The sequence below is a fragment of the Pantoea sp. MT58 genome, from assembly GCF_014495885.1.
In the GTDB taxonomy this organism is placed as follows: domain Bacteria; phylum Pseudomonadota; class Gammaproteobacteria; order Enterobacterales; family Enterobacteriaceae; genus Pantoea; species Pantoea eucalypti.
The window spans coordinates 3,319,972-3,377,642 of sequence record NZ_CP061083.1 but is presented as its reverse complement, the minus strand read 5'-3'; the positions used below and the strand labels follow the sequence as shown (position 1 = coordinate 3,377,642).

Below are 57,671 nucleotides of genomic sequence, written 5' to 3'. Positions count from 1 at the left end.
TTCGGTTATCCGGGTGGCGCAGTCTTAGATATCTATGATGCGCTGCAAACCGTCGGAGGTATCGATCACATTCTGGTGCGCCATGAGCAGGGTGCGGTGCATATGGCTGATGGCCTGGCGCGCGCGACGGGTGAAGTCGGCGTGGTGCTGGTCACCTCCGGACCTGGTGCAACCAATGCGATTACCGGTATCGCCACCGCCTATATGGACTCGATTCCGCTGGTGATTCTGTCGGGTCAGGTTCCGTCGTCGCTGATTGGCTATGACGCCTTTCAGGAATGCGACATGGTCGGCATCTCTCGTCCGGTGGTGAAGCACAGCTTCCTGGTGAAAAACACCGAAGAGATCCCAAGCGTGCTGAAAAAGGCATTCTGGCTGGCCTCCAGCGGCCGTCCGGGACCCGTGGTGATTGACCTGCCAAAAGATATCCTGAACCCGGCGAACAAATTGCCTTATCACTGGCCGGAGTCAGTGAGCATGCGCTCTTACAATCCCACTATTCAGGGTCATAAAGGGCAGATTAAGCGCGCGCTGACAACATTGCTGGCGGCGAAGAAGCCGGTGATCTATGCGGGTGGCGGTGCCATTACCGCAGGCTGTGAAGCGGAGCTGTTACAGCTGGCAGAAAGCCTGAATATTCCGGTGACGACCTCGCTGATGGGCCTGGGCGCGTTTCCTGGCACCCATCGTCAGTGTGTCGGCATGCTGGGTATGCACGGCACCTATGAAGCTAATATGACGATGCACAACACCGACCTGATTTTTGGGATCGGTGTTCGCTTTGATGATCGCACCACCAACAATCTGGCGAAATATTGCCCCAATGCCACGGTGATGCACATCGATATCGACCCGACCTCTATTTCCAAAACGGTGTCGGCGGATATCCCGATTGTCGGCGATGCAAAACAGGTGCTGCAGCAGATGCTGGAGTTACTGACGCAAAGCGACACGCCATCACGTGCTGAAAGCCTGCACGACTGGTGGCAGGAGATTGAAGGCTGGCGCAGTCGTCACTGTCTGGAATTTGATCGCACCAGCGACAAAATTAAGCCGCAGGCCGTGATTGAAACCATCAGCCGGCTGACCAAAGGCGATGCCTATGTCACGTCAGATGTAGGTCAGCACCAGATGTTTGCTGCGCTCTATTATCCTTTCGATAAACCGCGCCGCTGGATCAACTCTGGCGGTCTGGGCACCATGGGCTTTGGCCTGCCCGCGGCGCTGGGTGTGAAAATGGCGCTGCCGGAAGAGACCGTCATCTGCGTAACGGGCGATGGCAGTATCCAGATGAATATTCAGGAGCTTTCAACAGCATTGCAGTACGATCTGCCGGTGCTGGTACTGAACCTGAATAACCGGGTGCTGGGCATGGTGAAACAGTGGCAGGATATGATCTACTCGGGTCGCCACTCCCAGTCTTATATGGAATCGCTGCCTGACTTCGTGCGTCTGGCGGAAGCCTACGGTCACGTCGGGATCGCGATTGAGCATCCGGCTGAGCTGGAAGAGAAGCTGACGCTGGCGCTGGAAACCCTGGCGAAGGGGCGTCTGGTCTTTGTGGATGTCACCGTTGACGGTAGCGAACATGTCTACCCAATGCAGATTCGCGGTGGCAGCATGGATGAGATGTGGTTGAGCAAAACGGAGAGGACATAATTATGCGTCGTATTTTATCAGTTCTGCTGGAGAACGAATCCGGCGCATTATCCCGTGTCGTCGGCCTGTTCTCACAGCGCGGCTATAACATTGAAAGCCTGACCGTGGCGCCAACCGACGATCCCACACTGTCGCGGATGACCATTCAGACGGTGGGCGATCAGAAGGTACTGGAGCAGATTGAAAAGCAACTGCACAAGCTGGTGGATGTCCTGCGCGTCACCGAGCTGGGGCAGGGCGCCTATGTTGAGCGCGAAATCATGCTGGTGAAGATTCAGGCCAGTGGTTATGGTCGCGAAGAGGTGAAGCGTAACGCCGAGATCTTCCGTGGTCAGATCATCGATGTAACGCCGACGCTGTACACGGTTCAGCTGGCAGGCACCAGCGACAAACTGGACGCCTTCCTGAGCACCGTCCGCGATGTCGCTGAAATTGTTGAAGTGGCGCGCTCCGGTATCGTCGGCGTTTCACGCGGCGATCGCATCATGCGTTAATCACGCTGCGTCATCATCAATCCTCACCTAACCCGGCGAAATGCCGGGTTTTTTTATTTTTTATGCGCCAGGCGGATTACATTCAGAAAAGCGGTTGCTCCGCGCACTTTTCTGCTGTTAGATGATAGACATGAGTTATCCATAGCTTAACTGCGGCTATTTCTGCCGTAAAAGCGGATTTGATGGTGGGGTTATTGTGAAACTGGATGAAATTGCGCGTTTGGCAGGCGTGTCGCGCACCACGGCCAGTTATGTGATCAACGGCAAAGCGCGGCAGTATCGTGTCAGCGACAAGACCGTTGAAAAAGTCATGGCAGTGGTACGTGAACATAATTATCACCCTAATGCGGTGGCTGCGGGGCTGCGCGCCGGGCGTACGCGATCCATTGGGTTAGTGATCCCTGATCTGGAAAATACCAGTTATACGCGTATTGCAAACTATCTTGAGCGACAGGCACGTCAGCGCGGCTATCAGCTTCTGATCGCCTGTTCTGAAGATCAGCCTGAAAACGAGATGCGCTGCATTGAACATCTGCTGCAGCGCCAGGTCGATGCAATTATCGTTTCCACCTCATTACCGCCAGAGCATCCCTTTTATCAGCGCTGGATCAACGATTCTCTGCCAATAATTGCGCTGGACCGTGCGCTGGATCGTGAACATTTTACCAGTGTCGTCGGGGCCGATCAGGACGATGCCCAGACACTGGCTGCTGAACTGCGTCAGCTCGACGTTAAAAATGTGCTGTTCCTCGGTGCGTTACCCGAACTGTCAGTGAGCTTCCTGCGCGAAATGGGTTTCCGCGATGCCTGGAAAGACGATCCCCGTCCGATTGATTATATCTACTGCAACAGCTTCGAACGCACTGCTGCTGCTGCACTGTTTGAGAAATACCTTGAAGATCATCCGATGCCAGAGGCGCTTTTCACCACCTCTTTTGGGCTGCTGCAGGGTGTGATGGATGTGACGCTGAAACGAAACGGCCGCCTGCCGACGGAGCTGGCGATTGCCACCTTTGGCGACCACGAATTACTGGACTTTCTTGAGTGTCCGGTCCTGGCCGTTGGTCAGCGTCATCGTGACGTGGCAGAGCGCGTGCTGGAATTAGTTTTAGCCTCACTGGACGAACCCCGAAAACCAAAACCAGGCTTAACCCGTATCCGGCGTAATTTATACCGTCGCGGACAATTAAGCCGAAGAGTTAAATGAGTAACGGGCAGTATTATACTGCCCCTTTTATTTCGCGATTTACTGATTAAATAAACAGTTCGACGTAAAAAAGGGTAAATTCTGCTCATCAAATCTAACAAAGCAGAAAGCCCGATACCTATTATTTGCTTACAACTTCAACAAACCTTCTTTCCCGTCTGCCCTGAAGCCGCTGGGCTTCCATTCAGAAATCCCCTAAAATGCCGCCGCTGTCTCAGAAATCAGGATAAATATTTAACCCTTTACATTGTTTCATTTTTAGTCTTTTTTCCCCAAGCCATTTTTTTTATTCAGTTATTCATTGGCTTAATTTTTAGTTTCTCCTTTTATTCGATTATATCGTCGCCAGACTTTAATTTTGCGCCTTGTAAAGAGTGATGTTCAACTGCCGCTCCGGCTTGACAAGGATTTCATGGGATCCTTAAACTCGTTTCGTGGTAAAAAGTGGGATAAAGTGGCGTAAATGGGTGATGAGGAGAAGAGACTGGCATGTTCCGCGGAGCAACGTTAGTCAATCTCGACAGCAAAGGGCGGCTCGCCGTACCCACGCGATATCGCGAATTGCTGATTGGGGAGTCTCAGGGGCAGATGGTCTGTACCATCGACCTCCACCAGCCATGCCTGTTGCTTTACACCCTGCCCGAATGGGAAATCATTGAAAAAAAGCTGGCACGCCTTTCCAGTATGAATCCACTTGAGCGCCGCGTGCAGCGTTTGCTGCTGGGACATGCCAGTGAATGTCAGATGGACAATGCAGGCCGCCTGCTGCTGGCGAATACGCTTCGGCAGCACGCAAAATTAACCAAAGAAGTGATGCTGGTTGGACAGTTCAATAAGTTTGAGCTGTGGGATGAACAGACCTGGTATCAACAAGTCAGGGACGATATTGACGCAGAACAGTCGGCTCAGGAACCTTTATCTGAGCGGTTGCAGGACTTGTCGCTATAGCTATGCAGGAAAATTTCAAACATACCACCGTGCTGTTGGATGAGGCGGTTAACGGCCTCAATATCAGGGAAGACGGTATTTACATCGACGGCACATTTGGTCGTGGTGGCCACTCACGCCTGATTCTTTCGCAACTGGGAGAGAAGGGAAAACTGATCGCCATCGATCGTGATCCGCAAGCTATCGCCGCTGCTGCTGAGATTACCGACCCGCGTTTTTCAATTATTCATGGCCCTTTTTCTGCGCTGGCAGAGTATGTTTCTGAACGGGATCTGGTCGGAAAAATTGACGGGATTTTGCTGGACCTGGGGGTTTCATCGCCGCAACTGGATGACGCTGAACGCGGCTTCTCCTTTATGCGTGACGGACCGCTGGACATGCGAATGGACCCGTCGCGTGGTCACTCAGCCGCAGAATGGTTGCTGCACGCGGAAGAGGCAGATATCGCTTTCGTCCTGAAGACTTACGGTGAAGAGCGATTCGCTAAACGTATTGCCCGGGCCATTGTCGAGCGCAATCGCGAGCAGCCGATGACCCGCACCCGTGAACTGGCTGAAGTCATCTCCATCGCTATGCCAGTGAAAGATAAGTTTAAACATCCGGCTACACGCAGCTTCCAGGCCATTCGCATCTGGATTAACAGTGAACTGGAAGAGATCGATATCGCACTGAAAGGCGCGGTTCAGGTACTCGCACCGCAGGGCCGTCTCTCTGTGATCAGCTTCCATTCACTGGAAGATCGGCTGGTTAAGCGCTTTATGCGCGATCAGAGTCGTGGACCACAGGTGCCGGCCGGAATACCGATGACTGAACATCAGCTGCGAGCCCTGGGTGGCCGTGAACTGAAGTTGCTCGGCAAAATGTCGCCGGGTGACGCTGAAGTCTCTGAGAACCCACGCGCGCGCAGCTCGGTTTTACGTATCGCGGAGAAAACCGACGCATGATCGGTAACGAGCGTCACAGTCTGCCTGCCGTTATCGGCGGGGATCTGCTGCGAAAGGGCAAGATTCCGGTGCTGTTGCTGATCGCTGTCGTGGTTTCTGCCGTGCTGGTGGTCACCACCACGCATAAAACACGACTGTTAACGGCACAGCGTGAACAGCTGGTGCTGGAGCGTGACGCGCTGGATATCGAGTGGCGCAACCTGATTCTGGAAGAGAATGCGCTGGGCGATCACAGCCGTGTTGAACGCATCGCCACCGAGAAGCTGCAGCTGCAGCACGTTGATCCTTCACAAGAAAATATCGTGGTGCAGAAATAAGGACTTAAGTTAGCGAATGAGCGGCACAGGCAGAACGCTGAAATTGAAGAAACCGGAAGATAAAGCCAGCTTTGTAAGCTGGCGTTTTGCGTTGCTGTGCGGCTGTATTTTACTGGCGCTGGGTGGATTGCTGTCACGTGTTGCCTGGCTGCAGGTGATCAATCCTGGCAAGCTGGTCAAAGAGGGCGATCTGCGCTCGCTGCGCGTTCAGGCGGTGCCAACCTCGCGCGGGATGATCAGCGATCGTGCCGGACGACCGCTGGCAGTGAGTGTCCCGGTTAATGCCATCTGGGCGGATCCAAAAGAGCTGCACGCCGGTGGTGGCGTCACGCTGGACAGCCGCTGGAAGGCACTCTCTGATGCGCTCTCTATCCCCCTTGACCAGTTGGCCGCGCGCGTAAATGCCAATCCTAAAGGCCGCTTTGTCTATCTGGCGCGTCAGGTCAATCCGGCCATCGGCGACTACGTCAAAAAACTCAAACTTCCCGGTATTCATCTGCGCGAAGAGTCGCGCCGTTACTATCCTGCCGGGCAGGTTACCTCTCATCTGATTGGCTTTACCAACATCGACGGGCAGGGCATTGAAGGCATTGAGAAGAGTTTTGATAAATGGCTGACCGGTGCGCCGGGCGAGCGGACGGTGCGTAAAGATCGCTACGGTCGCGTCATCGAAGATATCTCCTCTGTGGACAGCCGGGCCGCGCATAACCTGACTCTCAGCATCGATGAGCGCTTACAGGCGCTGGTCTACCGTGAACTGAATAACGCCGTGGCCTTTAACAAAGCGGAATCGGGCACGGCAGTCCTGGTGGATGTGAATACCGGCGAAGTACTGGCGATGGCCAACAGCCCGGCTTACAACCCGAATAATCTTGGCAACACGCCGAAAGATCTGATGCGTAACCGCGCCATCACCGACATTTTCGAACCTGGCTCGACCGTGAAGCCGATGGTGGTCATGGCGGCGCTGCAACGCGGCGTGGTCAGAGAGAACAGTGTCCTGAATACCGTGCCATATCGCGTCAATGGTCATGAGATCAAGGATGTGGCGCGCTACAACGAATTGACCCTGACAGGGGTTTTACAGAAATCGAGTAACGTCGGTGTTTCACGTCTGGCGTTAGCGATGCCTTCCTCAGCGCTTGTAGAAACTTATGCGCGCTTTGGACTGGGCAAACCGACCAATTTGGGGCTGGTCGGGGAAAGCAGTGGCTTATACCCTAAAAAACAACGGTGGTCTGACATAGAGAGGGCCACCTTCTCTTTCGGCTACGGGCTAATGGTAACGCCGTTACAGTTAGCGCGAGTCTACGCAACAATTGGCAGCTATGGCATTAATCGCCCGCTGTCGATTACCAAAGTGGATCCGCCCGTCGCGGGACAACGCGTTTTCGATGAGTCACTGGTGAAAACCGTGATGCATATGATGGAAAGCGTGGCGCTGCCTGGTGGCGGTGGGGTCAAAGCGGCCATCAAAGGTTATCGGATTGCGATAAAAACCGGTACAGCGAAAAAAGTCGGGCCCGATGGTCGCTACGTCAACAAATACATTGCCTATACCGCAGGCGTTGCGCCTGCCAGTCATCCCCGATTCGCGCTGGTGGTGGTGATCAACGATCCCCAGGCCGGCAAGTATTACGGTGGTGCGGTTTCTGCCCCGGTGTTTGGTGCCATCATGGGCGGCGTACTGCGCACCATGAACATCGAGCCGGACGCGTTACCGACCAATGACAAGAATGAGCTGGTGACTAACAGAAGTGAGGAAACAAGTGACAGATCGTAACCTGCGCGACTTACTCGGCCCCTGGGTGCCAGGCGCGCCGGCGCGCCCACTGCGCGACATGACACTGGATAGCCGCATTGCGGCTTCTGGCGATCTGTTTGTCGCTGTTGCAGGCCATCAGGTCGATGGACGCCGTTTCATCCCGCAGGCGATTGCTCAGGGCGTCGCCGCCGTGGTGGCCGAAGCTGAAGGCGAAGCCGCCGACGGCGAAATCCGTGAAATGCACGGCGTACCGGTTATCTATCTGGCCCAATTGCCTCAGCGTCTTTCAGCCTTAGCAGGCCGTTTTTATCAGCAGCCGGGTGAGAAACAGACGCTGATTGGCGTTACGGGTACAAATGGTAAAACCACCACGACCCAGTTGCTGGCGCAGTGGGCAACGCTGCTGGGTGAAACCAGCGCGGTCATGGGCACCGTCGGGAATGGGCTGGTGGGTCACTTGTCCGCGGCAGAAAATACCACCGGCTCAGCAGTTGATGTTCAGCATCTGCTGAACGATCTGGCGGAAAAAGGGGCGAGCCTGACCGCAATGGAAGTCTCGTCACACGGACTGGTTCAGCATCGCGTCGCGGCGCTGCCGTTTGCCGCAGCGGTCTTTACCAATCTCAGCCGCGATCACCTCGATTATCACGGTGATATGCAGAGCTACGAGTCAGCCAAATGGCTGCTGTTTTCTGAGCATCAGGTCGGGCAGGCGATTCTTAACGCCGATGATGAAGTCGGTCGTCGCTGGCTGGCGCGCTTACCGGATGCGGTGGCAGTCACCATGGAGAATAACCTCCAGCCTGGCTGCCATGGCCGCTGGCTGAAAGCCGATGCGGTGGAGTACCACGATAACGGCGCACACATCCGTTTCAGCTCCAGCTGGGGCAACGGAGAAATCAACAGTCCATTAATGGGCGCGTTCAACGTCAGCAATCTGATGCTGGCGCTGGCGACGCTGCTGTCACTGGATTATCCGCTGGCGACGCTGATCAACGTTGCACCGCAGTTGCAGCCGGTCAACGGGCGTATGGAAGTGTTCAGCGCCGCAGGAAAACCGACGGTCGTGGTGGATTATGCCCATACGCCGGATGCGCTGGAAAAAGCGCTGGAAGCAGCCCGCCTGCACTGCAAAGGCAAACTGTGGTGTCTGTTTGGCTGCGGTGGCGATCGTGACAAAGGCAAACGACCATTAATGGGCGCGATTGCTGAGCAATATGCGGATGTGGTGGTGATTACCGACGACAATCCGCGCAGCGAAGATCCGCAGGCGATTGTTAACGATATTCTGACCGGTTTGCTGGATCCGGGCCGCGCCCGGCTGGTGTCTGGCCGCGCGCAGGCCGTCACTAACACCATCATGCAGGCTCAGCCTGACGATATCGTACTGGTGGCCGGTAAAGGCCACGAAGATTATCAGATCATCGGCAATCGCCGTCTCGACTACTCCGATCGTGCCACGGTTGCGGCACTGCTGGGAGGCGCAGCATGATTCCGGTTTCATTAAAAACGCTTGCGGAGATCACCGGCGGAACGCTGCACGGCAGTGATTTAACCCTGAATGACGTAACGACGGATACCCGCAAAGTGACAGCAGGCAGTCTGTTTGTCGCGCTGGTGGGCGAACGTTTTGATGCCCATGACTTCGCTGAAGAGGCCATTGACAGTGGCGCACAGGCGTTACTGGTCAGTAAGCATTTACCTGTCTCTGTGCCTCAGGTCGTCGTGGAAGATACCCGACTTGCTTTTGGCCGACTGAGTGCCTGGGTTCGTCAGCAGTCCACTGCCCGCGTCGTGGCGCTGACCGGCTCGTCCGGCAAAACGTCGGTTAAAGAGATGACGGCAGCGATTCTGCGTGAGTGCGGTGAGACGCTCTACACCGCAGGCAATCTCAACAACGATTATGGCGTGCCGATGACGCTGCTGCGTCTGACCGCAGAGCATCAGTATGCGGTAATTGAGCTTGGCGCTAATCATCAGGGCGAAATCGCCTACACCACCGACCTGGTTAAACCGGAAAGCGCGCTGGTGAATAACCTGGCAGCGGCCCATCTGGAAGGCTTTGGTTCGCTGGCGGGTGTCGCTAAAGCCAAGGGCGAGATTTTTCAGGGCTTACCGGCGAATGGCATTGCGATTCTCAATGAGGAAAGCAACGACTGGCCAAACTGGCAGACCACGCTGCAGGACAAAACCGTGTGGCGCTTCTCGCCGCAGGCGGCAGCGTGTGATTTCTCTGCCCGTGATATCCGCATTGCGCAGGACGGCACCCATTTTGTGATGAAGACACCGCGTGGTGAGGCTGAGATTGTGCTGCCGTTGCCGGGTCGGCATAACATCGCCAACGCACTGGCTGCGGCGGCTCTGGCCCTGTCAGTGGATGCCCCGCTTAGCGCCGTTCAGCAGGGGCTGAAAAACCTGCAGTCGGTGCCAGGTCGCCTGTTCCCGGTGCGCCTCTCTGCGCATCAGCTGCTGCTGGATGACAGTTATAACGCGAATGTCGGATCGATGACCGCCGCCGTCCAGGTCCTGTCAGAGATGCCGGGCTACCGGGTGCTGGTCGCCGGCGATATGGCGGAACTGGGTGATGAGACCGAAAAATGCCACCGCGAAATCGGGGATGCGGCACGTGATGCAGGTATTGATCGCGTATTGAGCTGCGGAAAATTCAGCCATTTTATTAGTGAAAACAGCAAAGCTGGCGAACATTTCAGCGATAAGACAGCGCTGACTGAACGTTTGCGTCAATTGTTGTCCGAACACTCAGAAATTACCGTCCTGATAAAAGGCTCGCGTAGTGCCGCCATGGAGCAGGTAGTACAGAGCTTAAAGGAGAAAGGAACATGTTAGTTTGGCTGGCCGAGCATCTGGTCGCTTTTTATTCGGGCTTCAACGTCTTTTCCTATCTGACGTTTCGCGCCATTGTCAGCCTGCTGACAGCACTCTTTATCTCTCTCTGGATGGGGCCGCGCCTGATTGCGTGGCTGCAGAAATTACAGATTGGTCAGGTTGTCCGTAACGATGGCCCGGAATCGCATTTCAGTAAGCGCGGAACGCCAACAATGGGCGGGATTATGATTCTGACCTCCATCACCATTTCGGTGCTGATGTGGGCATATCCGTCGAATCCCTATGTCTGGTGCGTGCTGTTCGTGCTCATCGGCTTTGGCATCATCGGCTTTGTCGATGACTACCGCAAAGTGGTGCGCAAAGATACTAAGGGACTGATTGCCCGCTGGAAATATTTCTGGATGTCGGTTATTTCTCTGGGCGTCGCGTTCGGGCTTTATGCAGCAGGTAAAGACACCCCGGCGACCCAGCTTGTGGTGCCCTTTTTCAAAGACATCATGCCGCAGTTAGGCCTGTTTTATGTGCTGCTGGCCTACTTTGTGATTGTCGGAACGGGTAACGCGGTCAATCTGACCGATGGTCTCGATGGTCTGGCGATCATGCCCACCGTCTTTGTCGCCGCAGGCTTTGCGCTGGTTGCCTGGGCCACCGGTAACGTGAAGTTTGCTGAATATCTTCATATTCCTTATCTGCGTCACGCCGGTGAGCTGGTGATTGTCTGTACCGCCATCGTCGGGGCAGGGCTGGGCTTCCTGTGGTTCAACACCTATCCGGCTCAGGTCTTTATGGGTGATGTCGGCTCACTGGCGCTGGGCGGCGCGCTGGGAACCATCGCCGTGTTGCTGCGTCAGGAATTTTTACTGGTGATTATGGGTGGCGTGTTTGTGGTTGAAACGCTGTCGGTAATCCTGCAGGTGGGATCGTTTAAGTTGCGCGGCCAGCGTATTTTCCGCATGGCGCCGATCCATCACCACTATGAACTCAAGGGCTGGCCGGAACCGCGCGTCATTGTGCGCTTCTGGATTATTTCGCTAATGCTGGTGCTGATTGGCCTGGCCACGCTGAAGGTGCGTTAATCATGGCTGACTATCGGGGTAGAAAAGTTGTCATTATCGGGCTGGGCCTTACCGGGCTCTCCTGTGTTGATTTCTTTTTAGCGCAGGGCGTAACGCCCCGCGTGATGGACACCCGTGTCTCGCCGCCGGGGCTGGATAAATTGCCCGGGCAGGTTGAACGTCACCTGGGCGGCATCAACGGTGACTGGCTGCTGGCGGCCGATCTGATTGTTGCCAGCCCTGGCGTCGCGCTGGCGCATCCGATTCTTAGCGAAGCCGTCGAAGCCGGAATCGAAATCGTCGGTGATATTGAGCTGTTCTGCCGCGAGGCGCAGGCACCTATCGTGGCGATCACCGGTTCCAACGGTAAAAGCACCGTTACAACGCTGGTGGGTGAAATGGCGAAAGCCGCGGGCTGGCAGGTGGGCGTTGGCGGGAATATCGGTCTGCCCGCACTGAGTCTGCTGCAATCACCAGCACAACTTTATGTACTGGAACTTTCCAGCTTCCAGCTTGAGACCACATACAGTCTGAAAGCGGCTGCGGCAACCGTGCTCAACGTCAGTGAAGATCATATGGATCGCTATCCGCTGGGTATGCAGCAGTATCGCGCCGCCAAGCTGCGGGTTTATGAGAATGCACAGATCTGCATCGTTAACGCCGATGACGCACTGACAATGCCGGTCCGCGGCGCAGATACCCGCTGTGTCAGCTTTGGTGTCGATTTTGGTGACTATCACCTGAATAAGCAGCAAGGCAGCATCTGGCTGCGGGTGAAGGGCGAGAAAGTCCTGAACACCGCTGAAATGAAGATGGTGGGACAGCACAACTATACCAACGCGCTGGCGGCACTGGCGCTGGCCGATGCGGTCGGTCTGCCACGCGCTTCAAGCCTGGCGGCCTTAACGCACTTTAACGGTCTGGCGCATCGTTTCCAGCTGGTCCATGAACATCAGGGCGTGCGCTGGATCAATGACTCCAAAGCGACCAATGTCGGCAGCACCGAAGCGGCGCTCAATGGCCTGCAGGTTCAGGGAACGCTGTGGCTGCTGATGGGCGGTGATGGTAAGTCAGCCGATTTTACGCCGCTGATCCCCTGGCTGCAGGGCGACAACGTGCGTCTTTACTGCTTTGGCCGCGACGGTGATGCGCTGGCCGCGCTGCGTCCTGATATCGCCGTGCGCACAGAAACCATGCGGCAGGCGATGGAGCAGATCGCGCCGCAGGTTAACGCAGGCGATATGGTTCTGCTGTCGCCGGCCTGCGCCAGCCTTGACCAGTTCCGTAACTTTGAGCAGCGCGGTGAGCAGTTCGCGCAACTGGCGAAGGAGTTGAGCTGATGCGTATTCCTGGTGCCGGACTGGCGGGATATTTCTCAGGACGCCTGAAAGATTGGGTCATGGGCGCACGTGAAAGTGATGACTCTTCACTGGTGCTCTATGACCGCACACTGCTATGGCTCACGCTGGGCCTGGCGGTGATTGGTTTTGTGATGGTGACGTCGGCATCAATGCCGGTGGGTCAGCGTCTGAATGACGATCTCTTTTACTTCGCCAAGCGTGATGCTTTCTACATCGTGCTGGCATTAGGTATGGCACTGGTCACGTTGCGGGTGCCGATGGATTTCTGGCAGCGCTACAGCAACGTGATGCTGATGGTCACGGTGGCGATGCTGCTGATTGTTCTGGTAGTTGGTAGCTCGGTAAACGGTGCATCGCGCTGGATTGCACTGGGTCCACTGCGTATCCAGCCGGCTGAGTTGTCGAAGCTCTCTCTGTTCTGTTATCTCGCCAGTTATCTGGTGCGCAAAGTGGAAGAGGTGCGTAACAACTTCTGGGGCTTCTGTAAGCCGATGGGCGTGATGGTCGTGCTGGCCGTGTTACTGCTGGCACAGCCGGACCTCGGTACGGTGGTTGTGTTGTTTGTGACTACGCTGGCGATGCTGTTCCTGGCAGGTGCCAAGCTGTGGCAGTTCATGGCAATTATCGGCTCCGGCATTTTTGCGGTAATTCTGCTGATCATTGCAGAACCCTACCGTATGCGCCGTGTGACGTCGTTCTGGAATCCGTGGGAAGATCCCTTTGGTAGCGGCTACCAGCTGACTCAGTCGCTGATGGCATTTGGTCGCGGTGAATTCTGGGGGCAGGGGCTCGGTAACTCTGTGCAAAAGCTGGAATATCTGCCGGAAGCCCATACCGACTTTATTTTCGCCATCATCGGGGAAGAACTCGGCTACGTCGGTGTGGTATTGGCACTTTTAATGGTATTCTTCGTCGCTTTTCGTGCGATGTCGATTGGCCGTCGTGCTCTGGAACTGGATCAGCGTTTTTCCGGCTTTTTAGCCTGTTCGATTGGTGTCTGGTTCAGCTTCCAGGCGCTGGTTAACGTCGGGGCTGCCGCGGGTATGTTACCGACCAAAGGTCTGACCTTACCGCTGATCAGTTACGGTGGGTCGAGTCTGATCATTATGTCGACCGCCATCGTTTTTTTATTACGCATAGATTATGAAACGCGCCTGGCGAAAGCGCAGGCGTTTACCCGAGGTGGTCGATGAGCGGTAAGCGATTGATGGTGATGGCAGGCGGAACCGGCGGACATGTCTTTCCCGGTCTGGCTGTCGCCCATCACCTGATGGAACAGGGCTGGCAGGTTCGCTGGTTAGGCACCGCCGACCGTATGGAAGCCGATCTGGTGCCGAAGCACGGCATCGAAATCGACTTTATCCGCATCAGCGGACTACGCGGTAAGGGCATGAAAGCGTTGCTGCTGGCACCGCTGCGCATCTTCAATGCATGGCGTCAGGCGCGTCGCATCATGAAAGCGTGGAAGCCGGATGTCGTGCTGGGCATGGGCGGCTACGTTTCCGGTCCGGGCGGCTTAGCGGCCTGGAGCTGCGGTATTCCGGTTGTGCTGCATGAGCAGAACGGTATTGCCGGTCTGACCAATAAATGGCTGGCGAAGATCGCCACCAAAGTTTTGCAGGCGTTTCCGGGCGCGTTTCCTGCCGCCGACGTGGTAGGAAATCCGGTTCGCACTGACGTTCTGGCACTGCCTTTACCTGCGCAACGTCTGGCAGACCGTCATGGCCCGATTCGGGTGCTGGTGATTGGTGGAAGTCAGGGCGCACGGATACTGAACCAGACGCTACCGCAGATTGCGGCGCTGGTGGGTGATGAGATCACCCTGTGGCATCAGACCGGTAAAGGGGCGTTGCCTGAAACAGAGAAAGCGTATCAGCAGGTCGGTCAGACGCAGCATAAAGTGACCGAATTTATTGATGATATGGCTGCTGCCTATGCTTGGGCTGATGTGGTGGTATGCCGCTCCGGTGCGTTAACCGTGAGCGAAGTTGCTGCCGCTGGTTTACCGGCCATTTTTGTGCCGTTTCAGCACAAAGATCGCCAGCAGTACTGGAACGCGCTGCCGCTGGAAAAAGCGGGCGCCGCCAGAATTTTTGAGCAGCCGCAATTTACTGCGGAGGCTGTAGCGGATCTGCTACGCCACTGGGATCGTGCAACACTGCTGACGATGGCTGAACAGGCCCGTCAGGTGGCTATCCCCGATGCGACTGAACGAGTCGCTCAGGAAGTGGCTCGCGCCGCAAAGTAATCATTCCGGTCAGCGCGTCTGACCTGTACCCGGACTGGGTACAAACTGAAATAGCAGGTAACAGAGAGCGATGAATACACAACAATTGGCAAAACTGCGTTCTATCGTGCCCGAGATGCGTCGCGTCCGGCACATCCACTTTGTCGGCATCGGCGGTGCTGGCATGGGCGGTATTGCCGAAGTGTTAGCAAATGAAGGCTACCATATCAGCGGTTCAGATCTGGCCCCTAACCCGGTGACGCAGAATCTGATTGCGCTGGGTGCCACTATTTATTTTAACCATCGCCCTGAAAACGTGACCGATGCCAGCGTGGTCGTGGTCTCCAGCGCCGTTTCGCAGGATAACCCTGAACTGGTAGCGGCACGTGAACAGCGCATTCCGGTGATCCGTCGCGCGGAGATGCTGGCTGAACTGATGCGTTTCCGTCACGGCATTGCCGTTGCAGGGACCCATGGCAAAACGACGACGACGGCGATGGTGTCGAGCATTTATGCGGAAGCGGGTCTCGATCCGACCTTCGTTAACGGCGGACTGGTTAAAGCAGCTGGAACCCATGCCCGTCTGGGTAACAGCCGGTATCTGATTGCTGAAGCGGATGAGAGCGATGCGTCGTTTCTGCATCTGCAGCCGATGGTGGCGATTGTGACCAACATTGAAGCTGACCATATGGACACCTATCAGGGCGATTTTGAGAACCTGAAGCAGACCTTTATTAACTTCCTGCACAACCTGCCGTTTTACGGTCGTGCGGTGATGTGCGTGGATGATGCAGTTATTCGTGACCTGCTTCCTCGCGTGGGCCGTCATATCACCACGTACGGTTTCAGTGACGATGCGGATCTGCGCATTGAAAACTACGAGCAGAGTGGTGCGCAGGGGCATTTCACTCTGATTCGTCAGGATAAAGCGCCGCTGCAGATTACGCTGAACGCGCCGGGCCGCCACAATGCCCTGAACGCAGCCGCCGCTGTCGCCGTCGCCAGTGAAGAAGGCATCGAAGACAATGCGATTCTGGCCGCACTGGAGAGCTTCCAGGGCACAGGTCGTCGCTTTGATCTGCTGGGTGAATTCCCGACCGAGCCGGTCAATGGACAACCGGGCACCGCGATGCTGGTGGATGATTACGGTCATCACCCAACCGAAGTTGACGCGACGATTAAAGCCGCGCGCGCAGGCTGGCCAGATAAAAAGCTGGTGATGGTGTTTCAGCCGCACCGTTATAGCCGTACCCGCGATCTGTTTGATGATTTCGCCAACGTACTGTCGCATGTCGATGTGTTGCTGATGCTGGATGTGTACTCCGCTGGTGAGACCGCGATTCCAGGCGCTGACAGTCGTTCGCTCTGCCGTGCCATTCGTAACCGGGGCAAGGTCGATCCGATTCTGGTGCCGGAACATGACGCACTGCCGGAGATGCTTGCACCGCTGCTGTCAGGCAATGACCTGATTCTGGTACAGGGTGCCGGGAACGTCGGCAAGGTTGCCCGCAAGCTGGCGGACACGAAGCTCCAGCCGGAACGCAAAGCGGAGGATCGTCATGGCGGATAAAGTTGCAGTATTAATGGGTGGCACGTCGGCAGAGCGCGAGGTTTCGCTCAACTCGGGTCAGGCCGTGATTGCCGGATTGCGGGAAATGGGTATCAATGCACATGGCATCGATACCCGCCATGTCTCCGTGCTGACGCTAAAAGAGCAGGGGTTCACCAAAGCCTTTATCGCGCTACATGGTCGCGGCGGTGAAGATGGCACGATGCAGGCGGTGCTGGAATTCCTGCAACTGCCTTACACCGGCAGCGGCGTGATGGCATCGGCGGTGACGATGGATAAGTTGCGCACCAAACTGCTGTGGCAGGGTCGTGGTTTACCATCAGGAAAATTTGTCTGGCTGACGCGTCAGCAGTTTGAGGGCGGGCTGGATGAGGAGAGCAACGCGGCGATTGCAGCGCTTGGCCTGCCACTGTTTGTGAAGCCAGCCTGTGAAGGCTCCAGCGTGGGCATCAGCCGTGTTAACGATCTGCACGCGCTGCCAGCGGCACTGGAGATGGCGTTTAAGTACGACAATGACGTACTGGTCGAGGCGTTTCTCAGCGGCGCGGAGTATACCGTCGCGATTGTGGGCGATCGTATCCTGCCCTCAATAGAAATAAAGAGCGCCAGCGAGTTCTATGACTATGAAGCTAAATACATTTCTGACGATACTCAGTACGTCTGTCCGGCCGAGTTAAGTGCTGAACGTGAAGCTGAATTGCAGCAGCTGGTGCTGGCGGCCTGGCGTGCGCTGGGCTGTCGTGGCTGGGGACGGGTTGATGTGATGACCGACGGGGAAGGGCGCTTTCAGTTACTGGAAGCCAATACCTCGCCGGGCATGACCAGCCACAGCCTGGTCCCTATGGCAGCGAAACAGGCGGGCATGAGCTTCCCGCAGCTGGTTGCTCATATTCTGGAGCTGGCCGACTGATATGTCACAGGCGGCGATGAGAGTTCGAAACCGTGAACCGCAGGAGCGTATTCGCACCGGGCGCAGTAACGGTGCCCGACTGTTCGGCATTTTTTTCCTGCTGATCGTTATCGGGATTATGGTTGCCGGCGGGCTGGTGGTGCTGAAGTGGATGAACGATGCGTCCCGGCTGCCGTTGTCAAAACTGGTGGTGACAGGACAGACGCATTACACCACGCACGACGATATTCGACAGGCGATTTTGTCGCTGGGTCCGCCCGGCACGTTTATGTCACAGAATGTGGACATTCTGCAGCAGCAGGTTGAGCGGTTGCCGTGGATTAAGCAGGTCAGTGTGCGTAAGCAGTGGCCGGACGAACTGAAGATCCACCTGGTGGAGTATACGCCGGTGGCGCGCTGGAACGATTTGCATATGGTGGATGCAGAAGGTAACGCCTTCAGCGTACCCGCCAGTCATGTCGGCAAAGAGACACTGCCGATGCTGTATGGGCCAGAAGGGAGTGAAAAAGAGGTCCTGGCAGGCTATCACAGCATGGATGATGTGCTAAAAGCCCGGAAGTTTACTCTGAAGGTGGCGTCAATGACGGCCCGTCGTTCATGGCAGCTGGTCACCAGTGATGATGTACGCATCGAACTGGGACGCAGCGACACCATGAAACGACTGAATCGCTTTATTGAGCTCTACCCGGTACTGCAACAGCAAGGTCAGAACGAGAGCAAACGTATCAGCTACGTGGATTTGCGATATGACTCGGGCGCTTCTGTTGGCTGGACACCGGTCGTGATGGAGCCACAGGACAGTAATCAGCAACAGAACCAGGCACAGGCTAAACAACAATGATCAAGGCAACGGACAGAAAACTGGTAGTTGGACTCGAAATCGGCACTGCGAAAGTTGCCGCCCTGGTTGGGGAAATTCTGCCCGATGGTATGGTCAACATTATTGGGGTGGGCAGCTGTCCTTCCCGTGGTATGGATAAAGGTGGCGTAAACGATCTTGAGTCGGTGGTGAAATGCGTTCAGCGCGCCATCGATCAGGCTGAGCTGATGGCGGATTGCCAGATCTCCTCCGTCTACCTTGCTTTATCGGGCAAACATATCAGTTGTCAGAACGAAATCGGGATGGTTCCGATTTCAGAAGAGGAAGTGACTCAGGATGATGTAGAGAATGTCGTACATACCGCTAAATCGGTGAGAGTGCGCGACGAGCATCGCATCCTGCACGTTATTCCTCAGGAATACGCGATCGACTATCAGGAAGGGATCAAGAATCCGGTTGGGCTTTCTGGCGTGCGTATGCAGGCGAAAGTGCACCTGATCACCTGCCACAACGACATGGCGAAGAACATCGTTAAAGCCGTTGAGCGTTGCGGACTGAAAGTAGATCAGCTGATTTTTGCCGGTCTCGCCTCCAGTTTTGCCGTTTTGACTGAAGACGAACGTGAGCTGGGCGTGTGTGTTGTCGATATTGGTGGCGGTACAATGGACATAGCCGTATATACCGGCGGCGCTTTACGGCACACTAAGGTTATTCCGTATGCAGGCAACGTTGTCACCAGCGATATCGCCTATGCGTTTGGCACACCGCCAACGGATGCTGAAGCGATTAAAGTGCGTCATGGTTGCGCGCTGGGCTCGATTGTCGGCAAAGATGAGAACGTTGAGGTACCGAGCGTGGGCGGACGTCCACCACGTAGCCTGCAACGTCAGACGCTGGCGGAAGTGATTGAGCCGCGTTATACCGAACTTTTGAATCTGGTTAATGACGAGATTCTGCAGTTACAGGAACAACTGCGTCAGCAGGGCGTAAAGCATCACTTAGCCGCAGGCATTGTCCTGACCGGTGGTGCAGCGCAAATTGAAGGACTGGCGGCCTGTGCGCAACGCGTATTCCATACGCAGGTGCGTATCGGACAGCCGCTGAATATTACCGGCCTGACTGACTATGCGCAGGAATCGTACTACTCCACTGCCGTGGGACTGTTGCATTACGGCAAAGAGTCGCACATGAACGGTGATGCAGAGACCGAAAAACGGGTCTCAGTAGGTAACTGGTTCAAGCGTATTAACAGTTGGTTAAAAAAAGAGTTTTAATTTTTGTGAAAGGGGATCATGCTGTTTTCTTTAGTGATCTCCAGGCGACAGGCACATAACGGAGAGAAATCATGTTTGAACCTATGGAATTAACCAACGACGCGGTGATTAAAGTCATCGGCGTCGGTGGCGGCGGCGGTAACGCCGTAGAGCACATGGTACGCGAACGTATCGAAGGTGTGGAATTCTTTGCTGTGAATACCGACGCGCAAGCGCTGCGTAAAACAGCTGTCGGCCAGACCATTCAGATCGGTAATAACATTACCAAAGGTCTGGGTGCGGGTGCGAATCCGGAAGTAGGCCGTAACTCAGCAGAAGAAGATCGCGAAGCACTGCGGGCTGCGCTGGAAGGGGCAGACATGGTCTTCATCGCAGCAGGCATGGGCGGCGGTACCGGTACCGGTGCAGCCCCTGTAGTTGCTGAAGTGGCTAAGGATCTCGGTATCCTGACGGTGGCCGTTGTTACCAAGCCGTTCAACTTCGAAGGCAAAAAGCGCATGGCGTTTGCTGAGCAGGGGATCGCTGAACTTTCTAAGCACGTCGATTCACTGATCACTATTCCCAACGACAAGCTGCTGAAAGTGCTGGGCCGTGGTATTTCCCTGCTGGATGCATTTGGCGCTGCTAACGACGTGCTGAAAGGCGCAGTCCAGGGTATTGCCGAGCTGATCACCCGTCCGGGCCTGATGAACGTCGACTTTGCTGACGTGCGTACAGTGATGTCCGAAATGGGCTATGCCATGATGGGTTCAGGCGTTGCGTGCGGTGAAGATCGTGCGGAAGAAGCGGCTGAAATGGCGATCTCCAGCCCACTGCTGGAAGATATTGATCTGTCAGGCGCCCGTGGCGTGCTGGTCAACATTACTGCGGGCTTCGACCTGCGTCTGGATGAGTTTGAGACCGTGGGTAACACTATCCGCGCCTTCGCCTCTGACAACGCAACCGTTGTAATCGGTACCTCTCTGGATCCGGAAATGAATGACGAACTGCGCGTCACTGTCGTGGCAACCGGTATCGGCATGGACAAACGTCCGGAAATCACGCTGGTCACCAACAAGCCAGCCAGCCAGCCAGTGATGGATCATCGCTATCAGCAGCACGGTATGTCACCGCTGCCGCAGGAGCAAAAACCAGCTGCCAAAGTCGTTAACGACCAGGCTGCGCAGTCGAACAAAGAGCCTGACTATCTTGATATTCCGGCCTTTTTACGTAAGCAGGCCGATTAGGATTAACCCTATAATTGGGATTATCCGCTCTTTGTGCTAAAGTGTCTGTCCGCTGGTAAAGTATACTGGCGGTCGGAAAGGTGATACTGCGAGATAATGCGATGATCAAACAAAGGACATTAAAACGTATTGTTCAGGCGACGGGTGTCGGTTTACATACCGGCAAAAAAGTCACACTGACATTACGCCCTGCGTCGGCTAATACCGGGGTCATCTATCGTCGCACCGACTTGAATCCACCGGTAGATTTTCCGGCTGATGCAAAATACGTGCGCGACACCATGCTGAGTACCTGCCTGGTGAATGATGAAGGCGTGCGTATTTCAACGGTTGAACACCTCAATGCCGCCTTGGCGGGTCTGGGTATCGACAACATTATTGTTGAAGTCGATGCGCCGGAAATCCCGATCATGGATGGCAGCGCAGCACCGTTTATCTATCTGCTGATGGATGCGGGTATCGAGCAGCTCAACAGCGCGAAGAAATTTGTGCGTGTTAAGCAGACCGTGCGTGTGGAAGAGGGTGACAAATGGGCCGAGATCAAACCGTACAACGGTTTCTCGCTTGATTTCACCATCGACTTCAAACACCCGGCTATCGACTCCAGCTCACAGCGCTATGCGATGAACTTCTCTGCTGACGCCTTTGTTCGTCAAATCAGCCGGGCGCGTACATTTGGCTTTATGCGTGAAATCGAATATCTGCAGTCTAAAGGCCTGTGCCTGGGCGGTAGCTTAGATTGTGCGATAGGTCTGGATGATTTCCGCGTACTGAATGAAGAAGGTCTGCGTTTTGAGGACGAGTTTGTTCGTCACAAAATGCTGGACGCGATTGGCGACTTGTTTATGTGTGGTCACAACATCATTGGCGCATTCTCTGCGTTTAAATCGGGTCACGCGCTGAATAACAAGTTGCTGCAAGCGGTTCTGGCTAAGCAGGAAGCCTGGGAATGGGCAACCTTCGAAGACGAAGCTGAACTGCCAGTGGCATTCAAAGCACCGAATCTGGTTCTGGCTTAACTACCTCAGAACGTGAAACGGCTGGTTATGCTGACACCCTCTCCGGTCAGCGGCGCCAGCCGTTTTTTTATGGCTTTCTGTCATACTCCTGACGACTGCGACGTCGCTCGCAACACATTGTCTGTTCTGCTGAATTGCTGAACAATCACACGCGTTTTCTCACACCGCCACTTTAATCCCAGGTGTGGATGCCCCACATTAATGTTACTATCTGTGGCGCTTTTACAGGCCGAAATCCGTTGCGGCTCGCGGCGGGTACACGAAAACAAGAGCGCAACAGAGCATGCGCGATGGAAAGGTTGTGATCGGGATTCTTCAGCGCTGGCGACAATTAGGTAGACGCTATTTCTGGCCCCATCTCCTGTTAGGGATGGTAGCGGCCAGCTTTGGCCTGCCAGCCTGTGCGCAAAGCGCCGAACCCAACGCGTCCTCTGAATCGCCAGCCAGCAGCCTCTTTCTTGGCAATGCCACACGCTTTGATCATTTAATCCGGCTCCAGGAAGCGTCACGGCGCCCGAGCTTCAGCGTGGATTACTGGCATCAGCACGCCATCCGCACCGTTATTCGTCACCTCTCTTTCACGCTTGCCCCCCAGGCGCAGGCGGAACAACAGCAGTTACCGCTGGCGGCCCAAAAGCTGGCGCTGATTGACTCACTGCATAATTTACTGACATCGCACTCTGCGCTGCATACCGCACCGCAGCAGATGGCAACACCGCCTCTCTTCATGGCCGTTACCCGTTCATGGGTAGAATGGCATGCCAGTGTGCATGGCATCCGCGCCGGACCCGCCCGATTGTTCTGCTAATAGTATTGGTTTTACTCACTCTGTTTAGATTTCGCAGTCCGGAATATTCCGGCTGAATTGAGAATATATTTATTATGTTTAGCAAAATATTAACCAAGGTTTTTGGTAGCAGTAACGATCGTACGCTGCGTCGTATGCGCAAGGTGGTAGATGTCATCAATAAGATGGAGCCTGATTTTGAGAAGCTCTCTGACGATGAACTGAAAGCTAAAACCGACCTGTTCCGCGAGCGTCTGAAAAAAGGCGAATCGCTGGAGAGTCTGATCCCGGAAGCGTTCGCGACCGTGCGTGAAGCGAGTAAACGTGTGTTCGGTATGCGTCACTTTGATGTGCAGCTGATTGGCGGCATGGTGCTGAACGACCGTTGCATCGCGGAGATGCGTACCGGTGAAGGTAAAACTCTGACTGCAACGCTGCCCGCCTACCTGAATGCGCTGTCTGGCAAAGGCGTTCACGTGGTGACCGTCAACGACTATCTGGCACAGCGTGATGCGGAAAACAACCGACCACTGTTTGAGTTCCTGGGTCTGACGATTGGTATCAACATGTCGGGCCTGCCGGCTGTGGCGAAGCGTGAAGCTTATGCAGCAGACATTACCTACGGCACCAACAACGAGTATGGCTTCGACTACCTGCGCGACAACATGGCGTTCAGTCCGGAAGAGCGCGTACAGCGTAAACTGCACTATGCGCTGGTGGATGAGGTCGACTCCATCCTGATCGATGAAGCGCGTACACCGCTGATCATCTCCGGTCCGGCAGAAGACAGTTCTGATCTCTACACCAAAGTGAACAAGATCATCCCTCATCTGGTTCGCCAGGATAAAGAAGATACTGAAACCCATCAGGGTGAAGGCGACTTCTGGGTCGATGAGAAAGCGCGTCAGGCTCATATGTCTGAACGCGGTCTGGTGAAAGTGGAAGAGCTGCTGGTCAGCCAGGGCATCATGGAAGCGGGCGAGTCACTCTACTCGCCGACTAACATCATGCTGATGCACCATGTCACTGCGGCACTGCGCGCGCATGCACTCTTTACCCGCGATGTTGATTACATCGTGAAAGATGGCGAAGTGGTAATTGTTGATGAACACACCGGCCGTACCATGCAGGGTCGTCGCTGGTCAGATGGTCTGCATCAGGCGATTGAAGCGAAAGAAGGCGTAGAGATCCAGAACGAGAACCAGACGCTGGCCTCTATTACCTTCCAGAACTACTTCCGTATTTACGAAAAGCTGGCCGGTATGACCGGTACTGCTGATACCGAAGCGTTCGAATTCAGCTCTATTTACAAGCTCGACACCATTGTCGTGCCGACTAACCGTCCGATGGTGCGTAAAGATCTGGCTGACCTGGTCTACATGACAGAGAAAGAGAAGATCGATGCGATTATCGAAGATATCCGTGAGCGTACAGCCAATGGACAGCCGGTACTGGTGGGCACCATCTCGATTGAAAAATCAGAAGTGGTCTCTAATGAACTGACCCGCGCCGGTATCAAACATAACGTCCTGAACGCCAAATTCCACGCCCGCGAAGCGGACATCGTGGCGCAGGCTGGTCAACCGGGCGCGGTCACTATCGCGACCAACATGGCCGGACGTGGTACGGACATTATGCTGGGCGGTAGCTGGCACGCTGAAGTGGCCGAACTGGAAGAGCCAACTGAAGCGCAAATCGAAGAGATTAAAGCGGCCTGGCAGATTCGTCATGACGCGGTGCTGGCGTCAGGTGGTTTGCATATTGTGGGTACTGAGCGTCACGAATCCCGTCGTATCGATAACCAGCTGCGTGGTCGTGCAGGTCGTCAGGGTGACGCCGGTTCTTCTCGTTTCTACCTGTCGATGGAAGATGCGCTGATGCGTATTTTCGCCTCCGATCGCGTATCGAATATGATGCGTAAACTGGGCATGAAGCCAGGCGAAGCGATTGAGCACCCGTGGGTGACTAAAGCGATTGCCAACGCACAGCGTAAAGTCGAAAGCCGTAACTTCGATATTCGTAAGCAGCTGCTGGAATATGATGATGTGGCTAACGACCAGCGTCGTGCGATCTACAGTCAGCGTAATGAGCTGCTGGATGTGTCTGATGTGAGCGAAACCATCAACAGCATTCGCCACGATGTTTACAAAGCCACCATCGATACCTACATTCCGCCACAGTCGCTGGAAGAAATGTGGGACGTGCCTGGCCTGGAAGAGCGTCTGCGCACTGACTTCGATCTTAACCTGCCGATTGCAGAGTGGCTGGACAAAGAGCCCGATCTGCATGAAGAAGTGCTGCGTGAACGCATCATGACCCATGCCATGGAAAGCTACGCAGAGAAAGAAGAGATCGTCGGCGCTGAAATGATGCGCAACTTCGAAAAAGGCGTGATGCTGCAGACGCTGGACTCTCTGTGGAAAGAGCATCTGGCAGCGATGGACTATCTGCGCCAGGGTATCCATCTGCGCGGTTATGCGCAGAAAGATCCAAAGCAGGAGTACAAGCGTGAATCCTTTGCCATGTTCGCCGCAATGCTTGAATCACTGAAGTATGAAGTGATCAGTACGCTGAGCAAAGTTCAGGTGCGCATGCCAGAAGAAGTTGAAGCGATGGAGCAACAGCGTCGCGAAGAAGCTGAACGTCTGGCACAGCAACAGCAGCTGAGCCATGTGGAAGAAGATCTGCTGGCAGCTGAGCCTGTGGCTGAGCAAAGTGGAGAACGCAAAGTGGGCCGCAACGATCCCTGCCCATGTGGTTCCGGTAAAAAGTATAAGCAGTGTCATGGCCGTATCGCCTGAGGTTAAATGCTGATAAAAAAGGAGCCGCTGGCTCCTTTTTTTATGGCCTTTGCCACCACGATGACTATGCCCATGCTGAGCTAAAGCGGTTAACTTCCGTTACGGCATGCTCTAAAATCAGCCTTCATTCACCATTACTACCGGATAGTCTTCATGAAGCACCTGCAGGTTGCAGTTGGCATCATTCGCAATGCCAATAAACAGATTTTCCTTGCCCAGCGCGCATCGACCTCTTACATGGCAAATAAGTGGGAGTTTCCTGGCGGTAAGATTGAAGCGGGCGAAAGCGCCGAACAGGGACTCATAAGGGAGCTCCAGGAAGAAACCGGGATCGATGTCACCGAGGCTCGCCCGATTGGTCATGCAGATCACAGCTATGACGATCTGCGCGTAACGCTGCACTTCTTTCTGGTTGAAGGGTGGAAAGGGGAGCCGTGGGGCAAAGAGGGGCAACCGCAGCGCTGGGTTGATCAGCATGCGCTGGTCGCGGAGGAGTTTCCGCCAGCGAATCATCAGCTGATTGCGCGTCTGGTCGCCGGCGAACTCTGAGTGGATGGGGCAGCGCGCCCCATCCTGTTATCAGCGCTCTTCTTCACTCCAGTTGTCACTGTCGTTCATATCGTCGCTGCTGGGAATGCGTTTCTCTTCTGCGGCCCACTCGCCTAAATCAATAAGCTGACAGCGCTTACTGCAAAAAGGGCGCCACGGGCTGAGCTCATCCCAGATGACATCTTTGCCGCACTGCGGACAGGAAACGGTCATGACTTCTTGCTGCATGTTTACCTCTAACAACAGGCCAACTGGAAGTTAAGGCGGGCCGGAACTTCACCGCGCTCACTATCAAATGGCATAAAACGAATGGCGTAGCGGCTTTTATGTCCGGACACCTGTGGATAGAGGGCATCGTCCAGCGATAACTGCAATCGCAGCAGATCGGCACCCTCGGCATTATCCTGATAAAAACCGTTCAGACTGGTCTGCATATGGAATGCGCCGGACTGGCGGATCAGATCCAGTACCATCGCCAGCGCATGATGCAGGGGCGCGAGCGTCTGCATCCAGGCTTCGACCTGCGCATCGCGTGTTTCCTGCGGCAGATGGAGCCAGATGTGCAGGCCTGGCAAATCAAAGCTGCAGCATCCGCCGGGAATGCTGAGTCGCTGGCGCACCAGGGCAATCAGACGATCTTCGCGGAGTTGCTGTCCCATACGCGGGGCATTCATCAACTGCGTTGACTGAATTTTAAGTTTATCGTGCAGAGCATTTACCAGCGTCATGTCGACACCCGGGACATCAGCCCAGGCACGTAATTTTTGCTGCTGACGCTCCAGCTCTTTCAACAGTTCAGTCCGCATATCGCCGCGCTCGAAAATGTCGAGCAACTCGCCAATCAGGCGAAAAAAGGTCAGCGCATTAACGGTTTTATCCAGTAGCGTGGTTTCATCTAACTGATTAATCAAAAATTCAACCCGCAACCAGGTTCGCATTTTTTCATTCAGTGGGTGTTCAAACAGAACGGGTGTACTCATGGTATTAATCCTGTTTCGTTGCCGCCAGCCTGAGATAGCGCTGATGGAGTTCGGCAACCTGTGGCAGGGCGTCGTCGGGCTCGCCGCTGTTATCAATAATGTCATCGGCACAGGCGAGGCGTTGCTGGCGCGTGGCCTGTGCGGCAAGAATACGTTTCGCCTGTTCGACGGAAAGATGGTCACGCTGCTGAGTCCGCGCTAACTGCGTTGCCTCATCAACATCCACCACCAGTACCCGATCAGCCTGGTGCTGTAATTGATTTTCCACCAGTAATGGCACTACCCAGAGCACATAAGGTGAGGTGGCCTGGGCGATCAGCTGTCGCGTCCGGGCGTTTATCAGCGGATGAAGCAGTGCGTTTAACCAGCTTTTCTCTTCCGGCTTCTGGAAAATAATGTCGCGAAGTTGTTTACGATCAAGCATGCCCTGCTCCGTCACTATCGACGCGCCATAGCGCCCCTTTATAGCCTGCAAAGCGGGCGTGCCGGGTTCAACAACTTCACGGGCAATCAGGTCAGCATCAATAATGTCCACGTCAGACGCGGCGAATGCCTGGGCAATCGTACTCTTTCCACTGCCGATCCCCCCTGTAAGCGCGACGATATAGGGCATGTTTCTCACCTGACTTCTTTTACGACATGGGTTCAGGGTAATGATCTGACTAAAAAAGGCAAAAATGGGTGTCAGATCACACCGATAAATCACAACTAAATTTAACGGATTGTAGCGTAAATAAAGTGAAATTCGCAGTCTTGTCGCACAGCGAGAGGCGCGTATCATAACGCTACTGGAGCTGTGCTTACTTCGCGAACGACGATTCGTTGCCACTTACCAGGACACTATTTATGCGTATTGAAGAAGATCTGAAACTGGGCTTTAAAGATGTCTTAATCCGTCCCAAACGCTCCACGCTGCAAAGTCGCTCACAGGTTGAGCTGGAACGCAGCTTTACCTTCAGACATTCGGGCCTGAGCTGGAGCGGCGTACCCATCATCGCCGCCAATATGGATACCGTCGGCACATTTTCGATGGCCGAGGCGCTCGCCAGCTTCAATATCCTTACTGCAGTCCACAAACATTACAGCGTTGATGACTGGCGCGCGTTCATTCAGCGCGTGCCTGCGACATGCCTTAAACATGTTATGGTCTCCACCGGCACTTCAGAGTCCGATCTCAGTAAACTGGTCGCCATTATGGCGCTGTCAGACGATCTGCAGTTTATCTGCATCGACGTGGCCAACGGTTACTCACAACATTTTGTCGATTTTCTGCAACGCGCGCGTGAAACTTTCCCCTCTAAAACAATCTGTGCCGGTAATGTCGTCACGGGCGAAATGGTGGAAGAGTTGATTCTTTCCGGCGCGGATATTGTCAAAGTGGGCATTGGCCCGGGTTCGGTCTGCACAACCCGGGTAAAAACCGGTGTAGGTTATCCGCAGCTTTCTGCCGTTATCGAGTGTGCTGATGCGGCGCATGGTTTAAGCGGACAGATTGTCAGTGATGGCGGTTGTTCAGTGCCGGGGGATATCGCCAAAGCCTTTGGCGGCGGTGCTGACTTCGTGATGCTGGGTGGCATGCTGGCGGCACATGATGAGTGCGAAGGGCAGGTTGTTGAAGAGAATGGCGAAAAATCCATGCTCTTTTATGGCATGAGTTCCGAATCGGCGATGAAGCGTCACGTTGGTGGTGTTGCGCAGTACCGTGCGGCAGAAGGCAAAACGGTCAAGCTGCCCTTAAGAGGTCCGGTGGCGGAGACAGCACGCGATATCCTGGGTGGGCTGCGTTCCGCCTGCACTTACGTAGGGGCCGAGCGCCTGAAAGAGCTGACCAAACGCACGACCTTTATTCGGGTTAACGAGCAGGAGAACCGGGTTTTCAACCGATAGCCATCCGGGGCGCAGCGTGCGCCCCTAATGCATCGCATCACCCAGCCCGAAGACCGGCAGATACATGGCAATCACCAGTGTGCCAACAATGCCGCCAATCACCATCATCATCATCGGTTCCAGCGAAGCCGCCAGTGTGTCAGCGCGCTCTCGCGTTTCGGCCTCATGCCATTCAGCCAGACGTGCCAGCATCAAATCCAGGGCGCCCGCCTCCTCACCGACGCGAATCAGCTGACCACATAATGGCGTGAACAACGGATGCTGCATCAGCGCCTGATGCAGAGGACTTCCCTCAGCAATATGTTGCTGCAGTCCGGCTATCGCGTCCCGCCAGAGCAATGAGGAGAGTGTTACCTTAACGGCGGATAGCCCCTGTAACAGCGTTAACCCGGCGCTCTGTGTGAGATGCAGAATGGTATAGATCTGCGTCAGTTGTGTGCCGCGCCACAATCCGGAAAGCAGCGGGATGCGCAGGAAAAATGCTTGCTCACGGCGTTGCCAGCCCTCAGATCGTCGTCGCAGCTGATGCCATCCAGTCAGCATCAGCGAAACACCCAGGGTCAGCACACCTCCCCATTCCTGAAGCGCGGCAGATAACTGCATTACCGCTGCGGTAAAGGCGGGCAGGGGCGCATCAAAGGCGTCATAAACCGCAACGAACTCCGGCAGCACGAAGAGCAGCATGCCGCAGGTGACAGCCATCGCCACCAGCAGAATAAAAAGAGGATAGCGCAGCGCTTTACCCACCTGATGCCATAACTGCTGCTGGCGGATCTGCTGCTGAGCCAGTTCGCTGCAACAGACATCCAGCTGACCGGTGAGTTCACCTACCTCCATCAGGGACGGATAGAGTGCCGGAAAGATCTGCGGCCATTCACGCAAAGCCTGTGAAAAAGGCGCACCGCTGAGTACCCGATGATGCAGAGCTAGCATCAGGGCCCGCCAGCCAGCATGCGGCTGCCCCTCCGCCAGCAAAACCAGACTCTCTGCCAGCGGCAGGCCCGCTTTGAGCAAGGTGGCCAGCTGGCGAATGAGATCGGTTTTGTGCTGCCACTTCCAGTCCCTCGGACGCCAGACTTTTTCACGCTTCCAGCTCACCGGCAAAAGATCACGCTGCGCCAGCATCAGCAGCAGATTGTCACTGTCGATAGCCAGTAGCTGACCGCTGAGTAACTGACCCTGACTGTCGACCGCCTGCCAGCTGAATAAAGAGGCATTAGCCATCGTCCAGCCCAATCACCCGTTGCATCTCCTCCAGGGAGGTATCGCCCCGACTTACCGCCTCTAAACCGGAAACCAGCAGGGTGCGCAATCCCTGCTGTTTCGCCAGATTCAGCAGATTCTCCAGCGGCATCTCGGCGGCGATCGCATTTTGCAGTCTGGCATTAATGGGCAGTAGTTCAAACAGCGCCAGCCGGCCAAAATAGCCGGAAAAGCAGTGGTCGCAGCCTGGGGCACGCCAGGTTTGCAGGGTGCCAGGCCAGAGTTCCGGAGGATAGTGTGCCACTGCCTGAGCAGGCTGACGGCAGTGAGGGCAAAGGCGTCTGACCAGACGCTGAGCAACGATCAATTTCAGTGCTGACCCAAGCAGATAACCGGGAATTCCCATCTGTCGAAGCCGGGTCAGCGTCTCGGCGGTGGAGTTAGTGTGCAGCGTGGAAAGGACCAGATGTCCGGTTTGTGCTGCTTTAACCGCAATCTCTGCCGTTTCGGCATCGCGAATTTCGCCCACCATGATGACGTCGGGATCCTGTCTCAGCAGCGCCCGCAGCACGCGGTTAAAATCGAGCCCGTTTTTAGCATGGATCTGCGTCTGATTGATGCCCGGCAGTGGGATCTCAATCGGATCCTCAACGCTGCAGAGATTTTTTTCAGGTTTATTCAGCGCGCTAAGTCCGCTGTAGAGCGTGAATGTCTTGCCGCTGCCGGTGGGGCCCGTCACCAGAATCAATCCCTGCGGCTGGGCCAGCGCAGCGCAGAACAGACGTAGCTGCGCAGTGGGTAAACCGAGCTTATCCAGTGACAGCGCCGCGCTTTCACTCTGCAATAGCCTGACTACGGCTTTCTCCCCGCCGTAGATGGGCAACGTGGCCAGACGAAACGAGGCGGGTTTACCGGCGATCTCCATGCTGAACTGACCATCCTGTGGTAACCGTCGTTCGGCGATATCCAGCCCGCCGAGAATCTTCAGTCGTGCCAGCAGCGATGCAGGTTGAGTGGCAGGTAATGAAGAGAGCGGATGCAGTACGCCATCAATGCGCAGTCGCACGCGTAAACCCTCGCGGCAGGGTTCGATATGCACATCGGAGGCGCGGCGTTCGAGCGCCTGACGCAGGATCAGCTGTGTTGCCTCAATCGCTGACTCTGCGGGCGCCTCTTCACGCGCCACCAGCGGTGTGTCGGCATGCCGAAGCTGGTCGAGCCGGGCCTGCGGCCAGCATTCGATCTCAATCTTACACTGGCTGGCAAAATGAAGCGCTTCAGACAGTCCGGGCGGCACGCTTTCTGCGACGGCCACACGCAGCTGACTGGCATCATGGTGTAACACCAAGGCGCGATAGCGCTGACATAAAGCCGCGATCGCTTCATCAGGCTTGTTCATCGCTGGCCCCTTTATCCGCAAAGCGGAACTGATCCTGACAATTGTCGCGCAGGCTATTGTTGCTACTGGTGCAACTGCGTTGCCATCTGATGCCGCCATCCGTGCTGTCCCAGACCGGCAGCATTTCAACGCTCAGGCCATTGAGACTTTCCTGGCCAGTCAATGCAATCACACCGTTGGTCACGCTCAGTGCCGAGACATAGCGCGATCCTCTGGCTGCCGGAATGCCCGCTTCTCCTGCATGACACTGGGTTGGGCCACCACGCTCCATGGCGCAGAGCTCTACCGCAGTTTTAAACGGCACCATTGTTTGCAACATGTCGGTGAGGGCAGCGCGCTGCAGATAATTTTGATAAGCGGGCAAGCCGATGGCACTTAAGATCGCCACAATACCGACCACAATCATCAATTCAACCAGCGTAAATCCACGTTGATGATTCATCACATCGTCTCCTGTTTAAGAAGGCGACAGGTTAAAAATCAGTAGCAGTAAAAGACAGTCAGAGAGGGGAAAACTGGAAAGTGTGGTGTGAACAGATTTCAGGATTGCAGCGCAGTCGAAACTGCGCCGGAAGCGGGGTCGCAAAATCGTCGGGTCGGGTTACGGTGGCGCAGGCTACTTTTGTTTGAAACGCATAGAGAGATCCAGCGCCCGCACATGCTTGGTCAGTGCGCCAACAGAGACATAGTCCACGCCGGTCAGAGCGATCTGCGGCAGGGTTGTTTCGGTAACGTTACCGGAGACTTCCAGCAGCGTCCTTCCCTGGTTGAGTTCGACGGCGGTACGCATTTCTTCCAGGCTGAAGTTATCCAGCATCACAATATCGGCTTCGGCTTCCAGCGCCTGACGCAACTCTTCCAGTGATTCCACTTCAACTTCAACCGGCACATCGGGTTGCAGCCATTGCGCTCTTTCCACTGCCTGCGCAATTGAGCCGCTGGCAATAATATGGTTCTCTTTAATCAGGTAGGCATCTGAGAGGCCCAGGCGATGATTGCTGCCACCGCCACAGAGCACGGCATATTTAAGCGCGGTCCGCAATCCGGGCAGGGTTTTACGCGTGTCCAGCAGCTGTGTCTGGCTTCCCGCCAGCAGTGCGACATAGCGGCTGACTTCGGTGGCAACGCCCGAGAGTGTTTGCACAAAATTAAGCGCGGTACGCTCTGCGGTCAGCAGCAGTCGGGCAGGACCCTCGATTTCAAACAGCAGCTGGTCTGCCTCGATCTGATCACCATCTTCGACATGCCAGCTCAGTGTCGCGTGCGAGCCGAGTTGAATGAAGACTTCTTCCACCCAGCGTTTACCACAGAAAACACCCGCTTCACGGGTAATGACCTGCGCATGAGCCTGGATATCGGCAGGTAACAACTGGGCAGTAATATCCCGGTCAGCGTCGATCTCTCCACCAAGATCCTCTTTTAACGCCAGTGCAACCGCATCCGGGATGTCACTTTCAATGCGTTTGATGAGTGCCTGACGGCGGCTGTCAGGATCATAACCACGAGATGACATAGGTGTTTTACTCCAGAACGAGAAATGACAGAGGGTGACACAATAGCCTGAACCGCCATCAGGTTCCAGCAACGAATCGTATTTTGTTTAGTATCCTTAACACGCAGCGTTGTCATGTGACCCAACCGGCACACTAAGAGGCAAGAATCCTTTATTATTCATGCTATTCTCAGCCAGCTGAAACAAGGAAAATGGGTATGAAAATCGAACAGGGCTGGCTGACCGGAGCGCGTCACGTGCCGTCAACGCATTGCAATGAACGGCCAGACAATGAAGCGCCTTCACTGCTGGTGATTCACAATATCAGCCTGCCACCCGGCGAATTTGGCGGGCCGTGGATCGACAAGCTGTTCACCGGCACACTTCCGCCGGATGCTCATCCCTATTTTGCGGATATCGCCGCGCTGAAAGTCGCGGCACACTGCCTGATTCGTCGTGACGGGGAGATCGTGCAGTATGTCCCTTTTCATAAACGTGCCTGGCATGCAGGCATTTCGCAGTTTGAAGGACGTGAAAACTGCAACGACTTCTCTATAGGGATTGAGCTGGAAGGAACAGACAGTGAGCCCTATAGCGAAGCGCAATATCGGGCCCTGCAGCAGGTAACCCTGTTGCTGCTGCAGCATTACCCGTTAACGCCTTCACGTATCACGGGGCACAGTGACATCGCGCCGGTACGAAAGACCGATCCCGGACCTGCTTTTGACTGGGACTACTACAAACAGCTGTTAACGCAGCAAAAATCCTGATTTTTGCGGAGTCAGTATGACGTTGTTTACCTTGTTGTTGGTTTTAGGCTGGGAGCGCCTGTTTAAACTGGGCGAGCACTGGCAGATCGAACACCGGCTGGAGCCGATTTTTCGGCATCGCCGACATTTCTCCATGATGCGTACTCTGCTGATGACCGTGCTGGCGATGGCGCTGACCGCGCTGGTGGTATGGAGTCTGAAAGGCCTGCTGTTTGGTGTACTACAACTCCTGTTCTGGATCGTCGCCGGCTTGCTCTGCATCGGTGCCGGTTCGGTGCGTCAGCACTACCATAGCTATCTGAAAGCAGCCAGTCATGACGACGACGCGGCGCATCAGGCGATGGCGGCTGAGTTGACGCTGATTCATGGCGTGCCGGTAGAATGCAGCGAACGCGAGTTCCTGCGTGAACTGCAGAATGCACTGATCTGGATAAACTTCCGCTTCTATCTTGCGCCGATGTTCTGGCTGGTGGTGGGAGGGCCGTGGGGTCCGGTGCTGCTGGTGGGTTATGCGTTTCTGCGAGCCTGGCAAGGCTGGCTGGCAAAACATGGTACACCGATGGCGCGTTCGCAGTCTGGCGTGGATGCGATTCTGCATCTTCTCGACTGGATCCCGGTGCGGCTGGCGGGGGTGGCTTACGCGCTGCTCGGCCACGGCGAAAAAGCGCTGCCTGCGTGGTTTGCTTCGCTGACTGATCGTCACCGTTCTCAGTATCAGGTGCTGACGACGCTGGCGCAGTTCTCCCTGTCACGCGATCCGCACACCGATAAAGTAGAAACGCCACGGGTTGCCGTGGCGTTAGCGAAACGCACTTCACTGGTGCTGGTGGTTGCCGTTGCGTTGCTGACGATTTACGGCACGCTGGTGTAATCGGCAGGTGGCACGCCAAAATCGGGCGTGCCATCTTCCCGCCAGCTGAAATATTTCAGTCGGGTGTGGCGGTTCGGATCCCACAACGGATCGCCCTCAATTTCAGTGTAGTTACGCGCGTGATAAACCAGCACGTCGCGTCCCGCCTCATCCTGGGTAAAACTGTTGTGGCCTGGCCCATACTGATGGTTGTCCCAGCTGGATACAAAGACCGGGCGTGCCGATTTTTGCCAGGCGGTGACATCAAGCGGATCGGCATCAGCGGCAATCGACAGTATCCCCAGACAGTAATTTTCATCGGTAGCGCTGGCGGAGTAGGTCACGAACAGCCGATCGCTGTGACGAATCACCGCCGGACCTTCGTTCACGCTAAACCCTGCGCACTCCCACTCATATTCTGGCCGACTCAGCATCACCGGTGTACCTTTCAGCGTCCAGGGATTCAGCAGCTCAGCCAGGTAGAGATTAGAGTTGCCGGGAATCACGGGATCTTTTTGCGCCCAGAGATACCAGTTTTTGCCCTGATGTACGAAGTGCGTGGCATCCAGAGAGAAGCTGTCGAGCTGGCTGAAAACCCGGCGGCAGGGCTGCCATTCGCCCTGCAATGGATCTGCCGCCTCACACACCAGCGCATACATCCGGTGCTGAAACAGTCCCTCTTTGATCTCCCGCGTCGGCGCTGCTGCGAAATAGATAACCCACTGGCCGTCAATGTAGTGCAATTCGGGTGCCCAGATTAACTCGCTACAGGGGCCGCTATCAGGCTTGCGCCAGACCACGACCGGCTCGGCGCTGCGCAGGCCAGCCAGCGTTGTGGCGCGTCGGATCTCCAGCCGGTCATACTCCGGTACTGATGCCACAAAGTAGTAGTGCTGTTCATGGCGAAGGATAAAGGGGTCGGCGCGCTGCTCAATAAAAGGATTCGGCAGGATTGCAGTCATTTAACATCTCCGGTTGGCGTAGCAGCACCGTCGCGCAGGCGAACAGCGTGTAACTCGTGGAAGTTTTCGCGGCGCAGCGCGAGATCCTGCTGGATGGTAATCATCATTTTGCGGTCGACCTTCATCAGCCGCACCACGCCGGCGGTAATCAGATAGCCGACGCCTGGAATGATGGTGAAGAGCAGCATGATGCCGTTAATCGCTTCAGGGGACTGCTGTTTAGCACCCGCATTGTAGCCATAGATCGACAGCAGAAAGCCGACCATTGCACCGGCCACTGCCAGTCCCACCTTGAGGAAGAACAGGTTGCCGGAGAAGCTGATGCCGGTGATGCGCTTGCCGGTTTTCCACTCGCCGTAGTCATCCACATCCGCCATCAGCGACCAGTGCAGCGGAGAAGGGATCTGATGCAGGATATTCAGCACAAAGTAAGCCACTACGACCATCACCGTGGCGTGAGGATCGATCCAGTAAAAGCCGCAGGAGAAGAGCGCCAATGCGATATTAGTCCAGAAGAAGACTTTGAGTTTGCACCAGCGATCGGTGAGCAGTTTCGCCAGCGTGCTGCCGAACATCATGCCAATCACGCCCAGGCTGATAAACAGCGTGGCGAAGTGCGTGGACTGACCCATGACCCAGGTGACGTAATACATGGTGGCTGCCATGCGGATGAAGCCAGGACAGACGTTACAGAAGGTCAGCAGCAGAATGCGCACCCACTGGTCATTCTTCCAGACGTCACGCAGATCTTTTTTCAGGTCATCATTGCTCGGTACAGCAGGGCGGATACGTTCACGAACTGTGGCAAAGCAGAACAGAAACATCGCCAGACCAATCGTGGCCAGCACCGCCATCGCCATCTGGTAGCCGCGCGCTTTATCTTCCCCACCAAACCACTCCGCCATCGGCAGCAGCGACAGAGAAAGTATCAGCGTGGCGATACCGACCATGACAAAACGGTAGGACTGGCAGGAGACGCGTTCACCAGGGTCGTTGGTAATCACGCCACCCAGCGAGCAATAAGGAATATTAATCGCGGTATACGTCAGTGACATCAGGAAGTAGGTGACGAACGCCCAGATGACCTTGTTGTGATAGGTCCAGTCTGGTGTGGTGAACATCAGAACGCTGAAGACCACATAGGGAACGGAAACCCACAGCAGCCAGGGACGAAAACGGCCCCAGCGACTCTGGGTGCGATCGGCGATGGCGCCCATAATCGGATCGGTAACCGCATCCAGCACCCTGACCGAAAGCAGCAGGGTTCCCACCAGCGCCGGAGCAAGGCCGAAAACATCGGTATAGAAGTAGTTCAGGAACAGCATGATGGCACCGCCAATCATGTTGCATCCGGCATCACCCATGCCATATCCCAGTTTTTCCCGAAACGGGAGAGCTGTACCTTTCATGGTTTATTCCTGCGCATCCAGTGTGAACAGGAAGTATTGTCAGGAAATCAGTGAGATGAACGGGAGAAATTCGTCATGAAGATGGACAAAACAGGTGCGGGAAGAGAAGTGTGAGCTGGATCGGGCATCAGAGGTACGTGCTGCAACCTCCCTGAGAGGTCGCAGCACGTAGTAGAGCATCAGGCTTTCTGCGTCTGGTTTTTAATAAAGTAACCAATACCCAGAATGACCAGCCAGACCGGGATCAGCCAGACGGAGATCGCCATGCCCGGCGTGGTCGCCATCAGTACCAGAATCCCTGCCAGGAAGATCAGGCAAATCCAGTTACCTGCCGGATAGAGCAGCGCTTTAAAGCGGGTTGTGACGCCCTGCTGATCTTTCTTACGACGGAACTTGAGGTGCGCCAGGCTGATCATCGCCCAGTTGATGACCAGTGCAGAGACCACCAGCGACATCAGCAGGCCAAACGCTTCGCCCGGCATCAGGTAGTTGATCAGCACACACAGCGCAGTAGCCACAGCAGAGACCAGAATCGTTAACACCGGTACACCGCGACGATCGACTTTCAGCAGTGCTTTCGGCGCATTGCCCTGCTGTGCCAGACCAAACAGCATGCGGCTGTTACAGTAAACGCAGCTGTTATAGACCGACAGGGCAGCCGTCAGGATCACCACGTTAAGCGCATTCGCCACCATGGCATCGCCCAGTTCGTGGAAGATAAAGACGAACGGGCTGACTTCTGAGGTGACGCGGGTCCACGGCATCAGTGACAGCAGGACCGCCAGCGAACCAATGTAGAAAATCAGGATACGCCACAGCACCTGGTTGGTCGCTTTTGGAATGCTCACTTCCGGGTTATCCGCTTCAGCTGCGGTGATACCCACCAGCTCCAGACCCCCGAATGAGAACATGATAATCGCCATGACGGTGACCAGGCCGCCAATGCCATGCGGGAAGAAGCCGCCCTGTTCCCACAGGTTGCGTACTGTCGCCTGCGGACCGGCATGACCACTGAACAGCAGCCAGCCGCCGAACAGGATCATGCCAATGACCGCAACCACTTTAATGATGGCGAACCAGAACTCCATCTCACCAAACACTTTCACGTTGGTCAGGTTGATAGCATTGATCATCACGAAGAAGAGGGCAGCCGACGCCCAGGTCGGAAAGTCAGGCCACCAGAACTGGACATATTTGCCGACGGCAGTGAGTTCTGCCATGGCAACCAGCACATAGAGCACCCAGTAGTTCCAGCCCGAAGCAAAACCCGCAAAGTTGCCCCAGTATTTATAGGCAAAGTGGCTGAAGCTGCCGGCAACCGGCTCTTCCACGACCATCTCACCTAACTGGCGCATGATTAAAAAGGCAATAAACCCGGCAATCGCATAGCCCAGAATAACGGCCGGTCCGGCGGATTCAATGACCGATGCACTGCCCAGAAACAGGCCGGTTCCCACTGCACCACCCAGCGCGATGAGCTGAATATGGCGGTTCTTAAGACCACGTTTCAGCGCTTCGCCTTGCTGCTGTTCCATACAAACCTCGTGATGTTTTTATTCTTCGTTCGCAGCGCAATCCGCTGTAATGAAGGAGTTACAATAACGTATTGATTATTTTACGGTATCTGGCGTGCTGAATGCGGCCATTTGCTACCCTGGCGACAAGAATAGTGATAAGCGATTCGCTTTGCACCTGCTTTCGCCTTTCGTGCTGAGACTTGACTGAAAAAACGCCGTCCTGGTCACGTCTGCCTGTCGAAACTTCTGCCATGAAATTCGGGTAATGACGAATAGCTTTCACTTATGGCTGCCGCACTCATCAAGCGCTAAGCAGGTGTAAGGTTTGGTAAAAGTGCAATTATTTAACATTTGCCGTAGCGGATTTTTTCATTTTTTTAACCGCGAGTTAGCGCCAGGACAGGCTTTAAGGCGAGGTGAATGTCGCAGACACCATATAGACACAAGGTGAATACTTTGTTACTTTACCGGCACCTCATTGCAATTGGTATTACCAATTTACTCCGGACGCCTGGCTTAATAAGAAGGGATGATGGCTTACAGTAAGATTCGCCAACCTAAGCTCTCCGATGCTATCGAGCAACAGCTCGAATCCCTGATTATGGAAGGCACGTTGCGTCCGGGAGAGAAGCTGTTGCCTGAGCGCGAACTCGCCAAACAATTCGATGTCTCACGTCCGTCTCTCCGCGAAGCGATCCAGCGCTTAGAAGCGAAAGGATTATTGCTGCGCCGACAGGGTGGCGGAACGTTCGTGCAGGAGAATCTCTGGCAAAGCTTAAGCGATCCACTCGTTGAGCTGCTCGCCGGCCATCCGGAATCCCAGTTTGATCTGCTGGAAACGCGCCATGCCTTAGAGGGCATTGCCGCCTATTACGCGGCACTGCGCGGCACAGAGGAAGACCTGCGGCGCATTCGCGACTGCCATCTGAATATCCAGCAGGCGCAGGACAGCGGCGATTTAGACGCCGAAGCGGACGCAGTGATGCAGTATCAGATCGCTGTCACAGAAGCAGCCCATAATGTCGTGCTTTTACATTTGCTACGCTCAATGGGCCCTATGCTGGAACAAAACGTTCGTCAGAATTTCGAATTGCTCTACTCGCGCCGGGAAATGCTGGCAAAAGTGAGCGGTCACCGCGCCAGAATCTTTGAGGCGATTGTGGCCCGTGAGCCAGAAAAAGCGCGCGAGGCTTCACACCGTCACCTGGCGTTCATAGAGGAAATCTTGCTGGACAGAAGTCGGGAGCAGAGCCGTCGAGAACGCTCCCTGCGTCGTTTACAGCAACGTAAGGAATGACGTGCGACAAAGATCGTACTGATATCAGACGAGCCTGCCTGCATCTGCTTTAACAGGCTCCCGATTATTCAACGTATTAGACACAGATAAGGAACACACCCATGTCAGAACGTTTACACAATGACGTGGATCCGATTGAAACTCGTGACTGGCTACAGGCGATCGAATCGGTCATCCGTGAAGAAGGTGTTGAACGTGCACAGTATCTGATTGATCAGGTACTGGGTGCAGCCCGCAAAGGCGGCGTAAACGTGGCTGCAGGATCTTCTGCGATCAGCAACTACATCAACTCTATTGCCGTTGAAGATGAACCCGATTATCCGGGCAACACCTCTCTTGAACGTCGTATCCGTTCCGCAATCCGCTGGAACGCCATCATGTCGGTGCTGCGCGCATCGAAGAAAGATCTGGAACTGGGTGGCCACATGTCCTCCTTCCAGTCTTCTGCGACGATTTATGAAGTGTGCTTTAACCACTTCTTCCGCGCGCGCAGTGAGAAGGATGGCGGCGATCTGGTCTATTTCCAGGGCCACATCTCTCCGGGTATCTATGCGCGTGCGTTCCTTGAAGGCCGCCTGACCGAAGAGCAGATGAACAACTTCCGTCAGGAAGTTGACGGTAAAGGCCTCTCTTCTTATCCGCATCCGAAATTGATGCCGGAATTCTGGCAGTTCCCGACCGTATCAATGGGCCTGGGTCCATTGTCAGCGATCTATCAGGCGAAGTTCCTGAAATATCTGGAACACCGTGGCCTGAAAGATACCTCTGCGCAGACCGTCTACGCCTTCCTGGGTGACGGCGAGATGGATGAACCAGAATCTAAAGGTGCGATCACCATCGCCACCCGTGAAAAACTGGATAACCTGGTCTTCATCATCAACTGCAACCTGCAGCGTCTGGATGGCCCGGTAACCGGTAATGGCAAAATCATCAACGAGCTGGAAGGCATCTTTGCCGGTGCTGGCTGGGAAGTGATCAAGGTCATCTGGGGCGGTCGCTGGGATGAGCTGCTGCGCAAAGATACCAGCGGCAAGCTGATTCAGCTGATGAACGAAACGGTCGACGGTGACTACCAGACCTTTAAATCCCGCGATGGTGCCTATGTGCGTGAGCACTTCTTTGGCAAATATCCGGAAACCGCCGCGCTGGTTAAAGATATGTCCGATGATGAAATCTGGGCATTGAACCGTGGCGGCCACGATCCGAAGAAAATCTACGCGGCGCTGAAAAAAGCGCAGGACACCAAAGGCAAGCCAGTATTGATCCTGGCGCATACCATCAAAGGTTATGGTATGGGCGACACCGCGGAAGGCAAAAACATTGCTCACCAGGTGAAGAAGATGAACATGGATGGCGTGCGCTATATCCGTGATCGCTTCAACGTGCCGGTTGCTGATGACAAAATCGAATCACTGCCGTACGTGACCTTCGAAAAAGGCTCAGAAGAGCATGCTTATCTGCATGGTCAGCGCGAGAAGTTAGGCGGCTACCTGCCAACGCGTCAGCCGAAGTTCACTGAAAAGCTGGAAATGCCAGCACTCGAAGAGTTCAGTGCGCTGCTGGAAGAGCAGAACAAAGAGATCTCGACCACCATCGCCTTTGTGCGTGCCCTGAATGTGATGCTGAAGAACAAGTCGATCAAAGATCGTCTGGTTCCAATCCTCGCCGATGAAGCGCGTACCTTTGGTATGGAAGGTCTGTTCCGTCAGATCGGTATCTACAGCCCGAACGGTCAGCAGTACACCCCGCAGGACCGCGAGCAGGTTGCATACTATAAAGAAGACGAGAAAGGCCAGATTCTGCAGGAAGGGATCAACGAGCTGGGCGCAGGTTCTTCCTGGCTGGCTGCGGCGACCTCTTACAGCACCAACAACCTGCCGATGATCCCGTTCTACATCTATTACTCGATGTTCGGCTTCCAGCGTATCGGCGATCTGATGTGGCTGGCGGGCGACCAACAGGCGCGCGGCTTCCTGGTCGGCGGCACCTCGGGTCGTACTACCCTGAACGGCGAAGGTCTGCAGCATGAAGATGGTCACAGCCACATTCAGTCGCTGACTATCCCGAACTGTATCTCTTACGATCCTTCATACGCTTATGAAGTGGCTGTCATCATGCATGACGGTCTGGTGCGTATGTATGGCGAAGCGCAGGAGAACGTGTACTACTACATCACCACGCTGAACGAAAACTACCATATGCCAGCCATGCCGAAGGGCGCGGAAGAGGGTATCCGTAAGGGTATCTACAAGCTGGAAACGGTAGAGGGCAGCAAAGGTAAAGTACAGCTGCTGGGCTCAGGTTCTATCCTGCGTCACGTTCGTGAAGCCGCCCAGATTCTGGCGAAAGATTACGGTATCGGCTCTGATGTCTACAGCGTCACCTCGTTCACCGAACTGGCACGTGACGGCCAGGATTGTGAGCGCTGGAACATGCTGCATCCGACTGAAGAAGCGCGCGTACCTTACATCGCTCAGGTGATGAATGACGCACCTGCTGTTGCTTCAACCGACTACATGAAACTGTTCGCTGAGCAGGTTCGTAGCTATGTCCCAGCCAGCGATTATCGCGTACTGGGTACCGATGGCTTTGGTCGCTCTGACAGCCGTGAGAATCTGCGTCATCACTTTGAAGTTGATGCATCTTATGTGGTGGTTGCCGCGCTGGGTGAGCTGGCTAAACGCGGCGAGATCGAGAAGAAAGTGGTGGCTGACGCTATCACCAAATTCAATATCGATGCCGATAAAGTTAACCCGCGTCTGGCTTAAGAGGTAATAGAGTAATGGCTATCGAAATTAAGGTACCGGATATCGGGTCTGACGAAGTTGAAGTCACCGAGATTCTGGTGAAAGTTGGCGACAAGGTGGAAGCCGAGCAGTCGCTGATCACCGTGGAAGGCGACAAAGCCTCAATGGAAGTGCCGTCGCCACAGGCTGGCGTAGTCAAAGAGATTAAAATCTCTACCGGTGACAAAGTTGAGACCGGTTCGCTGATCATGATGTTTGATGCTGAAGGCGCTGCGGAAGCAGCCCCTGCCGCCGCCGAAGAGAAGAAAGCGGATGCGGCGCCTGCGCCAGCCGCTGCTGCGGCCACTGCCAGCAAAGAAGTGGCTGTGCCGGATATCGGCGGTGACGAAGTCGAAGTCACTGAGATTCTGGTTAAGGTTGGCGACAAAGTCGAAGCCGAGCAGTCACTGATTGTCGTCGAAGGTGACAAAGCGTCAATGGAAGTCCCGGCTCCGTTCGCGGGTGTGGTCAAAAAGATCACCATTGCGACCGGCGACAAAGTCAGCACCGGTTCAGCCATCATGGTCTTTGAAGCAGAAGGTGCAGCACCGGCCTCTGATGCGAAGCCAGAAGTGAAAGAAGAAGCGGCATCGGCACCTGCCGCGGCTGCGGGCGCAAAAGACGTTAACGTTCCGGATATCGGGGGAGACGAAGTTGAAGTCACCGAGATCCTCGTTAAGGTTGGCGACAAGGTGGAAGCTGAGCAGTCACTGATCGTGGTTGAAGGCGACAAAGCCTCTATGGAAGTGCCGGCACCGTTTGCGGGTATCGTCAAAGAGCTGAAAGTCGCGACGGGCGATAAAGTCAGCACCGGCTCACTGATCATGGTGTTCGAAGTCGAAGGTGCTGCTCCGGCTGCCCCTGCGGCTGCGAAACAGGAAGCCGCACCGGCGCCTGCTGCCAAATCTGAAGCGAAAGCCGCAGCAGCACCTGCCGCCGCTAAAGCAGAAAGCAAAGGTGAGTTCGCAGAGAACGACGCTTACGTTCACGCTACCCCGGTGATTCGTCGCCTGGCGCGCGAGTTCGGTGTTGACCTGGCGAAAGTCAAAGGCACCGGCCGTAAAGGTCGCATTCTGAAAGAAGACGTGCAGACTTACGTGAAAGAGGCCGTGAAACGCGCTGAAGCAGCACCTGCTGCGGCCAGCGGCGGCGGTCTGCCTGGCATGCTGCCATGGCCGAAAGTTGATTTCAGTAAGTTTGGCGAAATCGAAGAAGTCGAACTGGGCCGTATCCAGAAAATTTCTGGCGCGAACCTGAGCCGTAACTGGGTGATGATCCCGCACGTTACGCATTTCGACAAAACTGATATCACCGACCTGGAAGCTTTCCGTAAGCAGCAGAATGCTGAAGCAGAGAAGCGTAAGCTGGATGTGAAATACACCCCAGTGGTGTTCATCATGAAAGCGGTCGCTGCGGCGCTTGAGCAGATGCCACGCTTCAACAGTTCGCTGTCTGAAGATGCGCAGAAACTGACGCTGAAGAAATATATCAATATCGGTGTGGCGGTTGATACGCCAAATGGCCTGGTTGTTCCGGTCTTTAAAGACGTGAATAAGAAAGGCATTACCGAGCTGTCCCGTGAACTGATGGCGATTTCGAAGAAAGCGCGTGACGGTAAGCTGACAGCGGGCGACATGCAGGGCGGATGCTTCACCATCTCCAGCCTGGGCGGCCTGGGCACTACCCACTTCGCGCCGATCGTTAACGCGCCGGAAGTGGCTATCCTGGGTGTCTCTAAATCGGCGATGGAACCGGTGTGGAACGGTAAAGAGTTTACTCCGCGTCTGATGATGCCGATTTCTCTCTCCTTCGACCACCGCGTGATCGACGGTGCTGATGGTGCGCGATTCATCACCATTATCGGCAATATGCTGTCTGATATTCGTCGTTTAGTTATGTAAATGTTAAGAAGGCCGGCGAATGCCGGCCTTCCTTTAACGATTCGTCGCGCCGCTGTTGGCAGTTTGTTAACAATTCTGTAAACTCTTGCGGTGAAAGTCCCGGTGGAACAAGGGCATTATAAGAACGTCTGACCCGCCGGATATCAATTAAGAGGTCATGATGAGTACAGAGATGAAAACCCAGGTCGTGGTACTTGGGGCAGGTCCTGCAGGTTACTCTGCAGCCTTCCGTTGTGCGGATTTAGGTCTGGAAACCGTACTGGTAGAGCGTTACAGCACCCTCGGTGGTGTTTGTCTGAACGTCGGTTGTATCCCATCTAAAGCGCTGCTGCACGTTGCTAAAGTGATTGAAGAGGCGAAAGCCCTTGAAGAGCATGGCATTGTGTTTGGCCAGCCATCTACTGATATCAACAAGATTCGCAGCTGGAAAGAGAAGGTTATCAACCAGTTGACTGGCGGCCTGTCAGGTATGGCAAAAGGTCGTAAAGTCACCGTGGTTAATGGCCTGGGCAAATTCACCGGTGCTAACACCCTTGTGGTTGAAGGAGAAGGCTGCGCGACCACCATCAACTTCGATAATGCCATCATCGCTGCGGGTTCACGCCCAATCGAACTGCCATTCATTCCACATGAAGATCCACGCGTCTGGGACTCTACCGATGCGCTGGAACTGAAAGAAGTGCCGAAGCGTCTGCTGGTTATGGGCGGCGGCATCATCGGTCTGGAAATGGCGACGGTTTATCATGCGCTGGGTTCAGAGATCGATGTGGTTGAGATGTTCGACCAGGTCATCCCGGCTGCGGATAAAGACGTGGTGAAAGTCTTTACCAGGAAAATCAGCAAGAAATTTAACCTGATGCTGGAAACCAAAGTGACCGCCGTTGAAGCGAAAGACGATGGCATTTACGTTTCAATGGAAGGCAAAAAAGCACCAGGTGAAGCGCAGCGTTATGACGCGGTGCTGGTAGCTATCGGTCGTGTGCCGAACGGTAAAGGTCTGGATGCTGGTAAAGCGGGCGTGGAAGTGGACGATCGCGGTTTCATCCGCGTCGACAAGCAGATGCGTACCAACGTGCCACACATCTATGCTATCGGCGACATCGTCGGTCAGCCAATGCTGGCGCATAAAGGTGTGCATGAAGGCCACGTTGCCGCCGAAGTGATCTCCGGTCTGAAGCACTACTTCGATCCGAAAGTGATCCCTTCAATTGCCTATACTGAGCCAGAAGTTGCCTGGGTCGGTCTGACCGAGAAAGAAGCGAAAGAGAAAGGCATCAGCTACGAGACCTCCACCTTCCCGTGGGCTGCTTCAGGCCGTGCTATCGCTTCTGATTGTGCAGACGGTATGACCAAACTGATTTTCGACAAAGAGACGCACCGTATTATTGGTGGCGCGATTGTCGGCACTAACGGCGGTGAGCTGTTAGGCGAAATCGGTCTGGCGATTGAGATGGGTTGTGATGCGGAAGATATCGCGCTGACCATCCATGCTCACCCGACCCTGCATGAGTCAGTGGGTCTGGCTGCAGAGATCTTCGAAGGTAGCATCACCGATCTGCCTAACGCGAAAGCGAAGAAGAAATAAGTTTCTGCCGCAGCTATTGAGAAAGCTCCCGTAATGGGGGCTTTTTTTTGGCCTGGATTCTGGTGGTGGGATTAGGTGTGATGTTGGGTAAAATCAGAGCGTTAAATTTGGTGGAATTTTTGAGTGCGAATAAGTATTTAGTAATCAGGCAAATAAATTTAGAGTGCTCCACGCGTTAGCAGGGGATAAACCGCCTGTAAATCATGGTTATCCCACGTGACACGTTTTATTGCAGCGGCAGATCTGCTGAATGAACGTGTACTGTCAATTTATGCGTCTCAGGGCCTGCCAATTCTAAGAATACTGACCGAAGGAGGCATAGAGTACTGTGGCAAAGTGGAGCAGCATGATTATCAACTTTGTCTGGCAATAAATGATATAGACCATACGAAGACCAAAGCGATGTCACCATAGACGAACGGCAACTGCGATGCGGTTCCACATCACGATATTGCAGGAATTATATCAGGTGACGTTCCACAAAAACCTGTATGGTGAACCCGACACATTAAAATCTGATCTTAATGACTGGCTGGCTCACTTAATAATTAGCGAACTCATCAGGGGAAAATGTGCCCTGGCCGGACGCTTATGGAAATATTACTTGATGGAAAACGCCTCTGGGCTGAGAAGAATTCAATCCAAATATACTCTGATAGATACCTGTATAAATAACGGGTAACTTTCAGATGAGGCCTGAGCTGATAAAACTTAGTATAGCCCCATGAGGGGCTTACTGATTTGGCCGTTCAGGTAAGACCTTACCTATCAGATAGACAACCCCTATAGATAAGCCAATCGCTATAAGCCTCTCATGCCACGTTTCATAGTGAAAGAACCAGTAGCAGCATAGTAAGAGCAAGAACCCGCCTATGATCGCACCTGACGCCTCTATAAGGCTATACATGATGCGTTTACCTAAGCTCAACTTAGCCGGCCCATTATCTCGCATTAGCGTTTACCTCCTGGTCTACCATCTCAATGATCTTCTCAAAAGCCGGTTGTCCCTGAGTTCGCTTTACATTCAGAGCTTCTAAGAAGGGGTTCAGAGCTGGCTCAACTAAGAAGTAAAGTAAATCATAGTTCCGCACGCGTAGCGCGTTGTAGACTTCTGGGTTGTTCTTTTGAAGCTTTTCAGAGGTGTAGACACATCTCTCTGTCATGCCACCGATCAGTAAAGCATTACCAATCAGGCCACCTCTGACCGCAACAAGGAAGGAGCTACGCTGCGCAATGGTAGTTGCTAATCTTCCGGCTATTAGTGAGTTCGTAAGCGTCCGGCCAGCAACTGAAGCCATCGTTTTGCTATAGATAGCGTTCTGCTTGAATTCAGGCACATTCTTGTTGAAGATATTGAGCACAGTCTCGATTGTCTTCATGAAGTTGTGATTTTCAAGAATGCCATGCCTGATGGCACTAACCATCCTTATTTTCTCTGTTTCACGTTGATAGCGGCTGTCTGTATCAAGAAATCCATAGGCAAGATAGCCAATGTCTGTAGGCACAGACAGGACTCCATGCATTAATCCTATCGCTGACTCAGGCGATATAATGATTTTGGCTATACGCTTTGCGATCTCACTGTAGCTACGCATCCTGAAGGTCCTTATCCTCGCTTACTTTGACTACATAGTAGTCCCTTGCTTCCGGCACTATCCTATCAACCTTGATGCCGACTGTGCCATTGCTTACCTCATCGTAAGGAACACGGTCTATCTCAATGCTTTCAATATTGAGTAAGTGCCAATGATTCTCACTGTGCTGTATTGCGATTTTATCAAACCTTGAGACAGTAAAGTTGCTGTCGGCAGGGATTATAAGGGAGTAAACCACCGCTCGATCATAGCAGTGATTGAAGTCGAGCCGGTGAAGGCTGTGTCTGAAGTCCATGAGGCATTCTTGCTTGAAGGCTTCACGAGCAGCCTCTTTGCTGATAACCCCTGATTCTATCATGTGATAGATGTTGAAAAGCTCATAGGTGAATGTCATACCTCGATTAGCTATCTCAGCATCAGTAATTTGGTTTTCGTTAAAGGGGATCGGCTCTCGTTCTTTAGGCGCTTTGTATCGACGGTGATTGACTGTGTAGATAGCTTTAGTGCCGGATAGACCAAAGATTACCGCTTTGGGCCAGCAATCTGATCGTATGAGAACGTTTGGTATATTAAGATATAGATTACTATAATCTATACATAATGATTGCGATTACTTGAGCAGCGTTCCGGCCTTCACCACAGCCTTATATAACCACAATCAGGGGCCTGCCAATGATCGCCAATCTGGTGTTCCACGCTTGAGGGGGATAAACCGCAGCTTAATCTTTGGAATGCGTGTTTTTTGCGTGTTCCCCGCGTCAACGGAAACAATCTCAGCCTCTTTAGCGCTCAGCTATGCGCTTCTCCTGCGCCACCCGTTCAATAAACATCTGCGCCAGTGCCGCAATGGCGCTATTGGCCGGCAGTCTCTCTTCGTTTATATGCATCACCAGTGAACTGCTGCGTCGGCGGCCCTGCAGTAGCGGCAGGGGACGAAGCTCACCGCTCTCTAAAAGCGCGGCGATATTCTGTTCCGGCAGCCAGCCATAACCTAACTGGTGCTGGACCGCCTCAATCGCGGCCGACAGTGTTGTAAATGACCAGTTTTCCGCTTGTTCGCCATTCACCTCTGACTGCTGCTGTTGCTGACGATCCAGTATGGTAATGCAGGGCCAGCGAGCCAGCGTGGCCGCATTAAGCGGGGCGGGTTCGCGGTGTAATGGGTGGTCGCGATGGGCAACGGCGACGAAATCGACACTCATCAGGCTTTCGCCTGCAAACTGCGTATCGCCCTGCTGCGCCACCAGCCAGAGATCGGCCTGATTTTCCGCCAGTCTGTCAGGCGTTTCACTTCGGACGATTTCGCTGAACCAGATACGCACATGGGGATAGCGCTGCTGAAAGGTCTGGAGCACATCAAACAGCAAATGTTTGGGCAGCGTCGCATCGACCATCAGATCGATGCGTGACCGCTCGCCGCGTTGTAGTGCATTAGCCTGCGCCTCAAGCGCACTGAATCCCGCCAGCAAAGGACGCACCTGCGCGAGCAACTGATGTCCCTCTGCACTCAGCATCGCACGGCGGCCCTCCTGCTGTAACAGCGTCAGCCCCAGCCGCTGCTGAAGCAGGCCCAGCTGGTAGCTCAATGAAGACTGGCTGCGATGGTTCTTCTCCGCTGCCAGCGCAAAACTCCCTTCATTGACTACTGCATCGAGCAGATACCACTGTTCCAGCGTTGTCCTGTACATGTTGACTCATCTAAAAAATGAATTATTTAGCGCTAAAAATAGCGTTATTCATCGCTTTTGTAACGCGCAATAATCCTCTCAACGGAAACAAATGAGGAGTTAATCATGAGTACTTTTGATAAACATGACCTGTCTGGCATCGTCGGTAAACATCTGGTTTATACCTATGACAATGGCTGGAACTACGAGCTCTACATCAAAAATGCCAGCACCATCGACTACCGTATTCACAGCGGCATGGTGGGAAATCGCTGGGTTAAAAATCAGCATGTCTATGTCGTTCGTCTGGCGCAGGATGTCTATAAAGTCTCCTGGACCGAACCTACCGGCACCGATGTCAGCCTGGCCGTTAATCTGGCCGATAAAATCTTCCATGGCACCATCTTCTTCCCTCGCTGGGTAATGAACAACCCGGAAAAAACCGTCTGCTTCCAGAACGATCATCTGGAAGAGATGGCAAAATTCCGCGAAACGGGTCCGGCTTATCCAACTGAGATTATCGATGAATTCGCGACGCTGACCGTTATCCGCGAAGTGGGCGAAAATAATGAAAGCGTGATTGATTGTCCGCCTGACCAGCTGCCTGCCAATTGGCCAGCTAACCTGCAAAATTAACGCAGAACAAAAGCGGTCATGGCGTCCATTTGTTAAAAATGGATTGCCCAGGCAGGCAGTGCAGGTATTAAAAGAGAATTGAGCCCTCTTGCCATGACGGAAAGGGAAGAGGGCGCGTTCTGGCGGCGGGACCAGCCACTATCACTGCAGGAAATGAAAACTACGCTGTAATCCTCTGACGCCAAAAGAACCTCACACTTCGCTCTGGTGTTGAGATTTTGTCAAACTCACCGCTGTTTTACACCCGATTCACACCGCGTTCTATTCCTGTCGGTTATCTATTTCACTGAATCATTTCGCTTAAACCGCTGCAAAGCTGACCTTATCGTGTCGCCATTTCACTGGAATACGGTAAGCTGCTGTGAGACCAAATCGGCTCACTCAGGAGCCTGATGCGGGGAGATAAGCGGGCAGAATGGGCGTAGTGGATTATGTTGTATTTTTGTAAACAGATTAACAAACAGACGGAATCCTGCTATTCTGCCCTCCGCGAAACCGGGCACCTCAACCTGGACGAGAAAGGGAAGTGTGTTCTCCATAAGTGAGCAAGGTGGTCGGAAAGCCCTACATAATGAGAGCGAGGATAACGTCGTGCTAGAAGAATACCGTAAGCACGTTGCCGAGCGTGCTGCCCAGGGAATTGTACCTAAGCCTTTAGAGGCTTCCCAGATGGCCGCGCTGGTTGAACTGCTGAAAAATCCACCTGCGGGTGAAGAAGAATTTTTGACCGATTTATTGGTCAACCGAGTCCCACCTGGCGTCGATGAAGCGGCGTATGTCAAAGCCGGTTTCCTGGCGGCTGTCGCTAAAGGCGAAGCAACCTCTCCTCTGATATCTCCTGAAAAAGCGGTTGAACTGCTCGGCACCATGCAGGGTGGTTACAATATTCACCCGCTGATTGAAGCGCTGGACGATAGCAAGCTTGCCCCAATCGCGGCGAAAGCCCTTTCACACACCCTGTTGATGTTCGATAACTTCTATGATGTTGAAGAGAAAGCGAAAGCGGGTAATGAATACGCGAAGCAGGTGATGCAATCGTGGGCCGATGCGGAATGGTATCTGTCACGTCCTGAACTGGCTGAGAAAATCACCGTTACGGTGTTCAAAGTCACTGGCGAAACCAACACCGACGATCTCTCTCCAGCCCAGGATGCCTGGTCACGTCCGGACATTCCACTGCACGCCCTGGCGATGCTGAAAAATGCCCGTGAAGGCATTGAGCCGGATGAGGCAGGCAACATCGGTCCGATCAAACAGATCGAAGCGCTTAAGACCAAAGGCTTCCCGCTGGCCTATGTCGGCGATGTGGTCGGAACCGGTTCCTCGCGTAAATCTGCCACCAACTCGGTGCTGTGGTTTATGGGCGACGACATCCCGAACGTGCCAAATAAAAAAGGCGGCGGCGTGGTGCTGGGCAGTAAAATTGCGCCAATCTTCTTCAACACCATGGAAGATGCAGGCGCACTGCCGATTGAAGTAGACGTCAACAACCTGAACATGGGTGATGTCATCGACATCTATCCGTTTAAAGGTGAAGTCCGCAATCACGAAACCAACGAACTGCTGGCCAGCTTCGAACTCAAAACCGAAGTGGTGATTGACGAAGTGCGTGCCGGTGGCCGTATTCCGCTGATCATCGGTCGTGGACTGACCACCAAAGCGCGTGAGTCACTGGGTCTGCCGCACAGCACCGTATTCCGTCAGGCGAAAGATGTTGCGGAGAGCACCCGTGGCTTCTCACTGGCGCAGAAAATGGTGGGCCGCGCCTGTGGCGTAGCCGGTGTTCGTCCAGGCGCCTATTGCGAACCGAAGATGACCTCGGTTGGCTCGCAGGATACCACCGGTCCCATGACCCGTGACGAGCTGAAAGATCTGGCTTGCCTGGGCTTCTCGACCGATCTGGTGATGCAGTCCTTCTGTCACACTGCCGCGTATCCTAAGCCGGTGGATGTGAGCACGCACCACACGCTGCCAGACTTCATCATGAACCGTGGTGGTGTATCACTGCGTCCGGGTGACGGCATTATCCACAGCTGGCTGAACCGTATGCTGCTGCCGGATACCGTGGGCACCGGTGGTGACTCCCATACCCGTTTCCCTATCGGCATCTCTTTCCCAGCGGGTTCAGGCCTGGTGGCGTTTGCCGCCGCGACCGGCGTTATGCCGCTCGACATGCCGGAATCGGTGCTGGTGCGCTTCAAAGGTAAAATGGAGCCAGGCATTACGCTGCGCGATCTGGTTCACGCCATCCCGCTGTATGCGATCAAACAGGGTCTGCTGACCGTTGAGAAGAAAGGTAAGAAAAACATCTTCTCTGGCCGTATCCTGGAGATTGAAGGTCTGCCGGATCTGAAGGTCGAGCAGGCGTTTGAGCTGTCTGATGCGTCAGCAGAGCGTTCCGCTGCGGGCTGTACCATCAAGCTGGATAAAGCACCGATTATTGAATACCTGAACTCCAACATTGTACTGCTGAAGTGGATGATCGCAGAAGGCTACGGCGATCGTCGTACACTGGAGCGTCGTGTTGAAAGCATGCAGAAATGGCTGGCCGATCCTCAGTTGCTGGAAGCAGACGCCGATGCTGAATATGCTGCGGTGATCGAAATCGATCTGGCTGACATCAAAGAGCCGATCCTCTGCGCACCAAACGATCCGGACGATGCACGTCTGCTCTCTGACGTTCAGGGCGAGAAGATCGACGAAGTGTTCATCGGCTCATGCATGACTAACATTGGTCACTTCCGTGCCGCCGGTAAACTGCTGGATAGCCACAAAGGTCAGCTGCCAACGCGTCTGTGGGTGGCACCGCCAACCAAGATGGATGCAGCACAGCTAACCGAAGAGGGCTACTACAGCGTATTCGGCAAAAGCGGTGCGCGTATCGAGATCCCAGGCTGTTCACTCTGCATGGGTAACCAGGCACGTGTTGCAGACGGTGCGACGGTGGTTTCCACCTCGACCCGTAACTTCCCGAACCGTCTGGGTAATGGCGCTAACGTCTACCTGGCATCTGCGGAGCTGGCTGCGGTCGCGTCTCTGCTTGGCAAACTGCCAACGCCGGATGAGTATCAGCAATTCATGGAGCAGGTTGATAAAACAGCCAGCGACACTTATCGCTATCTCAACTTTGACCAGCTGGCGCAGTACACTGACAAAGCTGACGGCGTGATTTTCCAGACTGCGGTCTGATTCTTCACCTGGCAGTAACAGAAAGGGGCGATGATTCGCCCCTTTTTTTCGTCCCGGCATTGGCCAGAGAGACGATCAAAAGCTGGATTTCGCCAGACAGCCTGTAATAATGCGCGACGTGTCACACTTTGCCGCGCAGGCAGCGCTGACACTCATTTAGTGACGCGATGACGTTAAGAGGAACGGGCGATGGAATATGAATTTTTACGCGATGTGACCGGACAGATTAAAGTTCGTATGTCGATGGATCATGAAGCGGTCGGCCACTGGTTCAACGAAGAGGTGAAAAACGATCCAGGATTGCTGGATGAAGTCGAAGCCGCAATCGAAGACGTCAAAGGCAGCGTGCGTCAGTGGCAGCGCGTCGGTAGCGAGTACACCATCCTGCTGGATGAGGAAGAGGTAATGATTCGCGCCAACCTGCTGGCTCTGGAAGATGACGGCATGGAGGAGGGGATGAACTACTACGACGAAGAGAGCCTCTCCTTCTGCGGCATTGAAGATTTTCAGCTGGTGATCGCCGCCTATCGCCAGTTTGTGAACCAGTACGGTAAACCCGTACGGTAATTTTTACGCTGATACAGGCCGGGCTACCCGAGTCGCCCGGCCTGTTCATCAACTCAGCGACGCACCGCCGCACATCACCAGCTGCTGACCGGTGATTGTCGCGGCCGCAGGCGAAAGCAGGAACCCGACCAGTCCGGCGACTTCCTGCGGCTGAATATAGCGGCCTATCGGTGGCAAGCGCGGCGGGGAACTGGCCCGGCCCGGCTGTTGTAGCATCGGCGTTTCGGTGGCACCTGGCGCCACGATATTGGCTGTAATGCCGCGCGGTGCCAGCTCTGCCGCCCAGCTGCGCACCATGCCGATCATCGCCGATTTAGTGGCCACATACTGACTACGGCACGCCGCACCGCCTGACGTGCGACTACCCAGCAACACGATTCTGCCGCCCGCGTTCATCCGGGGCGCAAAATGGTTGGCCAGCTGTTCTGCGGCGGCAACATGCAGTTGCCACAGGCGTGTGCTGGCGTTCAGATCCAGCTCCCCGAGCGGCGCGGCCTGCATCATTCCCGCTGCATGGATCACCGCCTGCGGCACCGGCAGTTTGTCCAGTAAAGCCTGCAATGCCGCACTGTCGCTGATATCGATCTGATGGCTCTGCCAGCCCGCGTCTGACCGGTTTATCGCCGATCGGCTCAGGCCAATCACCTGCCAGCCCTCATCCAGCAGGCGATCCACAATCGCCTGACCGATGCCGGAACTTGCGCCGGTCACCAGCGCCATCTTTTCAATCACGCGTCACCTCCCTGCACCCAGGACTCCCCGACCCGCACATATTTAATTGCCTGGCGATACCAGGTGTAGGCGATATGGAGTTCGCCGTTCACACCCTGCTTGATGCTGGGGTAAGAGAACTCACGGTTTAACTTCTGCTGAGAGTTATTGGTCATGCAGTAGCCGTCGCCCTCGTCCAGATTGCGCTGCAGCGGCCAGCTTTTGCCGCCATCTGTTGAGATCGCCAGCGTCATTGGCGCTCGTGGCGCGCCCCAGAAGGCGGTGCGCCCGCTGTGCACCACCGGCTCGGCGGCAACCGCAACGTCACCGTCTTCTTCATCATCTTCAATTTCGTCATACAGCGACAACCGGCGCTCGCTGGCCCCTTCGGCGCTCATCGCATTGAACACCAGCGCCAGATGACCGTTGCGCAGCGTCGTGACCTGAATGGAGGAGTTATTGTTGGGCAGCGACAGCGGCTCGGGCGCACTCCAGCTTTCACCCTGATCAAACGAGCGGCTCTGGTAGATATGGTCGGCCCAGCGACTGCGGTAGAGTGCCAGCAGCGAGCCATCATCCAGCAGGGTCACGTTCATATGAACGCAGCCGGTGCTGTCAGGCACGCTGACGTCGCGCCAGCTCTGGCCTTTATCTTCTGAGATTTTTACCGCGCTGACGTCATAGCTGCCGACCCACTTTTCGCCGGGCTGCGTCAGGCAGTAAAACACCGGCAGCAGCCAGTTGCCGTTGGGCAGCACGACAATCGGCTGACGAATAAAGGTGCCGGGCTTATCCAGCAGGGTTTTGATCTCGCCCCAGCTTTTGCCCATATCGTGAGACTGGCGATAGCGCACGATCGCGGTGTCCTGATTACCTGATTTCTGCGCCGTCCACAGCAGCCACAGTACCTGGTCGGGATCGAGAAACAGCACCGGATTCTGTTCTGAGCGACCCGGATCGTCAGAAAGCTTCTGCGCGTCACTCCAGCGATCGCTGCCTTTTGTCAGCCGGGAACACCAGACTGAGATATCGGCAATCCCTTCCTGCGTGCCACCAAACCAGACGCAAAGCAGATCGCCATCGGGCAGCGGCAGCAGGTTAGCCGCATGGTTTTGCGGGCAGGAGGAGGGCAGCATCGCAATCTGCTGGGCGCTATCCTGCGGGTGCGGCGCAACCAGGCCGGTGCGTTCTGCGGTGACGGTTTCCTGAGTCATATTAGGCTCCACTATTTTGTGCATTGTGTTGCGGTTGAGGCTGAGACTGGCGTGACGGGATACAGCGGTCAATCACCAAAATGATGGCCGGCGTAATCAGCGCCAAATACATATTGTCGATACCGAACGGATTACCCATCAGGAACCAGACGGACGTGACCACGCAGGCACCAATCAGACCGGCGTTGGCACCGCGCGTGCTCTTAAACCACGGCAGATAGAACGCCATGATCGCCACCACGGTGATCGACAGGCGAATCGCGCGGGTAAAGAACGAGAGCTTCAGCACTTCCGGGAAGAACAGGACAAACAGCAGCGGGAAGAAGCCGATGCCAATCGAGATCCAGCGCGTCACTTTAAATTCGCGCTCCGGCGTCGGATTACGATAAGGCACGTAAAAATCTTTCACCACCAGCGAGGCGATGGCCAGCGCAACGGTGCCGACGCTGACGAAAATCGAGGCCACCAGCGAGGTGGTGACGATACCCGCCAGCCACGGTGACATATCCTGCAGAAACACTGGCAGCGCATAGAGGCTCTTGATATCGGGATGCGCAAACTTCGCCGCCACGCCAATCAGCGCCATCGCCAGACCGATCGGCAGGCAGAAGATGAAGGCGACCCAGGTAGCGCGCTTCGCGGACTTCACATCTTTGGTGGAGGAGATCGCCTGGATCACAAACTGCGTACAGAAGATCGAACCCACGGTCCCGATCAGCCAGGCCACAATGGTACTGGCACCGACGTGACCATCCCACGTCCAGTAGAACGCCGGCATTTTCTCGATCATCGGGGCCACGCCGCCGGTCATTTTCAGCGCCACATAGAGAATAATCAGAATCCCGATGTACTTGATGGCGCTGTGCAGCAGCGTAACCCAGGCGACGCCTTTCATGCCGCCAAACGCAAAGTAGAAGGTACTGACCACCGCGGTGATAAAGGCCGCCTGCGTCAGGTCGATCTTCAGCACGGTGGAGATCGCCGCCGCACCGCTGATGTAGTTCCCGACGTTCACCAGCAGCAGCGCATAGATCATAATCAGCGAGATAATGTTCTTGGTTGAGCTGCCATATTTCTCGGCGATGGCACCGGAGATCGTGATTTTTCCGGTGTTGTAGATGCGTTTGACCAGAATCAGGCCAAACAGCGGGAACCCAATCGCCGCGCCAATCACCGACCAGGAGGCGGCGAAGCCATCCTCAAAGGCTGCCTGCGCCGTGCCAATGGTCGATTTTGCCCCGATATACTCTGACATCAGCATAATGCCAACGATAAAGGCGGGCATGGCGCGGGAGCCTTCCATGAAGTCGCCGCTGGTTTTACTGCGCAGCCGCCAGGTCAGCCAGGTGGTGAACAGGATATAGGCGACCACCATGCCGACGATCAGTAAGGTGCTCTCAGTTGAAAATGCTTTCATCATGACCTCGATTGTTCTGGCAGATGGCGACCATCAGGTTCGTTCTCATCTGACCGATAGGGTACAAAGGCGATGGACGTTATTGCAGGTAATGGTTCACGATTTGCCGAATCTGCTGCTGTTCATCGGCGCTGAACTGCACCGCATAGCGGCTTTCACCCACCTCAAAGCCCTGCAGGCTGACCGCTTTTTTCACGGCGGCCGGTGAGAAACCGATGCTGTACAGCGCGGTGCGCAGGCCGGTGACGTTCTCCTGTGCCTGATGCGAACCGGCAATATCGCCGGCACGGAAGCGCGCCCAGATGGCGTTAATCGCCTCCGGTGCCACGTTTGCCAGCCCGGAAATGGAGGCGGAGCAGCCATCAACGAATCCCTGATGAATCAGCGAGTCGGGGCCGTTCAGCACATCGAAGCCGTCACAATCGGCGGTGGCCTGCAGGAATCCGCTCAGACTTTCATAGCTGCCCGCTGAATCTTTGATGCCGATGATGTTCGGGTGCGCGGCCAGCGTACGGACGGTCTCTGGCTGCAACGTATTGCCGGTGCGCGCCGGAATGTTATAGAGGAACAGCGGCACCGACAGCGCGTCAGCCACGCGCTGATAGTGGTCGATCAGCTCCTGTTGCTTCAGTGGAACGAACCACGGCGTGATCGCTGAAACGGCATCCACGCCAAGGCGGGCAATCTGTTTGCCGAGCCGGATTGTTTCACGGGTCGAAATCTCCCCGATATGCGCCACTACGGGGGCCTGGCCGTTGACCTCATCGACGCAGGTGGTGGTGACTGCAATCTTCTCCTGCTCGTTCAGCACAAAAAATTCGCCGTTAGTTCCGCCACAGAAGATGCCGTTTCCGGCA

Annotated in this window: 49 protein-coding genes and 1 pseudogene (2 of these 50 only partly in view); 33 read left to right on the top strand and 17 right to left on the bottom strand. The window is 54.8% G+C overall.

Translation table 11 applies throughout. The features are described from left to right. The 22 genes from ilvI to mutT form a co-directional block, all read left to right on the top strand. Nucleotides 1-1,659 carry the 3' portion of an acetolactate synthase 3 large subunit gene (ilvI, locus tag IAI47_RS15990; RefSeq protein ID WP_008925573.1) on the top strand. Its footprint begins 66 nt before the window's first position, so the window shows 1,659 of its 1,725 coding nt (coding positions 67-1,725); the start codon falls outside the window, past its left edge; the stop codon is at nt 1,657-1,659. Nucleotides 1,660-1,661: 2 nt separating this feature from the next. Then, entirely contained in the window at nt 1,662-2,153 is a 492-nt protein-coding gene (ilvN, locus tag IAI47_RS15985; RefSeq protein ID WP_003854770.1) for an acetolactate synthase small subunit, read from the top strand. Nucleotides 2,154-2,349: 196 nt separating this feature from the next. After that, complete coding sequence (gene cra, locus IAI47_RS15980; protein WP_003854769.1) at nt 2,350-3,360, top strand: catabolite repressor/activator; 1,011 nt, start codon at nt 2,350-2,352, stop codon at nt 3,358-3,360. A gap of 489 nt (nt 3,361-3,849) precedes the next feature. Next, on the top strand, nt 3,850-4,308 hold the full coding sequence (mraZ, locus tag IAI47_RS15975; RefSeq protein WP_003854767.1) for a division/cell wall cluster transcriptional repressor MraZ: 459 nt from the start codon (nt 3,850-3,852) through the stop codon (nt 4,306-4,308). 2 nt (nt 4,309-4,310) lie between these two features. Beyond that, a complete protein-coding gene (gene rsmH, locus IAI47_RS15970; protein ID WP_003854766.1) occupies nt 4,311-5,252 on the top strand; it encodes a 16S rRNA (cytosine(1402)-N(4))-methyltransferase RsmH in 942 nt (313 codons plus the stop codon). Next, the gene (ftsL, locus tag IAI47_RS15965; RefSeq protein ID WP_003854764.1) at nt 5,249-5,569 is read left to right on the top strand and encodes a cell division protein FtsL; all 321 of its coding nucleotides are present in this window, start codon (nt 5,249-5,251) and stop codon (nt 5,567-5,569) included. Before rsmH ends, ftsL begins: the two co-directional genes overlap by 4 nt. A 16-nt stretch (nt 5,570-5,585) precedes the next feature. After that, entirely contained in the window at nt 5,586-7,352 is a 1,767-nt protein-coding gene (locus IAI47_RS15960; protein ID WP_003854762.1) for a peptidoglycan glycosyltransferase FtsI, read from the top strand. Further along, nucleotides 7,339-8,826: a UDP-N-acetylmuramoyl-L-alanyl-D-glutamate--2,6-diaminopimelate ligase gene (murE, locus tag IAI47_RS15955; protein WP_003854759.1), complete on the top strand. Its 1,488-nt coding sequence runs from the start codon at nt 7,339-7,341 to the stop codon at nt 8,824-8,826. Before IAI47_RS15960 ends, murE begins: the two co-directional genes overlap by 14 nt. Continuing rightward, entirely contained in the window at nt 8,823-10,181 is a 1,359-nt protein-coding gene (gene murF / locus IAI47_RS15950; protein ID WP_008925574.1) for a UDP-N-acetylmuramoyl-tripeptide--D-alanyl-D-alanine ligase, read from the top strand. The genes murE and murF overlap by 4 nt, the downstream gene beginning before the upstream one ends. After that, nucleotides 10,175-11,257, top strand: coding sequence for a phospho-N-acetylmuramoyl-pentapeptide-transferase (gene mraY, locus IAI47_RS15945; protein ID WP_003854755.1), 1,083 nt, complete (start codon nt 10,175-10,177; stop codon nt 11,255-11,257). Before murF ends, mraY begins: the two co-directional genes overlap by 7 nt. 2 nt (nt 11,258-11,259) lie before the next feature. Next, nucleotides 11,260-12,576, top strand: a complete 1,317-nt coding sequence (murD, locus tag IAI47_RS15940; protein ID WP_003854752.1) for a UDP-N-acetylmuramoyl-L-alanine--D-glutamate ligase — start codon at nt 11,260-11,262, stop codon at nt 12,574-12,576. Then, nucleotides 12,576-13,790 carry a cell division protein FtsW gene (gene ftsW, locus IAI47_RS15935; RefSeq protein ID WP_003854750.1) on the top strand — a complete coding sequence of 405 codons (1,215 nt, stop codon included), beginning with the start codon at nt 12,576-12,578 and terminating at the stop codon, nt 13,788-13,790. Before murD ends, ftsW begins: the two co-directional genes overlap by 1 nt. After that, a complete protein-coding gene (gene murG / locus IAI47_RS15930) occupies nt 13,787-14,845 on the top strand; it encodes an undecaprenyldiphospho-muramoylpentapeptide beta-N-acetylglucosaminyltransferase (protein WP_003854746.1) in 1,059 nt (352 codons plus the stop codon). The genes ftsW and murG overlap by 4 nt, the downstream gene beginning before the upstream one ends. Before the next feature lie 70 nt (nt 14,846-14,915). Next, the gene (gene murC / locus IAI47_RS15925) at nt 14,916-16,394 is read left to right on the top strand and encodes a UDP-N-acetylmuramate--L-alanine ligase (RefSeq protein WP_008925575.1); all 1,479 of its coding nucleotides are present in this window, start codon (nt 14,916-14,918) and stop codon (nt 16,392-16,394) included. Next, a complete protein-coding gene (locus IAI47_RS15920) occupies nt 16,384-17,304 on the top strand; it encodes a D-alanine--D-alanine ligase (protein ID WP_008925576.1) in 921 nt (306 codons plus the stop codon). The genes murC and IAI47_RS15920 overlap by 11 nt, the downstream gene beginning before the upstream one ends. A gap of 1 nt (nt 17,305) precedes the next feature. Next, nucleotides 17,306-18,145 (top strand): cell division protein FtsQ, encoded by an 840-nt coding sequence (ftsQ, locus tag IAI47_RS15915; RefSeq protein WP_033743115.1) that lies wholly within the window; start codon nt 17,306-17,308, stop codon nt 18,143-18,145. Further along, nucleotides 18,142-19,398, top strand: a complete 1,257-nt coding sequence (ftsA, locus tag IAI47_RS15910; protein ID WP_003854739.1) for a cell division protein FtsA — start codon at nt 18,142-18,144, stop codon at nt 19,396-19,398. Before ftsQ ends, ftsA begins: the two co-directional genes overlap by 4 nt. Before the next feature lie 71 nt (nt 19,399-19,469). Then, the gene (gene ftsZ / locus IAI47_RS15905; RefSeq protein ID WP_003854738.1) at nt 19,470-20,624 is read left to right on the top strand and encodes a cell division protein FtsZ; all 1,155 of its coding nucleotides are present in this window, start codon (nt 19,470-19,472) and stop codon (nt 20,622-20,624) included. Between the two features lie 101 nt (nt 20,625-20,725). Continuing rightward, nucleotides 20,726-21,643, top strand: coding sequence for a UDP-3-O-acyl-N-acetylglucosamine deacetylase (gene lpxC, locus IAI47_RS15900; RefSeq protein WP_008925578.1), 918 nt, complete (start codon nt 20,726-20,728; stop codon nt 21,641-21,643). 301 nt (nt 21,644-21,944) lie between these two features. Further along, nucleotides 21,945-22,451: a secA translation cis-regulator SecM gene (secM, locus tag IAI47_RS15895; RefSeq protein ID WP_003854732.1), complete on the top strand. Its 507-nt coding sequence runs from the start codon at nt 21,945-21,947 to the stop codon at nt 22,449-22,451. A gap of 74 nt (nt 22,452-22,525) precedes the next feature. Beyond that, nucleotides 22,526-25,231: a preprotein translocase subunit SecA gene (gene secA, locus IAI47_RS15890; protein ID WP_003854731.1), complete on the top strand. Its 2,706-nt coding sequence runs from the start codon at nt 22,526-22,528 to the stop codon at nt 25,229-25,231. Between the two features lie 153 nt (nt 25,232-25,384). Next, nucleotides 25,385-25,780: an 8-oxo-dGTP diphosphatase MutT gene (gene mutT, locus IAI47_RS15885; protein ID WP_003854730.1), complete on the top strand. Its 396-nt coding sequence runs from the start codon at nt 25,385-25,387 to the stop codon at nt 25,778-25,780. A gap of 30 nt (nt 25,781-25,810) precedes the next feature. On the opposite strand, the gene yacG is transcribed toward mutT, so the two are convergent. Genes yacG through coaE form a run of 3 tightly spaced genes read right to left on the bottom strand, consistent with a single transcriptional unit; the run spans nt 25,811 to nt 27,373 of the window. Next, nucleotides 25,811-26,008, bottom strand: a complete 198-nt coding sequence (yacG, locus tag IAI47_RS15880; protein ID WP_003854728.1) for a DNA gyrase inhibitor YacG — start codon at nt 26,006-26,008, stop codon at nt 25,811-25,813. A gap of 8 nt (nt 26,009-26,016) precedes the next feature. Beyond that, nucleotides 26,017-26,760, bottom strand: coding sequence for a cell division protein ZapD (gene zapD / locus IAI47_RS15875; protein ID WP_008925580.1), 744 nt, complete (start codon nt 26,758-26,760; stop codon nt 26,017-26,019). A gap of 4 nt (nt 26,761-26,764) precedes the next feature. Further along, complete coding sequence (gene coaE, locus IAI47_RS15870) at nt 26,765-27,373, bottom strand: dephospho-CoA kinase (protein WP_008925581.1); 609 nt, start codon at nt 27,371-27,373, stop codon at nt 26,765-26,767. 233 nt (nt 27,374-27,606) lie between these two features. Here coaE and IAI47_RS15865 point away from each other — a divergent pair, with 233 nt between their 5' ends. Beyond that, entirely contained in the window at nt 27,607-28,647 is a 1,041-nt protein-coding gene (locus IAI47_RS15865; RefSeq protein ID WP_008925582.1) for a GMP reductase, read from the top strand. A gap of 24 nt (nt 28,648-28,671) precedes the next feature. Here the strand turns inward: IAI47_RS15865 and hofC are convergent, their stop codons facing one another. From hofC to nadC, 4 genes are all read right to left on the bottom strand, one after another. Beyond that, complete coding sequence (hofC, locus tag IAI47_RS15860) at nt 28,672-29,871, bottom strand: protein transport protein HofC (RefSeq protein ID WP_008925583.1); 1,200 nt, start codon at nt 29,869-29,871, stop codon at nt 28,672-28,674. Then, on the bottom strand, nt 29,864-31,249 hold the full coding sequence (gspE, locus tag IAI47_RS15855; RefSeq protein WP_008925584.1) for a type II secretion system protein GspE: 1,386 nt from the start codon (nt 31,247-31,249) through the stop codon (nt 29,864-29,866). The genes hofC and gspE overlap by 8 nt, the downstream gene beginning before the upstream one ends. Further along, nucleotides 31,236-31,691, bottom strand: a complete 456-nt coding sequence (ppdD, locus tag IAI47_RS15850) for a prepilin peptidase-dependent pilin (protein ID WP_003854719.1) — start codon at nt 31,689-31,691, stop codon at nt 31,236-31,238. Before ppdD ends, gspE begins: the two co-directional genes overlap by 14 nt. 174 nt (nt 31,692-31,865) lie before the next feature. Further along, nucleotides 31,866-32,762, bottom strand: coding sequence for a carboxylating nicotinate-nucleotide diphosphorylase (gene nadC / locus IAI47_RS15845; RefSeq protein ID WP_008925585.1), 897 nt, complete (start codon nt 32,760-32,762; stop codon nt 31,866-31,868). Nucleotides 32,763-32,959: 197 nt separating this feature from the next. On the opposite strand from nadC, the gene ampD reads away from it, so the two are divergent. Together ampD and ampE are read left to right on the top strand one after the other, a co-directional pair. Then, nucleotides 32,960-33,511, top strand: coding sequence for a 1,6-anhydro-N-acetylmuramyl-L-alanine amidase AmpD (ampD, locus tag IAI47_RS15840; RefSeq protein WP_008925586.1), 552 nt, complete (start codon nt 32,960-32,962; stop codon nt 33,509-33,511). Between the two features lie 16 nt (nt 33,512-33,527). Continuing rightward, nucleotides 33,528-34,382, top strand: coding sequence for a beta-lactamase regulator AmpE (gene ampE / locus IAI47_RS15835; protein WP_008925587.1), 855 nt, complete (start codon nt 33,528-33,530; stop codon nt 34,380-34,382). Here the strand turns inward: ampE and IAI47_RS15830 are convergent. From IAI47_RS15830 to aroP, 3 genes are all read right to left on the bottom strand, one after another. Continuing rightward, nucleotides 34,364-35,323 carry a family 43 glycosylhydrolase gene (locus IAI47_RS15830; protein ID WP_003854715.1) on the bottom strand — a complete coding sequence of 320 codons (960 nt, stop codon included), beginning with the start codon at nt 35,321-35,323 and terminating at the stop codon, nt 34,364-34,366. The two genes, ampE and IAI47_RS15830, sit on opposite strands and share 19 nt — an antisense overlap. Further along, nucleotides 35,320-36,732, bottom strand: coding sequence for a glycoside-pentoside-hexuronide (GPH):cation symporter (locus IAI47_RS15825; RefSeq protein ID WP_003854714.1), 1,413 nt, complete (start codon nt 36,730-36,732; stop codon nt 35,320-35,322). Before IAI47_RS15825 ends, IAI47_RS15830 begins: the two co-directional genes overlap by 4 nt. 179 nt (nt 36,733-36,911) lie before the next feature. After that, the gene (gene aroP, locus IAI47_RS15820) at nt 36,912-38,267 is read right to left on the bottom strand and encodes an aromatic amino acid transporter AroP (protein WP_003854713.1); all 1,356 of its coding nucleotides are present in this window, start codon (nt 38,265-38,267) and stop codon (nt 36,912-36,914) included. A gap of 514 nt (nt 38,268-38,781) precedes the next feature. Here aroP and pdhR point away from each other — a divergent pair. From pdhR to IAI47_RS15795, 5 genes and pseudogenes are all read left to right on the top strand, one after another. Further along, nucleotides 38,782-39,546: a pyruvate dehydrogenase complex transcriptional repressor PdhR gene (gene pdhR, locus IAI47_RS15815; protein WP_008925589.1), complete on the top strand. Its 765-nt coding sequence runs from the start codon at nt 38,782-38,784 to the stop codon at nt 39,544-39,546. 101 nt (nt 39,547-39,647) lie between these two features. Continuing rightward, the gene (gene aceE, locus IAI47_RS15810) at nt 39,648-42,314 is read left to right on the top strand and encodes a pyruvate dehydrogenase (acetyl-transferring), homodimeric type (RefSeq protein ID WP_003854711.1); all 2,667 of its coding nucleotides are present in this window, start codon (nt 39,648-39,650) and stop codon (nt 42,312-42,314) included. A 14-nt stretch (nt 42,315-42,328) separates the two neighbouring features. Continuing rightward, nucleotides 42,329-44,233 carry a pyruvate dehydrogenase complex dihydrolipoyllysine-residue acetyltransferase gene (gene aceF, locus IAI47_RS15805; RefSeq protein ID WP_008925590.1) on the top strand — a complete coding sequence of 635 codons (1,905 nt, stop codon included), beginning with the start codon at nt 42,329-42,331 and terminating at the stop codon, nt 44,231-44,233. 160 nt (nt 44,234-44,393) lie between these two features. After that, entirely contained in the window at nt 44,394-45,818 is a 1,425-nt protein-coding gene (gene lpdA, locus IAI47_RS15800) for a dihydrolipoyl dehydrogenase (protein ID WP_008925591.1), read from the top strand. Between the two features lie 228 nt (nt 45,819-46,046). Continuing rightward, nucleotides 46,047-46,493 (top strand): annotated as a pseudogene (locus IAI47_RS15795) (IS481 family transposase); the annotation flags it as partial. Between the two features lie 266 nt (nt 46,494-46,759). Here the strand turns inward: IAI47_RS15795 and IAI47_RS15790 are convergent. The 3 genes from IAI47_RS15790 to IAI47_RS15780 all read right to left on the bottom strand — a co-directional run bounded on the left by IAI47_RS15790 (nt 46,760) and on the right by IAI47_RS15780 (nt 49,101). After that, on the bottom strand, nt 46,760-47,413 hold the full coding sequence (locus IAI47_RS15790; RefSeq protein ID WP_008925593.1) for a hypothetical protein: 654 nt from the start codon (nt 47,411-47,413) through the stop codon (nt 46,760-46,762). After that, complete coding sequence (locus IAI47_RS15785) at nt 47,406-47,807, bottom strand: hypothetical protein (RefSeq protein WP_008925594.1); 402 nt, start codon at nt 47,805-47,807, stop codon at nt 47,406-47,408. Before IAI47_RS15785 ends, IAI47_RS15790 begins: the two co-directional genes overlap by 8 nt. Nucleotides 47,808-48,195: 388 nt before the next feature. Beyond that, complete coding sequence (locus tag IAI47_RS15780; RefSeq protein WP_008925595.1) at nt 48,196-49,101, bottom strand: LysR family transcriptional regulator; 906 nt, start codon at nt 49,099-49,101, stop codon at nt 48,196-48,198. A gap of 105 nt (nt 49,102-49,206) precedes the next feature. On the opposite strand from IAI47_RS15780, the gene IAI47_RS15775 reads away from it, so the two are divergent. From IAI47_RS15775 to yacL, 3 genes are all read left to right on the top strand, one after another. Beyond that, a complete protein-coding gene (locus tag IAI47_RS15775; RefSeq protein ID WP_003854706.1) occupies nt 49,207-49,716 on the top strand; it encodes a phenolic acid decarboxylase in 510 nt (169 codons plus the stop codon). 591 nt (nt 49,717-50,307) lie between these two features. Further along, nucleotides 50,308-52,905 (top strand): bifunctional aconitate hydratase 2/2-methylisocitrate dehydratase, encoded by a 2,598-nt coding sequence (acnB, locus tag IAI47_RS15770; protein ID WP_008925596.1) that lies wholly within the window; start codon nt 50,308-50,310, stop codon nt 52,903-52,905. Nucleotides 52,906-53,094: 189 nt separating this feature from the next. Continuing rightward, nucleotides 53,095-53,472, top strand: a complete 378-nt coding sequence (yacL, locus tag IAI47_RS15765; protein ID WP_003854704.1) for a protein YacL — start codon at nt 53,095-53,097, stop codon at nt 53,470-53,472. Between the two features lie 48 nt (nt 53,473-53,520). Here yacL and IAI47_RS15760 read toward each other — a convergent pair whose 3' ends face one another. The 4 genes from IAI47_RS15760 to IAI47_RS15745 all read right to left on the bottom strand — a co-directional run. Beyond that, complete coding sequence (locus tag IAI47_RS15760) at nt 53,521-54,192, bottom strand: SDR family NAD(P)-dependent oxidoreductase (protein WP_179291181.1); 672 nt, start codon at nt 54,190-54,192, stop codon at nt 53,521-53,523. Between the two features lie 8 nt (nt 54,193-54,200). Then, nucleotides 54,201-55,397, bottom strand: a complete 1,197-nt coding sequence (locus IAI47_RS15755; protein ID WP_008925597.1) for an exo-alpha-sialidase — start codon at nt 55,395-55,397, stop codon at nt 54,201-54,203. Between the two features lies 1 nt (nt 55,398). Then, complete coding sequence (locus tag IAI47_RS15750; protein WP_008925598.1) at nt 55,399-56,814, bottom strand: sodium:solute symporter family protein; 1,416 nt, start codon at nt 56,812-56,814, stop codon at nt 55,399-55,401. A 79-nt stretch (nt 56,815-56,893) separates the two neighbouring features. Beyond that, nucleotides 56,894-57,671 carry the 3' portion of a dihydrodipicolinate synthase family protein gene (locus IAI47_RS15745; RefSeq protein WP_008925599.1) on the bottom strand. The gene runs 107 nt beyond the window's last position, so the window shows 778 of its 885 coding nt (coding positions 108-885); the start codon falls outside the window, past its right edge; the stop codon is at nt 56,894-56,896.

Bases quoted from the DNA above. Each gene is read 5' to 3' on its own strand.
- ilvN (WP_003854770.1), top strand. From the start codon at position 1,662: ATGCGTCGTATTTTATCAGTTCTGCTGGAGAACGAATCCGGCGCATTA.
- mraZ (WP_003854767.1), top strand. From the start codon at position 3,850: ATGTTCCGCGGAGCAACGTTAGTCAATCTCGACAGCAAAGGGCGGCTC.
- rsmH (WP_003854766.1), top strand. From the start codon at position 4,311: ATGCAGGAAAATTTCAAACATACCACCGTGCTGTTGGATGAGGCGGTT.
- ftsL (WP_003854764.1), top strand. From the start codon at position 5,249: ATGATCGGTAACGAGCGTCACAGTCTGCCTGCCGTTATCGGCGGGGAT.
- IAI47_RS15960 (WP_003854762.1), top strand. From the start codon at position 5,586: ATGAGCGGCACAGGCAGAACGCTGAAATTGAAGAAACCGGAAGATAAA.
- murF (WP_008925574.1), top strand. From the start codon at position 8,823: ATGATTCCGGTTTCATTAAAAACGCTTGCGGAGATCACCGGCGGAACG.
- mraY (WP_003854755.1), top strand. From the start codon at position 10,175: ATGTTAGTTTGGCTGGCCGAGCATCTGGTCGCTTTTTATTCGGGCTTC.
- murD (WP_003854752.1), top strand. From the start codon at position 11,260: ATGGCTGACTATCGGGGTAGAAAAGTTGTCATTATCGGGCTGGGCCTT.
- ftsW (WP_003854750.1), top strand. From the start codon at position 12,576: ATGCGTATTCCTGGTGCCGGACTGGCGGGATATTTCTCAGGACGCCTG.
- murG (WP_003854746.1), top strand. From the start codon at position 13,787: ATGAGCGGTAAGCGATTGATGGTGATGGCAGGCGGAACCGGCGGACAT.
- murC (WP_008925575.1), top strand. From the start codon at position 14,916: ATGAATACACAACAATTGGCAAAACTGCGTTCTATCGTGCCCGAGATG.
- IAI47_RS15920 (WP_008925576.1), top strand. From the start codon at position 16,384: ATGGCGGATAAAGTTGCAGTATTAATGGGTGGCACGTCGGCAGAGCGC.
- ftsQ (WP_033743115.1), top strand. From the start codon at position 17,306: ATGTCACAGGCGGCGATGAGAGTTCGAAACCGTGAACCGCAGGAGCGT.
- ftsA (WP_003854739.1), top strand. From the start codon at position 18,142: ATGATCAAGGCAACGGACAGAAAACTGGTAGTTGGACTCGAAATCGGC.
- ftsZ (WP_003854738.1), top strand. From the start codon at position 19,470: ATGTTTGAACCTATGGAATTAACCAACGACGCGGTGATTAAAGTCATC.
- lpxC (WP_008925578.1), top strand. From the start codon at position 20,726: ATGATCAAACAAAGGACATTAAAACGTATTGTTCAGGCGACGGGTGTC.
- secA (WP_003854731.1), top strand. From the start codon at position 22,526: ATGTTTAGCAAAATATTAACCAAGGTTTTTGGTAGCAGTAACGATCGT.
- mutT (WP_003854730.1), top strand. From the start codon at position 25,385: ATGAAGCACCTGCAGGTTGCAGTTGGCATCATTCGCAATGCCAATAAA.
- yacG (WP_003854728.1), bottom strand. From the start codon at position 26,008: ATGCAGCAAGAAGTCATGACCGTTTCCTGTCCGCAGTGCGGCAAAGAT.
- zapD (WP_008925580.1), bottom strand. From the start codon at position 26,760: ATGAGTACACCCGTTCTGTTTGAACACCCACTGAATGAAAAAATGCGA.
- coaE (WP_008925581.1), bottom strand. From the start codon at position 27,373: ATGCCCTATATCGTCGCGCTTACAGGGGGGATCGGCAGTGGAAAGAGT.
- IAI47_RS15865 (WP_008925582.1), top strand. From the start codon at position 27,607: ATGCGTATTGAAGAAGATCTGAAACTGGGCTTTAAAGATGTCTTAATC.
- hofC (WP_008925583.1), bottom strand. From the start codon at position 29,871: ATGGCTAATGCCTCTTTATTCAGCTGGCAGGCGGTCGACAGTCAGGGT.
- gspE (WP_008925584.1), bottom strand. From the start codon at position 31,249: ATGAACAAGCCTGATGAAGCGATCGCGGCTTTATGTCAGCGCTATCGC.
- ppdD (WP_003854719.1), bottom strand. From the start codon at position 31,691: ATGAATCATCAACGTGGATTTACGCTGGTTGAATTGATGATTGTGGTC.
- nadC (WP_008925585.1), bottom strand. From the start codon at position 32,762: ATGTCATCTCGTGGTTATGATCCTGACAGCCGCCGTCAGGCACTCATC.
- ampD (WP_008925586.1), top strand. From the start codon at position 32,960: ATGAAAATCGAACAGGGCTGGCTGACCGGAGCGCGTCACGTGCCGTCA.
- ampE (WP_008925587.1), top strand. From the start codon at position 33,528: ATGACGTTGTTTACCTTGTTGTTGGTTTTAGGCTGGGAGCGCCTGTTT.
- IAI47_RS15830 (WP_003854715.1), bottom strand. From the start codon at position 35,323: ATGACTGCAATCCTGCCGAATCCTTTTATTGAGCAGCGCGCCGACCCC.
- IAI47_RS15825 (WP_003854714.1), bottom strand. From the start codon at position 36,732: ATGAAAGGTACAGCTCTCCCGTTTCGGGAAAAACTGGGATATGGCATG.
- aroP (WP_003854713.1), bottom strand. From the start codon at position 38,267: ATGGAACAGCAGCAAGGCGAAGCGCTGAAACGTGGTCTTAAGAACCGC.
- pdhR (WP_008925589.1), top strand. From the start codon at position 38,782: ATGGCTTACAGTAAGATTCGCCAACCTAAGCTCTCCGATGCTATCGAG.
- aceE (WP_003854711.1), top strand. From the start codon at position 39,648: ATGTCAGAACGTTTACACAATGACGTGGATCCGATTGAAACTCGTGAC.
- aceF (WP_008925590.1), top strand. From the start codon at position 42,329: ATGGCTATCGAAATTAAGGTACCGGATATCGGGTCTGACGAAGTTGAA.
- lpdA (WP_008925591.1), top strand. From the start codon at position 44,394: ATGAGTACAGAGATGAAAACCCAGGTCGTGGTACTTGGGGCAGGTCCT.
- IAI47_RS15790 (WP_008925593.1), bottom strand. From the start codon at position 47,413: ATGCGTAGCTACAGTGAGATCGCAAAGCGTATAGCCAAAATCATTATA.
- IAI47_RS15785 (WP_008925594.1), bottom strand. From the start codon at position 47,807: ATGACATTCACCTATGAGCTTTTCAACATCTATCACATGATAGAATCA.
- IAI47_RS15780 (WP_008925595.1), bottom strand. From the start codon at position 49,101: ATGTACAGGACAACGCTGGAACAGTGGTATCTGCTCGATGCAGTAGTC.
- IAI47_RS15775 (WP_003854706.1), top strand. From the start codon at position 49,207: ATGAGTACTTTTGATAAACATGACCTGTCTGGCATCGTCGGTAAACAT.
- yacL (WP_003854704.1), top strand. From the start codon at position 53,095: ATGGAATATGAATTTTTACGCGATGTGACCGGACAGATTAAAGTTCGT.
- IAI47_RS15760 (WP_179291181.1), bottom strand. From the start codon at position 54,192: ATGGCGCTGGTGACCGGCGCAAGTTCCGGCATCGGTCAGGCGATTGTG.
- IAI47_RS15755 (WP_008925597.1), bottom strand. From the start codon at position 55,397: ATGACTCAGGAAACCGTCACCGCAGAACGCACCGGCCTGGTTGCGCCG.
- IAI47_RS15750 (WP_008925598.1), bottom strand. From the start codon at position 56,814: ATGAAAGCATTTTCAACTGAGAGCACCTTACTGATCGTCGGCATGGTG.